The organism is Candidatus Frankia nodulisporulans (assembly GCF_902806475.1).
Lineage (GTDB): Bacteria > Actinomycetota > Actinomycetes > Frankiales > Frankiaceae > Frankia > Frankia umida.
The window spans coordinates 1-56789 of record NZ_CADCWS010000004.1 but is presented as its reverse complement, the minus strand read 5'-3'; the positions used below and the strand labels follow the sequence as shown (position 1 = coordinate 56789).

Sequence of the window (56789 nt, the reverse complement as noted above, 5' to 3'; positions counted from 1 at the left end):
GTTCGGCAAGCGTAGGGCCCGCCTACCTTGCTACGCCAGCACTGACCCACGCCCCTCGTCTGTTATCCGGACAAACCCACCACTCAGGTGGGAGAAACACGCCCCCAACCGGCCATCTCTTGTCCGGGTTACGTCGTAGACCCCGCAGAACACTCGTTTGCGTGACGCTCGCCTCTCCCGTGTACCCCCCCATTGGGCTACCTTGGTAGAGGTTCAGGCGCTTCCCGTGGCCGCCCTACGGCCGCTTCGTGGCCCGCCCCGGCCTCTTCCGGCCGTCCCACGAACAGGCGCGGCCCTTCTCCGGGCCCACAGCCCAGACTGGTCCCCGTCCGCCCGGGCCCTACCCCTCACGTCGGGTGATACGTCTCGCGCGCAACGTCAGAGCGCATGGGACGCCGTCACGCAGGGAACAAGACAGCTGCACCAGAACGGAAGACGCATCACCTCCGCCGGCCGGCGGCGGGGTTCCTGGCCTATGCGGCGACCCGCACCGGACGCGGATCGAGTGATGCGGCCACGCGCCACCGATTCCCTCGTCCCTACGGCGGCGATCCCGCCACCGCGACGGGATGAACGGGGTAAACGGGGTGAACGACGATGACATTGGGACTGTCGGTCTTCCTGGTCGCCGTGGGCGCCGCGCTGCGCTACGCCCTCACCTGGCGGCCAGGGGGAATTGATCTTCAGGTCCTCGGCCTCATTCTGATGGTCGCGGGCATCGCCACCGGCGTCATCTGCGTGTTGCGGGCCGTCCTTCGGACGCCGGCGGCACGTGAGAACGCGCCGCTTGTCCCGTTCCCCGATCGAGCGGCCCGAGCCCGCCCGGACGAGCTGACCAGCGACTTCCCCGGGACGGACGGGGATGCCTTCGGGCCGGTCCCGACGACCCCGCCGCCGTACCGCGACCTCGAACGCCACCTGTTCGCTTCGGTGTTCGACCACACCCCGGCACTCGACCACGCCCCGGCACTCGACCACATGTCGGCGCCCGGCCGGGTGGCGGATACCGCCAGCGCACCCCTGGCCCACGCCGCTTCGGTGGCGGCCGAGATCGACCCGACCGCGGAGTCACTCACCGACGACGAGCGCCCCACCCAGCCCGGCGCCATCGACCCCGGTTGGCAGGGCAGCCGTCAGTCCGGCTGACCCGTGGGCGACGGACCCCGCGGGCGGCCGGGCTGACCGTCAGCCGCCCGGCGGCCCGCGCCACCATCCGCTCCGAGCGGATGACTCCGAGTAGATGACTCAGAGCAGATGCAGCTCACGGGCACGATGGACGGCGTCTCGTCGGCGGGGGACGTCGAGCTTGCGGTAGATGCTCTTCAGATGTGTCTTCACCGTGTTGACCGAGACGTAGAGCTCGGCGGCGATCTCGGCGGTGGTGAGCATCGTCGGCAGGTAGCTGAGCACCGCGAGCTCGCGGTCGCTGAGCCGGTCGCCGGTCCGCGCTCCCAGCTTCCCGGCCCGGACGGCCGCCCGAGGCCGCCCGCACCACTCGGACTCGGGGCCTCGCCCACGCCCACCGGGCCGCCAGGTCGGATCGGTGCGCGCGGACCGGCCGGTGCGGGGACCCGGACAGTCCCCGCCTGCTGCGCGGCCCGCACGGACGACGGCCCAGGGCGGGGGCCTGGCGCCGGCATGCCGCCGGAGGGCGATCCGGCGGGCAGCGCCTCCCCCCGCACCGACGCCCCGATCGTCATCCTCTCGGTCACGGTCACGGGCCGCCCGGACGGCGCCCTCCCGGGTGTCGGGACCGTGGCGTTCTCCCGGGTCAGCATCCCGCGTAGTTCGGTGACGAACCTCGGATGCGCGCTCGACAGCCCGGGATGCGCGTCGAGCAGTGCCGTCACCTCGCTCCCGAGGTCGAGGAAGGGGCTGGCGAAGCCCTCGTCCTCGGCCAGGGCCAGCCCCCGGGCGAGCAGATCGGTCGCCCGGGCATGATCGTCGCGACGGGCCGCGATGACCGCGGCGAACACGCAGGCCGTCACCGTCGGCCCGCCTCCCCCGCCGGCCCGCAGCAGCGCCGACACCGCCTGATCGGCGGCCGTCAGATCCGCGCAGCCAAGTTCGACCCGGGCCCGGGCGAGCAGCCGGACATGGTCGGCCTGGCGCGACGGAGCGCCGCGTTCGAGCACCGCCCGGGCCGCCTGGGCGTTGCCGCTCGCCAGCAGCAGGTCGATCTCGGCGGCCTGCCACAGTGACACGCACAGCGGCGGACCGGTCGGTCGGCTCTGACCGCCGAGCAGCCGCCGGGCGGCCCGCAGATCGTCGGGATGGCCAAGCCGTTGCAGCAGCCTGGCCTGCCAGATCGTGATCAGGTCGAGCAGCCCCGGCGGATGACCACTGCCCTGGCAGGCCCGAGCGGCCCGCAGGTGCCGGGCGGCCAGTTCCCGGTCGACCCGGCCGAGGGCCACCACCACGAGGGCGAGATGGGCCTCGAGCACACCGGTCGGCGCGGCCGCACCCGGCCGGTCGAGCCCCTGGTCAGGTTCGGCGGGCCGCGCCGTCCCCCCGACGAGCGCCAGCACGTCGCACGCGTGGGACTCGGCCAGCCGCAGCCGACCACGCAGGGCGAGGGCGAGAGCGAGGGCACCGCCGGCGGACGTCGCGACCGCCCGTGAAGCCGCCGACCGCGCCGCGTCGAGCGCCGCCAGAAGATCGTCCGCCGCGGTGTCGGGCCGACCGAGCCACAGGTGCGCGCGCCCCCGGCCGCACCGGGCCAGCGCGTACACGATCTCGTCGACGTCCACCGGCAGCGCCGTCCTGGCCGCCGACGCCGCCAGCCCCACCGGTGCCACGGATCGCCCGGATGACACGGGCGGCTCGGATGCCGGCGCGTCCGTCGATGGCGTCACCGTTGCCGGAGCGGTCGGAGTTGTCGGTGCTGCCGGGGTTGTCGCCGGTGGACGCAGAAGCCGGCGGGCCAGGCTCTGCATCTGCTCGGGCGCGCCGGTCAGCTCGGCCAGGCTCAGGTCGATCAGATCCGCCTGCACGCCCAGCCAGCGCCGCCGCGACGCCGGGGCGACCGCGATCGCCTCCCGGGCGGTCCGCAGCGCCCCACCGGCCCGGTCCGGTTGGCCGGCCCGCAGCGCACGGACGGCGACGACCAGTGCCCATTCCGCGCAGTGCGCGGGGGCGGCCGGCAGCCCGGCCAGGGTCGAGTCCAGCACGTGGGTCGGGCCCAGCAACGCGCCGACCAGCCCGGCCTGCTCCGGTCGCCCGGACCCGTCGAGCAGCAGGCAGGCGGCGTACCACCAGTCGCCGGCCTGGACGGCGTGGCGGATGGCGTCCAGGGGCCGGCGGTGCGCGGTGAACCACAGCGCCGCCCGCAGGTTCAGCTCGTCCACGTCCTCACCGCGGTCGCGGGCGAGGTCGGCGCGCAGCATCGCCGCGAGCAGCCGGTGGTAGCGGTAGCCGCGGTCACCGGCGAGCTCCACCACGAAGCCGTCGTGCTCGGCGAGGTCGGCCAGTCGGCCCGCACCCGGCAACGTCGATCCGTCGGCGACCACGACCTCGGCGAGCGGCCCGGTGACCTCGTCCAGCAGGCTGGTGCGCAACAGGAAGCGCCGCGCCTCGGGGGAATGCCGATCGAGCACTTCCGCCCGCAGGAAGTCGGCGATGTCGGGTGCTCTGGCCAGGACGTCCTGCGCCCGACCGAGTACCGGTGCGGGCGCCGCCCCGGATGACACCCCGGCGGTGTCCCGGGGTTCGGGGGGACCGCCGGCGGCGAGGGCTAGGCGCAGACCGGTCGGCCAGCCCTCGGTCGCGCCCACCAGATCCGCGACGGTGTCGGGTGGGGCGGTCCACGGGTCCGGCTGGTGCAGCCGTAGCAGGTCGACGGCTTCGCGTTCGGAGAAGGCGAGGTCGCGCGGTCCGAACTCGGTGACCCGGCCGTCGGCACGTGGGCGGTGCAGGGCCATCGCCACCGAACGGCCGGCCACCACGAGGCGCACCCTGTCCCCCGCGTGTTCCAGCAGCAGATCGAGCCCGCCCAGATCGGCGGCGTGGCGCACCCGATGGACGTCGTCGAGCACGATGACGACCGGTTCCGTCCGGGTGGCGAGCAGGTTCGCCAGTGGCCGGTAGTCGGTCGCGGTCGCCGGGGCCGACTCGTCGCCGTCGCGTAGCGCGTCCGGCCCGATGATGCCCGCGAGCCGCAGCCCGTGACGCAGCTGCGGCCACAGGGCCAGGCCCGGTTCGCTTTCGGCGGCCGATCGGGTCGCCGGGTCGAGCCGAATCCACACCAGGGGCGGTCGGCCGGAACGTCCCACCGACCAGGAGGCCAGCAGCGTGGTCTTGCCCCAGCCGGCGGACGCGGACAGAACGGTGAGCGGCCGGGCCATCGCCGCGTCGAGATCGGCCCGCAGTCGGGGCCGGTCGACGAATCCGGCCGGCGCCGACGGAACGACGAAGTTGCCGTGCACCAGCGGCAGCCGCGCCAGGGCATGGCCTGACGGAACACCACCGGGCAGCACATCACCGGCTATCGGTGCCTGTTCGTCCCGCACTCCACACCACCCCCACGGCAATCTCGCCCTGGGTAGTGGTACAGCTACTTAGACGGAGGGGCAACCCGTGTCGGCCTCCGGACGCCAAGCACATCGGCCGGCGCCCGGAGCAGGCGGGACGGGATGGGACGAGTCACCTCGCCGCCAGGGCGGCGGCCGACTAGGCCGCGCAGTCCGAGCAGACCACCCGCCGAGGGTCGGCCAGCTGGCTGCGGTGCTGCACCAGGAAGCACCGGGTGCAGGTGAACTCGTCAGCCTGACGCGGCAGGACCCGCAGGGAGAGCTCCTCGTCGCGTACCTCCGCGTCCGGTAGGTCGAGTTCGGCCTCGAGAGCGTCCATGTCGTCGCCGAGATCCGCGGCCGCACCAGCCCGCTGCGCCTTCAGCGTCTCCAGGCTCTGCTCCTGAAGCTCGTCGTCCTCCACGTCCGCGCTTCGCCGAGCGTCGAAGTCACGCGCCATGCGTCCTGTTCCCTTCCCTTTCTCTACCGTCGCTCGCCCACTGGCCATGCCAAGGCCGATGACCACACCGATGGGACCGGGTCCACCGGACACACGAAACTCCACAACCCGGCACCCGAAGACATCGGACGGCTACCGTACGCAGCAAACCCGGGGACGCAGTGACTACCGGGCCCGTGTCCGCATTCCCGGTGCCTCACCACATCCAAGGGTCCCGGCCGGAACGCGGATCTCCAAAGCCGAGCGAAGGATACGGGTCACAACCGCGTCAGGCCAGACAGCGGACCAGCCGGCGCGGTGTCTGGCCCACCACATTCACGACCGGCCACCACGGCCCGGGCGGCGCACTCGTATGCCGACCGATGCGGCACCGTACACCATTGCGGCCCGGGTGTGACGACAGGCGGTCCCCGCACGGCTCCAACGACACCCGCGGCGGACCACCCGCGGCGCGGATCAGGCGAGGTTCGCGCCGCTCAGAGGTACAGGCCGGTCAGCCCGTCATCGACGCGCTGGGCGGCCACCGCGTGCACGTCCCGCTCCCGCAGCAGGATGTAGGTGGTCGAGTGGAGCTCGACCTCGGCCCGCTCCTCGGGGTCGTACAACACCCGGTCGCCGACCTGGATGGTGCGCACCGCGGTGCCCACGGCGACCACGTCCGCCCAGGCCAGCCGCTTGCCCATCTGCGCGGTCGCCGGGATCACGATGCCCGCCTTGGAGCGCCGGTCGGCGGCGTCCTCGCGCGGCTGCACCAGCACGCGGTCGTGCAGCAGCCGAATCGGCAGGCCGCCGGCCTGGGTGACACCTGCCGGGACGTCCATCCCCGTCATCGGGTCGACTCCGTTGACACCGCCGGACACAACAGTCACAGGTCGGGACACTACCCGTCCGCCACCGGGATGCCACAGGGATGTCACTCAAGTCCGATTCCACTGGCGACTTCTTACGGCGCAGAGAGTGCTGAACCATACCGGAGCGGGAATGCTCTCCCAACGGGGTATAAGCTGCCGCCCATCGCCGCCCGGGCTGGCGCTGACGGGCGACGTGCCGTGGCACCTCATCGCTTGTCTGTTGGCGCCTGCGAACCGTCGGCACGTCACGAACCTCAGGGATGGGGCACCACCATGGCATTGCGCATCAGTGTCGATCTCGATGGACTGCGCTGGGCCGATCTGTTCCGCTTCGTCGATCTCGCCCGTAACGGCGGGATCAGCGCGGAGGACCAGGTCGACGTCATCACCTACGGCAGCGATCCCATGTCGGTGAGCCTCTCCGCCCGCATCTACCCGGCGGCCGAGGGTTTCCTGTCCACCGAGCAGGCGGACCCGAACGGCGACGGCCGACACGGCGCCCCGCTGTCGATCGCCCCGGGTGCGGCCAACGCGAACGGCTCCGGCGGTTACGGCTACGACGGGGGCGCCGCCGAACGGGCGGCCGCGGCGAACGGCGCGCACTACCCGGCGTTCGACAACGCCCAGGATCGCCCCGCGGCGCCGGGCACCCCACCCATGCCGCCGTACGGGCCGAGCTACGACACCCCCGGCGACCGGGGAGCACAGCAGGCCGCCGGCCACTACCCGGCCTTCGACGGCCAGGCCGACCGGATGCCACTGGCGAACGGAGCCGGCCAGTTCGCCGGCTTCGAGTCCTTCGACCGCTCCGCACCGGGTGAGAAGCCCGGCGGCGCTCCCGGCCAGGTCGAAAGTCCCTACATCGAGGAGTTCGCCCGGCTGCAGGAAGGCCTGATGCGCCAGGTGCGTCGCACCGACGAGGTGCGGCCGGAACGCTCCTGATCAGCTGGGAGCCGAAACGTCGACGGACCAGAGCGCACGTGCGGCCGCAGCGGGCGGGGCGAGGCGGGGCCCCAGGGGCCCACCGCCGTTACGTCACGTAACGAAATTTGGACGCTCGGCGCCGCTTTGGGCCTGTTCACGGGCGCGGAAGGTAAGGCGTCCGTAACAACACCCTCTTTCGTTCTACACCGTTCGCGCCTTCTCGGCCGCTATGGTGCATGCTGCCTGTGATGGACGATCCGCGGCTTGCCGACGTCGAGCAGTATCACGGGCGACTACGCTCCGAGCTCGACGTCATCGCGCGTGGGCCGGTACTGGTCGGTCCAAAGATCATCGAACATATCAACTCCCTGATCACACTAATCGACCTGCACCAGCCGAACGAGTTCGAGCTCTGCCTCAGCTGTGACCGGCTCTGGCCCTGCGCCTCGATCGTGGCGATCACCGGCATCGCGCCCGACGATCCCAGCCAGGACGGCGACGCCGATCTCGCGCCGCTCGGCCTGCACGCCGGCGCGCCGGGCGATCACTCCGAGGAGCTGCCGGCGCCACGGCCACCGGTCGGCCGCATCCTGCCGCCCCCGCCGACCGCGCCTGTTCCCATCGCCCCGCCGCCGGCGTCCGCACCACCGCCGTCCACACCACCGCCGTCCGCACCCATGCCGTCCATACCGCCGCCGTCCGCACCTCCCCCGGCCGCGCCCATGCCGATGGCACCGGCCGCCCTCGCCGCGACCGCCGGTGCGCCGCCGGTCGGCATCGACCAGTCCGGCTACGGCGAGTTCGGCCAGCGGGATCGCGGTCGCGATCAGCATCAGCTCCCCGCGGCGCACTACCCGCCGGCCGACCGGTCCGAGCGCCCGTGGTCCCAGGATCCCCGCCGCGAGACGGACCGCCGTTATCCCACCGCCGCCCGCCCCGGCGACGACGCCAGATACAGCCAGTACGGGCAGGAAGCCCAGTACGGCAACGGTCGACCCGAGCCGGACGGCCAGTACGGCGAGGATGCCCGCCACCGCGAGGACGCCCGCCACCGCGACGAGGCTCGGCGCCGAGACGCGACCCGGTACGACACGCAACGCCGCCCTCGCGACGAGCAGCGCTACGGCGACGAACGCCGATACGCCGGCGATCCGCGCGGCGTCGAGCGTCGGCCCGTGAGCGAAGTCCCCTACGGCGCCGTCCCCTACGGCGAGGACGCCCCGTACACCGAGGGCACGCGGCGCGACAGCGAGCGCCACCCCGACGACGTCCGACGTCGGGGTGGCGCCAGACCCGGCGATCAGCCCGCCGGCCCGGCGGCCCCGCCAGTGCGCCAGCCCACCACGGCGCGCCGCTTCGACGATCCTGGCCGTGGCGCGCCGGCCGGCCCACGACCAGGCCCGGTGCCCTCCGGGTCCGGCGTTCCCTTCCCACCCGCGCCTGCTCGGCAGGCACCCGGTCAGCCTCGGCCCACCGGCGCGGTGCCCCGGTTGCCGGGTCTGGCCGCCCCCGAACCAGCACCCGCGCCCCCGCTGCCCGTGACACCGGCTCCCGCCGCCGCCCAGCTGGACGGCCGATACCACCCGGCACCCGGCGCCGCGTCACCGGCACGTCCGGCCGATCGCGCGGCAGTGCCCCACTACCCGGACGGCATCGCGGTACCCACCTCCCGTCCGGCGCCGCCGATCTCCGGACCGGTCGAGATCACCGGCCGCTCCGGGTTGGCCCCGGCCCGAACGGGCGACGGCGGCAACGGTGCGGCGGACCGTGACGCGCCCGTCACCGGCTTCGGGCCGGGCAATGGGTTCGGAGCGGGCAACGGGTTCGGGCCGGGCAACGGGTTCGGGCCGGGCAATGGGTTCGGGCCGGGCAATGGGTTCGGGCCGGGAGAATCCGGGCTGGCGGAACTCGGGCCGCAGGGACGCCCACCCGCCGCGATGCCCGTCGATCGGCTCGGCGTGCCCCGACGGACCCCGCCCGAGCCCACCCACGCCCCGCGAGGGGCGGGCGCCGGGGCCGCGGGGTCGAACGCGCGCCGGGCCGCCGAGCACCGGACGGTCCGCCCGGCTCAGCAGCCCGCTCAGCGGCACGCGTCCCCGGCACTGCCCGGACTGTCACCGCGGCCCCCGCAGCCCGTGACGGGCACCCACAGCGGCACGAACGGGCTCTCCCCGGCGGCCGCCCTCGTCGACCAGGCCCAGGTCGACGAGGTCACCAGGGCGTGGCTGGCGCGGCAGGAATCGGTCCTCGATGGCATCGACGTGATCTGAGTCGATCGGCCGCGGATCTCGCTGTCCACCGCGGCGCGTCGTCCCCTGCTGGGGGGGTCGCACGCGGTATCCAGGTGCGACCGGTGAAGGAGAGACGACCCGTGGCCACGATCGGCGCAGGTTTGAGGTGCCGGACAAGGAGGCAGGTACGCGTCGCCGGGCAGCGTGCCCGACGCGAGGACGACACCGCGTGCCGGAGCCGTTCCGCTCGATCCCACGGAAGGTGAGGCGTGGCCGGAGTACTGACCGCACGCTTCGACCTGCCCGCCGAACCCCGCGCCGCCGGGCGGGCCCGCCGGCTTGTCACCGAGCTGCTCGCCGCCTGGAACCGGGCTGAGGCGATCGAGGTCGCCCAGCTGCTCATCAGCGAGGTGGTGACGAACGCGGTCCGATTCGTCGGTGACCGCGGCGCACTACGGCTGACCGTCACCCTCAGCATCGACCGCATCCGCATCGCGGTCGATGACGGGAGCTCGTTGCATCCCACGTTGCGGCTGGCCGACGACGACGAGTCGGGGCGAGGTATGCGTCTGGTGGCGGCGCTGGCACTGCAGTGGGGGATCGTGGACCGCCCACGGGAGCAGGGACCCGGCAAACAGGTGTGGTTCGACCTACCGCGCCAGCCGGACCCCCCGCGACAGGAGGGCTCCATGGAGGTCACCTGCGGCACCTGAGCGCCCGGGCGTCGGAGCGGGAGCGCGGGCGCCGCACCCAGCTCGGGGCCGGCCTTTCACAGGTAGTCCAAAATATCCGCTTTTATTATTATGAAGTAATGCAATCCAGCTCGAACTGACCGGGCGGGAGGTCGCATGACGTGGCGCAGAGCGAGTGGCGCACCGCCGACAGCATCTGTCGGCGATAGTCGGGTCTGCGATACGTACGTTCTGGATGGGCAGCCGTCAGCACAACAGTGTGGGCACTTCAGTCCCTGTTCAGGCAACTCGCGTACGGTGATCACAGCTCGCCGCGCCACGATCGTGGCCACGGCACCAGCCCGACGGGGGTTGCCATCGAGATTCCGGTCGTTCTCGGCTCGCGTGTCGGCGAGATCGCCGCGGTCCCTGGTGACGCGGGCATGACAATCTCCTCCTCACCCGCCGCCTCCCCGGCCGCGCATCTCTGCGGCCCCGAGGATCCGTACCGTCATGTCTTCGCCGAACCGCTGGCGCTGGTGATGCCGGACGCGTCCACCGCTCGGGCGCGTTCACGTCGGCGCACCCTGGCGTGTCTGATAGCCACCGGCATCCTGCTGGTCGTCCTGGGCATTCAGTTCCGCGGGGATGCCGCGTCCCGGCTGTCCGGCGTGCCGGCTCCGCGCTGGCACTGGCTGGCCGCCTGCGCCGGCGCGACCGCCCTGTTCTACGTGGCCAACGGCGTCTCCCTGCGATCCGCCAGCGGCCTGCGCATGTCACTACGGATGGTGACCGCCGTGCAGCTCGCCGCCGCCGCGACGAACCGCATCGTCCCCGCAGGCCTCGGCGCGATCGCGGTCCACCTGCGGTTCCTGCAACGGCGTGGGATGACCCGGCCGGCCGCACTCGCCGCCGTCGCCTCGGTGAAGGGCGCGGGCGCGGTGACCCACCTGCTGGGTCTCGCGATCGTCGCGGGCACCCTCAGCGACTCCGGCATCGGCACGGCGGTGGTCAGCCCGGTCCGTACCACCGTCCACGATCTGGGTGCGGGGCCGACCACGATCGCCGTCGTGATCGTGATGGCGCTGGTCACCGGTACCGTCGCGCATCCACGGGTCCGGGTGGTCGTGCGCCCGGCCGCCCGGGTGTTCCGCAGCCACCTGTCGACCCTGGCGCACTCCCCCGGTCGGGCCGCGCTGCTGGTCGCCTCGCAGGCCGCTACCCGGCTGTTCCAGATCCTCGCGCTCGCCTGCACGGTGTGGGCGTTCGGTGCCAGCGTCACGCTGATGTCGGTCGCCACCGTCTACCTGGTCGGCTCGATAGTCGCCGGAGCGGCACCGACAGCCGGCGGGGTCGGCGCGCTGGAGCCGGCGCTGGCCTTCGGCCTGACCGCGGCCGGCGGCAGTGCGGCGACCATGCTCGCCGCCGTCCTAGTCTACCGCGTGATCAGCTTCTGGCTGCCGGTCGTCCCCGGCGCACTCGCCCTGGCCGGCCTGCGCCGCAGCGGCGACCTCTAGACGCACGCCGGCCGGACGGCCCGCTGACCTGCGCACCGCCGACCTGCGCACCGCCCGGCTCGTCCCGAGTGCGACAGCGCAAGGGTGCGGGAGGGGGGACTTGAACCCCCACGCCCAGTGGGCGGCAGGACCTAAACCTGCTGCGTCTGCCATTCCGCCACTCCCGCGTGCCACCAGGGTAGCGAGGCCGGGCAAGCGGTTTACCGACCGGTTCGGCGAAGCACCGGAGACCCGCCACGCTGCGCCGTCGCATCGGTCCGGATACGTCCCGATTCCGCGCGCGGGGTTTGTCGCGCCGGGGACGGGACACATAACCCCGCGTCGATGAGGTGACAGCTGTCGGCTGGCCGACCCGCACGGTGGGCCCCGCTACGGCACGCTGAGCCTGCTGCGGCCCGCCAGGCCCAGCCCCGGTAGCGCGCTGGACCCGCTCGCGAACCGGCAGGTGAGACCGGCACGCGAGAACGGGGAGACCGACCCATGACCGACCCGAACATCCCGGATTCCGCCGCGGCGGCCACCCCCGAGCCCCACTCGTCCACCCCGCCCGCGCCGCCCACGCCAGCCGAGCCCGCCGCGCAGGCGCTGACCGAACGCAACGAGGCCCTGCGGCTGATCGACAGCGGACGGGCGACCACCGCGACCGTCGACGCGCTGCGCGACACCGGCGCCCGGGTGAACGGCCGGCCCGTCGCCGAGGTCCACCTGCTGGTGGACCAGCCGGGCGGCCAGCCCTATCCGGTGGTGCGCGCCGCCGTCGCCCCGGGCACGGACGTCGACCTCGCCGCCCTCGCCGTCGCCTCGTCCGGGCGCCCACGGCGCATCCCGGTGCTCGTCGACCCCGGCCGGCCGGACAACGTGCTGCTGCGCTGGGACCTGCGCCCCGCCAGCTGAGCCGCGCTCAGTCGGCGGCGAGGCTCAGGTCGCGTAGCAGCTTGGCGACGTGACCGGTGGCGCGCACGTTGTACTGCGCGACCTCGATCGCGCCGTCCGCGCCGATGACGAAGGTCGAGCGGATCACCCCGACGGTCTTCTTCCCGTACATCGTCTTCTCCCCGAACGCGCCGTAGGCCGCCAGCACGGACCGGTCCGGGTCGGACAGCAGGGGGAAGGTCAGTGACTGGGCGTCGCGGAACTTCGCGAGTTTCGCCGGCTTGTCCGGCGAGATACCGAGCACGTCGATGCCGGCATCGCCCAGCAGGGCGAGGTTGTCCCGAAAGTCGCAGGCCTGCTTCGTGCAGCCCGGGGTGGAGGCGGCCGGGTAGAAGTAGACCACCACCCGGCGGCCTCGGTACGACTCGAGCGACACCTCGCGTTCCTCGGCGTCGGACAGGGTGAACAGCGGTGCGGGGTCGCCGGCGGACAGGCGGGCGGCGGTGGCGGTCTCGGTCATGGCCCGACAAGGTAGTCGGGGCCCGGGCAGATCGGCAAACCGACCGCCGACCGGGCGTGGTCTCCGCTTCGCCCCACTCCCGTTTCAGCCCGGCCCAGCCCGGCCCAGGCCGGGCTGGGCCGGGTCATCTGGTCGGCCGGCGACCCGCGGTGCTCAGGCCGCCGCGTTGACGGCGGCGGTGAAGCCGTCCGGCGTGAGCTCGGCGCTGGTGAGCCGCTTACCATTGATGATCACCGTCGGGGTGCCGGTGACATCGGCCTTGGACGCGTCCTGGTCGACCTTGTGGACGTAGCCGTCGTAGGTGCCGTTGTTCACCGCGTCCTTGTAGGCCTGCGAGGTCAGGCCGGCCTTGGCGCCGAGCTCGATGAGGGTGGCGTTGGTGAAACCACCGGTTTTCTCCTCGGGCTGGTTGGCGTAGAGGACCTCATGCAGTTCGCGGAACCGGCCCTCGTTCGCCGCCGCGGCCGCCGCGTTCGCCGCCCGGACCGACTCGGGGCCCAGGAACGACATCATGTGATAGTCAATCTTGATTTTGCCCTGGTCGAGCAGGGTGCCGATGGTCGGGCCGGTCTGGGTCTCCAGCGCCTCGCAGGCCGGGCACTGGAAGTCCTCGTACATGTCGACCGTGACGGGCGCGCTGGCCTTACCGACGATGATGCCGTGGTCGGTGCCGGTGGCCGGGGCCGGCAACACCACCGGCTTCGACTCCTCCCGCGAGTTCTGCACGAGGAAACCGAGCACGGCGATCAGCGCGAGCACGAGGACGACGGCCCCGCCGACGATCAGGTTGCGCCGCCGCCGCTCCGCCGCGGCCGCCGCGGCTCGGGCGGCGGCCGCCTTCGTCCGGCGATCCTCGGCGCTCGCCGTCTGCTTACTTTTTGAGACTTTCGAAGCCATCTACGTCACTCCTGCGGTGGTCGGCGGTCGACGTGGCGCCATCACCCGAGCCGGCTTCGTCCAGACTGGCGTCGCCCAGGCGGGGATCGCCCTGGCTGGGATCGTCCTGGCTGGGATCATCCAGAGCGGATTCGTCCTGGTTCGGGTCGTGCGAGGTGTCGAGGTCGACCGGTCTGTCAAGAAGACGGTCCACCGCGAGGTAGCCGGTGGGCCGCCACACGAGCACGAGCGCGACGAGCAGCAGCAGGCTGTCGCGGACGAGCTCGGAGGTGTAGTGGGTGGGCGCGTCGGCGCCCAGATCGCCGCCGGAGGAGAAGCAGCCGCAGTCGATCCGCAGGCCGCGGGCCGCCGCCGAGGCGATGGCCGCGATGTACGTCGCGAACATCAGCGCCGACACGACCGCGCTGACCCGCACGGCCAGGCCGAGCACCAACAGCACGCCGAGCGCGATCTCCAGGAACGGCACGCCGTAGGCGACCGGTTGGACCAGCGACTCCGGCAGGATCCGAAACGCCCGCACCGAGCGCAGCATCCCGTCGGGATCGTTGATCTTGAGCAGCCCGGCGGCCAGCCACACAGCACCGAGGACGAGCCGCAGCGCGGTGGAGACCACGCGGCTCGCCGGCTGCGACGGGGCGCGCAGGCGATGGGCGATCGTGAACATGTCCGTTCCGTTCCTGGTCGAACGTGCCGCGGACGCCCGGGACAGACCCGGGTCGAACTGCCTGTGCCAACGAGTGAGAAGCGGCCCGATATCCCGATCGGGGTCAGCCGTCGCGAACCCGGCCGTGGGTTGTCCCCCCATATCCGGTCTGACCTGGTCCGAGGCCGTCACACCCGGTCTCAAGCGTAGTCCGCGCCGCGTCATCCCCCAGGCGCCGGACGGCCCGCTCCCGACGGGCCGGCCGGCCCGTTCCGGCCCCGACCGGCGCCGCCGTGCACCCGCGGCGGCCAGCCGTGGCGACCGGGTCCGCCCTGCTCAGTGCCACCACCGGGCGGGCTGGGCGCCGGATGAGAGGTATGTCCTGGCACGCGCCGCGACGTTTTGCCTCGCCGGGGGGTGGCAGGTCTGGCACGATCGGAACAGGCCGGCCACACCCGACGCGGGACGTCGCGCCGCCACCCGCACCGGACGAGAGGGCAACATTCGTGCCGCAGGACCCGGCCGCCATCCAGCAGCAGATCGAGGAGACCCGCGCCGAGCTCGCCGAGACGATCGACGCCATCGCGGAGATCGTCAGCCCCCGTCGGGTGGCCGAGCGCGCCCAGGAGCAGCTGCGCGTGCGCACCACGGAGCTGCGCCAGCGCTACGGCCCCGTACTCGGCCTGGCTCCGGCGCCGAGCCCGGAGACGGCGTTCACCCCCGGGGTGCCCTCCGACGCGCCACCCGGTGTCGACACGGGCGAGCCGAGGGTCGTGCGGGCGGTCCGCTGGGATCGGGTGGTCCTGGCCACGAGCACGCTGGTGTTGTTCGTCGGCGGGGTGCGCCGACGCCGTCGGCGGCATGCCAGCCGATGAGCGGCGCCCCGGCACCGGGCCGGGTGGTGCTGCTGCGGCACGGCCAGACGGCTTGGAGCCGCGACGGTCGGCACACCGGCCGGACCGACGTCCCGCTGACCGAGGAGGGCGAGCGTCAGGCCGCCGCGCAGGCCGCCCATCTGGACGAGCTGACGTTCGTGCTCGCGGCGACGAGCCCCCGGCGCCGCGCCCGGCACACCGCGGATCTCGCGGGTCTGGTCTCCCCGCCGGTGCCCGAACGTCTCGTCTGGGAGGACCTCGCCGAGTGGGACTACGGCGACTACGAGGGCGTCACCACCGTGACGATCCGTCAGAGCGTCCCCGGGTGGACGGTGTGGGACGCGCCCGTACCGGGCGGTGAGACCCCCGAGCAGGTCGGTGCCCGCGCCGACGCGGTGCTCTCCCGGCTGCGCCCCTGGCTGGAGCGCGGCGACGTGGCCCTCGTCGGCCACGGGCACATGCTGCGCGTGCTCATCGCCCGGTGGCTGGGCCTGCCGCCGCGCGCCGGCGCACGGTTCGTGCTGGGCGCGGGCACCCTCTCGGTGCTCGGTCACGAGCACGAGTCCCCCGCGATCGAACTGCTCAACCTGCCCGGCTGAGCCCACCCGCCCGCGCGCCGACGGCCTTCGGCCGGATCGATCAGGCCAGGGGGCGGTTGAGGTGCAGCAGGAGGATGCGGCTGCGCACCCCGGAGTCCACGAGTCGACCGGCGGCGTCGAAGGTGCCGAGGCCGAAGTCGTTGTCGTTGGCCACCGCGATGCCGCGCGGCCCGAGCACGGCCACACCCTCGATCTTGTCGGGCATCCCGGGGACGGCCTCGAGGTCGACGGCCAGCGTCTTGCGCAGCGCGCGGACGTCGGCGCTCGACGGGTCGGCCAGCGACTCCAGCGACGGGCTGGTCGTCGCCGTGTCCCACTTCGTGCCGAGGATGTTCGTCGCCCCGCGCAGGTCGACGGTGTAGAGCCGGGCGACCGGATCGGTGCGCTCGTCGACGAGCAGCGTGTGGTCGTTCACCGCGGCCAGCGACGAGATCTTCAGTTCGGACGGGTCGCCCTCGGCGCTCGGGTCGAAGGTCGTCACATCCTCGAACCGGTAGACGTACTCGCCGGTGACCTTCGTGGCGGACGTGTCGAAGCGCAGGATGCGGGTGTTGCGGGAGGCGTCACCGGTGTCGGCGTCGGGCAGTTGCAGGGGGCTCTGCACGGCCAGGTAGAGGGTGCGGCCGTCGGGGGCGAGGGTGATGCCCTCGAAGCCACGGTTGATCTTGCGGCTGCCGAGGATGGCGGGCAGCGTGGCGATCACCGGGTAGTCCGCCCCGGTCAGTCTCACCCCGGCGGGGACGTAGCGGGCGAGCGCGCGACCGGTCGGACTGATCCGCAGCAGCGACGGGCTGTACTCGTCGACCACCCAGAACTCGCCGTTACGGGTGCGGACCAGGCCCTCGGTGTCCAGGCCGTTCGGGTCGAACGCGAGCTTGGTGGTGGCGTCCCAGGTGTACGGGGTCTCGTCGACGCCGTCGATGTTGGACAGGCCGGTGACGGGCTTGCCGTGCGTGGTGGTGATCGCCACGGCGGTGAGCACCCGGATCGTCGAACCCTCGACCCGCACCCGCAGGATGGCCGGGTCGAAGCCGGGCACCGGGAAGGTGCGGCGGTTCTTGCCGTCCACCTTGATCTGGATCTGGCCGTTCGGGCCGCGGTCGGTGATCGTCCAGAACTCGTTCGGCGCGCCGGCCGGGTAGAGGTCGCTGCCGATCCCACCGAGCTTGACCCCGTGGTCGTCGGGGACGGACCCGGGCAGCAGTGCGTTGGCGAAACTGGCCAGGCTGGTGTCGGGCAGGGTCCCCGTGCGCACCACCGTGGGAACGACCGAACCCGCGCCCGACGCCGGCGGACCAGCCAGGGCCACCCCCGGCCCGGTCAGCAGCCCCATGGGCAGCGCCAACGCCAACCCGGCGACCGCCACCATCCCCCGCCGTCGCGACACTCCGCGCCGTCCCGACGCCCGTCGCCGGGCACCCCCCGCTGCGCTCATCGACACTCCCCTGTCCCGTCCCCGCCGACCGACCGGTGATCCGGCCGAGATGGGACATTAGGAGTCGCTGGTGGACAGCGGATGAACCGGTGCTGACCAGCAGTACTACGCCAACCGCACGTGCGACATAAGACCTGGCCGAGGCGCAGCGGACGGGTGGAACCGGCGACCACCGGGGCGTGGCGGTGCCGGCACACCAGTTCCGGCTCCAGCTCGGCTCCGCACCTGCTTCACACATAACTACCGTGAGTTCATGGGGGTTCACCGACATCGCCATCGGTATCCCCACGTTCCCGGGTCGGGGCGAGACCATTCCCGCGAACCTGGTACCCCGAGTCGCCGCGGTCGTGGTCCACGGCAGTCCGCTGGCGCTGACGGGTGGGCACATTCCGACCTCGAGCCCGACCTGTAGAAGGAGATGTCCCCGCATGGACGCCGAGAACCTGCGCACCGACCACCCGGCCGCCGCGCAGGCGGGCCACCCGGGTACCGATCCGGCGCGCGCCGATCGGCGCCAGGTGCGCGGCACCGGTGAGCGGCCCTCGACCCTCACCTGCCTCGGCCCCTCCCCGGATCCGCCCTTCGAGCAGGTCACGAGCGCGTCCGTGGTGGCTGTGACCGACGACGGGCATCTGGTCGTCGCCGAGCTGGCCCGCGGGCTGGACATCCCCGGTGGGCATGTGCAGCGCGGCGAGTCGTCGCTGGAGCAGACCATCCGCCGGGAGGCATGGGAGGAGATCCGGGCCCGGCTCGGCCCGCTGCGTCCCGTCGAGGTCATCGAGTCGGACCACTTCGGCCCGGACGACCTCACGTACATGGTGATCCGCACCGCCCGGGTCCGTGACCTCGCTACCTGGGAGAGCACCCACGAGTCGGCGGGACGGCGGATCCTCGCGCCGGAGGACTTCCTCGCCCGTTACCGCGGCGACGACCCGGCGCTCATGCGCCACCTGGTGACGACCGCGCTGGCCGTCCTACGGGATGCCGCGCCGACGGCTTGACACTGGCTCGTCGCCCGGTGGAGCGTGGTCACATGCGGATCGGATTCATCGGCCTCGGCGGCATGGGTGGCGCGATGGCCCGTAACCTGCTCGAGGCCGGTCACACGGTGCTGGTCTGGAACCGCTCCCCCGAGCCGGTCGAGCGGCTCGGGGCGGCCGGCGCCACCGCGGCCACCATCGACGAGGCGTTCGCGACCGGTGTCGTGCTGAGCATCCTCGCCGACGACCGGGCGGTCACCGAACGCCTGCTGGACCCGGCCGTGCTGGACGCGGCCCCGCGCGGCGCGCTGCACGTCAACATGGCCACCGTCAGCACGGCGCTGGCCGACCGGGCGCTGCGCGCGCACACCGACCGGGGTCTGCGTTACGTCGCCGCCCCGGTGTTCGGGCGTACCGAGGCGGCCGCCGCGGGCAACCTCGTCGTCGTGGCCGCGGGTGCGGCCGCCGACATCGACAGTGTGCGTCCGCTGTTCGACGTGCTCGGCCGGCGCACCTGGATCGTCGGCGACCAGCCGTCCGCGGCGAACCTGACGAAGATCTTCGGGAACTATCTCATCGCCTGCTCGATCGAGGCGATGGCGGAGGCGACCACCGTCATCGAGGCCGGCGGCCTCGACCCGGTCCAGTTCCTCGAGCTGCTCACCGATGGCCTGTTCACCGGTCCGATCTTCGCCGGATACGGGGCGATGATCGGCAGCCGCAGCTACGAGCCGGTGAACTTCCGCCTGCCGCTGGGCTTCAAGGACGTCCAGCTGGCGCTGACCTCCGGGCTGGAGCACAACGTGCCGTTGCCGTTCGGCGGGGTTCTCCGGGACGTCTTCGTCGAGGCGCTCGCGCACGGCCAAGCCGAGCAGGACTGGGCCGCCGTCACCGAGACGGCGCGCCGCCGCGCGGGGCTGGCCTGATCTGCTCTCGTCGGGCCGGGTCCCGACCGGCCCGGCCCCGTCGGTCCGCGCCTGGCCTGGCCACGCTGGCGAGGCCGGCCAGATCCGTGCTGCCGGCGAGCCCCGCGGTGTCGATCAGGCCCGCGGCGCCGGCGGGCCCGGCGGCGACGGCCAGACCCCCGGCCAGACCCGCGGTATCCGCCGGACCCGTGGGGTCGGCGGTCATGCCGTCCGCGTCGACCAGACCGTCGGACTTCGCGTAGTCCCAGCTCCGGGACCACTCGTCCGCATGCGGTTCGACCGCGAGACACGGGCTTACGAGCCAGGCTGTGATGTCAACCCCCACGACGCTTGGACCCGATCAGGGTCGGTTCAGTGAGCCGGCCACCTGCCCCTTCCTACTCCCCGCCCGCACGGCCGCGGTATCGATCGACGCCAATCCGACAGGCTTGGACCGTCACCGACGAGCCCTGGATCGGCCGGCGCCGCCAGCCTGACCTGCGACGCTCTCGGCCTGACGGCGCCGGTCGGACCTCCCTGGGGATGCCCGACCGGCGCCGCCCGGACCGAGAAGCGACTGGGTATCGCGAGCCGGGGACGGATGGGAACGACCCGGACACCACAGCCGCGACCTCAACCTACCTGCTCGATAGCTTGTAGTCACTGATCGATCACAGACAGTTTCAGCGTACACCCTCTTTGCGATCCTTCAACCCGTATGCCAACACCGGCGGCCAGCCGGCGTCCCCGCCGTGCCTGTCCGCGTTTCCCGACAGATGTCGGACACGCGAATGTCGACCGAGCCACACATCGTCCGGACACCGCACGGACAGCGACGCCAGTGGGTAGCACCAGGAGATGACTGGAGCGCGCCGCACCGGACAGATCGCCACGATCCCTGACATCAGCGATGTGTCCGGCGTTCGACAAAGGTTTCGTGATGACAGCCACAGGGTGAGCACCGGGTTTCCGGCTTAGTCTGATCGCTCATGAGTGGCGCGCCGGTCGGAGTGTTCGACAGCGGGGTCGGCGGTCTCACCGTGGCCCGCGCGATTCTGGACCAGCTGCCGCACGAACCGCTGGTCTATCTGGGTGACACCGCACGGGCCCCGTATGGACCACGTCCGATCGCCGAGGTCCGTGGGTTCGCGCTGGAATGCCTCGACCGTCTCGTGGCCGAGGGGGTGAAGATGCTCGTGCTGGCCTGTAACACCGCCAGCGCCGCCTGCCTGCGCGACGCCCGCGAACGCTACGACATCCCGGTCATCGAAGTGATCATGCCGGCCACCCGGCGGGCGGTGGCGGCCACCCGCAGCGGTCGCGTCGGCGTCATCGGCACCGTCGCGACGATCACCAGCCGGGCCTATGACGACGCGTTCACCGCGGCCGCCGGCATCGAACTGACCAGCGCCGCCTGCCCCGCGTTCGTGGACTTCGTCGAGCGGGGCACCACCGCGGGACGCCAGCTGCTCGGCCTCGCCGAGGCGTACCTTTCGCCCCTGCAGGAAGCCGACGTTGACACCGTGATCCTGGGCTGTACCCATTATCCGCTGCTGACCGGTGTGATTGGCCTTGTGATGGGGGATGGCGTGACACTGGTAAGCAGCGCCGAGGAGACGGCGAAGGACACCTACCGCGTACTGGCCCGCGAGGGCCTGTTCCGCGACCCCGATCTGCCCCCGCCCACACACCGCTTCCTGACCACCGGTGATCCGACGTCCTTCACCCGGGTGGGCCGTCGCTTCCTCGGCCCGGAGCTGCTCGCCGTCCGCGGCGTGCCGCGGCCCGGCGAGCCGGGTACTCCCGGCCAGTCCGGCCATCTCGGCCCGAAAAACCTCGTCAGCCCGCAGAGTCATTCCAGCCCGCAGAGTCCGGTGGTGCCACGGTGAAACTGACCATTCTTGGATGTTCCGGCACGTACCCGGGCCCGGCCTCGGCCTGTTCGTCGTACCTGATCGAGGCGGACGGGTTCCGACTGGTCGTCGACGCGGGTAACGGTTCGATGGGCGAGCTGCAGCGGCACTGCGACCTGCGCGACATCGACGCCGTCCTGCTCAGCCACCTGCACGGTGACCACTGTCTGGACCTGGTCGCGAACTCCTACGCCCGGCGCTACCACCCGGAGGGCATGCCGCCGAAGCTGCCCGTCTACGGGCCGATCAACACCCAGGAACGACTGTGCGGCGCGTTCGAGAAGTGGCCCGAGGACAGTCTCGCCGACATCTACGACTTCCGGACCATCGGCGCCGGCTGCCTGCACATCGGGCCGTACCGCATCGATCTGACCCGGGTCGCCCATCCGATCGAGGCCTACGGCGTGCGTATCACCGACGGCGACAAGGTGCTCACCTACTCGGGTGACACCGGCGCGTGTGACCGGCTCGTGCGGCTGGCCCGCGACAGCGACCTGTTCCTGTGCGAGGCGTCCTTCCTGGACGACGAGGACAACCCGCCCGACCTGCATCTGACCGGCCGGGAGGCCGGCGAGCACGCCCAGCGCGCCGGCGTCGGGCATCTGGTGCTCACCCACCTGGTGCCCTGGGGAAACGCGGCCCGGTCGCAGCAGGAGGCGGCCGCGGCGTTCGACGGCCACCTCACCGTCGCCAGTTCCGGCGCCACCTTCGAGGTCTGATCGCCACCTTCGGCCTGGCCGGTAGGGTCACGACGTGACTCGAGTTGATGGCAGAAAGCTGGACGAGCTGCGTCCGGTGACCATTGCGCGCGGCTGGCAGGAGCACGCCGAGGGATCGGCGCTCATCACCGCGGGCCGTACCCGGGTGCTGTGCGCCGCGTCGGTGACCACCGGCGTCCCCCGCTGGCGCAAGGGCAGCGGGCTGGGCTGGGTCACCGCGGAGTACGCGATGCTCCCCCGCTCCACCAACACCCGTAACGACCGGGAGTCGGTGCGCGGGCGCGTCGGCGGGCGCACCCACGAGATCTCCCGTCTGATCGGCCGCAGCCTGCGGGCCTGCATCGACCTGTCGGCCCTCGGCGAGAACACCATCGCCATTGACTGTGACGTCCTGCTCGCCGACGGTGGTACCCGCACCGCCGCGATCACCGGTGCCTACGTCGCCCTCGTCGACGCGGCCCGCTGGCTGGGCCGGCCGCAGGCCATCACCACCAGTGTGGCGGCGGTCAGCGTCGGTGTGGTCGGCGGCGAGGCGATGCTCGACCTAGCCTACACCGAGGACTCCACCGCCGGCACCGACATGAACGTGGTGTGCACCGGCGCGGAGGGCTTCGTCGAGGTGCAGGGCACCGCGGAGGGCGCGCCGTTCGACCGGGCGATGCTCGACAGCCTGCTCGACCTCGCCGTGCGCGGCTGCGCGCAGCTGTCCGCTCTCCAGAGCGAGGCGCTGGCCGGTCCGGCCCCGGCCGGGCCGGCGCCCCTGGGCCGCGGCGGTGCCGGTTCGTCCGGTAACCGGGCCGCGGCGGGTGCGCGGTGAGCGGGCCGACCCGGCTGGTGCTCGCCAGTCGCAACGCGGCGAAGCTGGTGGAGCTGCGCCGCATCCTCGCCGCCAGCGGCCTGGACGTGGAGCTGGTGGGCCTGCCCGACGGCGAGGAGGTGGCCGAGACCGGCATCACCTTCGCCGAGAACGCGCTGATCAAGGCGCACGCGGCCGCGGAGCTGACCGGCCTGCCCGCGGTCGCCGACGACTCGGGCCTGACCGTCGACGAGCTCGGCGGCATGCCCGGGGTGCGCTCCGCGCGCTGGGCCGGGCTACGCGGCGGCACCCGTGAGCAACGGGACGAGGCGAACAACGCCCTGGTGCTGGCGCAGCTCGACGACGTGCCCGCGCCGCGCCGCGGGGCCGCGTTCGTCTGCGCCGCCGCGCTGGTCACGCCCGCCGGCGTCGAACTGGTCACCCACGGCGAGCTGCGCGGTGAGTTGCTCGCCGCGCCCCGGGGTGCGGCCGGTTTCGGCTACGACCCGCTGTTCCTCGCCGAGGGCCAGACCCGTACGAACGCCGAGCTGACCGCCCCGGAGAAGGACGCGATCAGCCATCGCGGCCGGGCCTTTCGCGAGCTGGCCCGCCAACTCGGCCCGATCCTGACAGCGGCCAGCTGACACCCGCTCTGGCGGCCCGCCCCCGGGGCGGGCCAGCCCGGGTTCGGCGCCGCCCCGCCGGGGCCAGCGGCCGAGCCCTGGGCCAGCGTGGCTGCCCCTAGGCCCAGAGCTGGCCTTCCAGGGCGGCCTCTGCCTCCTCGAGGGTGCCCGCGTAGGCACCGGTGGACAGGTACTTCCAGCCACCGTCACAGACGATGAGGGCGATCTCGGCGGACTGCCCGTCCCGGACGGCCCGGTCCGCCAGGGCCATCGCCGCATGCAGGATGGCACCGGTGGAGATGCCGGCGAAGATGCCCTCCTCCTGCACCAGCTCGCGGGTGCGGCGCAGGGCCTCCCGCGGGCCGACCGAGTACCGCGTGGTGAGCACCGACGGGTCGTACAGCTCGGGCACGAAGCCCTCGTCGATGTTGCGCAGGCCGTAGACGAGCTCACCGTAACGCGGCTCGGCGGCGACGATCGCGATGCCGGGCACGTGCTCCTTGAGGTACCGGCCGGTGCCCATCAGGGTGCCGGTGGTACCCAGGCCGGCGACGAAGTGGGTGATCTCCGGCAGATCCTCGAGGATCTCCGGCCCGGTCGTCTCGTAGTGGGCCTGGGCGTTGGCCGGGTTGCCGTACTGGTAAAGCATGACCCAGTCGGGGTTCTCCGCGGCCAGCCGCTTGGCGACGGCGACCGCCTCGTTGGAACCACCGGCCGCCGGTGAGTACCTGATCTCGGCGCCCCACATCGCCAGCAGCTGACGTCGCTCCACCGAGGTGTTCTCCGGCATCACGCAGATCAGCCGGTAGCCGCGCTGGCGACAGACCATCGCCAGCGAGATCCCGGTGTTCCCGGAGGTCGGCTCCAGCACGGTCGCGCCCGGGGAGAGCAGCCCACGCTTCTCCCCGTCCGCGATCATCCACAGCGCGGCTCGATCCTTGATCGAGCCGGTTGGGTTGTCCTGTTCCAGCTTCGCCCACAGCCGGACCTCCGGCGACGGCGACAGTCGCGGAAGCCCGACCAGCGGGGTCCGGCCGACCGAGTCGGCCAGGGAGTCGTATCGCATCAGTCGGACCTGCCGCTTCGATCTGGCCGGCTCAGCCGGCGGCGAGCGGACGCACGAACCCGCCCGCCCCGCCCGCGACCGCCGGCAGGATGGTCACCTCGTCGCCGTCCTTGAGCTTCGCGTCCAGCCCGCCGAGGAAACGCACGTCCTCGTCGTTGATGTAGATGTTGACGAACCGGTGCAGCTCGGCGCCGTCATCCCCGGTGACCAGCCGGCCACGCAGACCGTCGTGGCGGGTGTCGAGGTCACGGAAGAGATCGGCGACCGTGTCGCCCGCGCCCTCGACCAGCTTCGCACCTCCCGTGTAGGTACGCAGGATCGTCGGCACACGGACCTGGACTGCCATGATGTTCCCTTCGCGGCTGTGTCTGACTGCTCGAACTGTGCTGGCTGCTGGCTACTGACCGCTGGCTGCTCGGGCTCGCATCGCTGCTGGACGCCCGGGCGGCACCGCGGACCCGGCGCCTGGGCCCGCCGACGCCCCGTGACCCTGGACCCCGTGACCCTGGACCTCGTGGACCCCTGGACCCGGGCGGCGACAGCTGGGACGTGCGGGCTCCGGACGACGGTGTCCGGCGGGCGACGTCGGGAGGATAACGCCCGGACAGGTCAGACGATTTCCACCGGCTCCTCGGTGACCTGACCGTCGAGGATCCGGAACGAGCGGAACTCGATGCTGTCGGGCTCCCGGGTCGACGCCAGCACGTAGTGGGCACCGGGCTCGCCCGCCAGCGAGATGTCCGTCCGCGACGGGTAGGCCTCGGTCGCGGTGTGCGAGTGGTAGATCACGACAGGCTCCTCGTCGCGATCGTCCATCTCCCGCCAGACCCGCAGCTGCTCCATGGAGTCGAACGCGTAGAACGTCGGTGAGCGCTCGGCGTTCTCCATCGGGATGAACCGCTCCGGCCGGTCCGAGCCCGCGGGCCCGGCGACCACGCCACACGCCTCGTCCGGGTGGTCACGCCGGGCATGAGCGACAATCGCCTCATAACAGGCACGGTCGATTCGCAGCACTGGCCCACCGTACGACGCGGACGGGGCGATGGGCTCACGGCTGCGACGATTGACCCGGGTGATCGGACTCGGGTCGATCAGCCCAGCGCCCGGGTGAGGTCGTCGAGCAGTTCGGTGAGAAACCCGTACACGGCCGCCAGCGGCCGGCGCGGGTCGTCGGCGGCCAGGTGTTCGAGCTCGCCCGTCGAGTCGTCGTCGGTGAGACCCAGCCGGGTACCCAGCACCAGACGCAGGTCGTTGAGCGTGGTCAGCCAGTCCTGCGCCGCGATCTCGTCGAGCACCAGCACCCGGCCGGGAGCCGGCACCGCGGCCAGTACCCGGCGGGCCGCCTCACGCTTGCGGGCGAGCAGGTCGTCGGTACGACGGCGCCGGAAGTCCCCCGAGGCCATCGGGTCGTCCGGGTACGGGTCGGGCAGCAGGCGGGACAGCGCCGGGTCATCCGGTGGCGGTGGGGCGGTGTCGCGCAGCCCGACCAGTGCCTCCAACGGATCCTCCACCGGCGGTGGTTCGAGCATGCCGTCGATCTGACCGACGAGCTCGGTGAGCAGTGCCGCCTCCAACTCGGGCAGGCTCAGCTCGATGCCGGCCCTGGTGCGCCGGAAGCCATCTGCGGGCACGTCCTCACGTCCTGTTCGTCCAGCGCGCGTCCGACGCCAGCCTAGTCCAGCCGCCGCCGCGACCCGGCGGGCGACCCGTACGGCGGCCTGGCCGGATCGGGCCATCCGGCCAGCCCGTGCCAGGCACCTGTGGGGACCTGGGCGAGCGCCTGGGAACCCCGGAGGGGGTAGCCCGGAGGGGGTAGCCCGGAGGGGGTAGCCCGGAGGGGGTAGCCCGGACGATCCGGTCGCGCACACCCCGCTTGACCGAGGACGAGATCATCAGGACGGATGCTGAACGCCCACGCGGGGGCGAAAATCTGGCCACCCTGACAGGAATACAAGAAATCCGGCACGAAGCGGGTCGGATTCGCGAGGACCGGAGACATCGCTCCAGAACAAGGCCGTAGACGTATTACCTTCACGTCCGGCGATAGCGGCCGGCGCCGCCACCGGGGACTGCTTCCCCGGCGCCGGTTTCGGCGTGGCCGATCGAATGTGTGCGGAGGGGATCGGGATATCCCGGGCCCGGCGCGCGGACCCGGGATATCGGGCGGACGGCGCGGTCAGTCCTGCGCGATAGTTGCCCACAGCCCGTAGGCGTGCAGGCGTGCAGCGTCGGTTTCCATCTCCTCCCTGGTACCGGTGGCGACCGAGGCCCGGCCCTTGTGGTGGACATCGAGCATGAGCTCATGGGCCTTCGCCCGGCTGTAGCCGAACAGTTTCTGAAACACGTACGTCACGTACGACATCAGGTTGATCGGATCGTTCCAGACGATCGTGACCCACGGCCGATCTTCGTCGACGGACTCGTCGACCTCCTCGACGTCGAGGGGCGACACGGCGGTGACAGACACGAGGCCTATTGTGACGCCTTCGGCGCCCACGGACCGAGCGGCCAGTCAGACCGAGCGGCGCAGCAGCGGTGGATGCAGCGCGGTCGCCGGGCCCCGGCTGTAGAGCTCGGCCGGCCGGCCTCCCCCGGGCGGCGAGGTGCGTCGTCCCAGCGGCACGACGAAGCCGGGGGTGGACAGCACCTTGCGCCGGAAGTTCGGCGGGTCCAGGGCGACGCCCCAGGCCGCCTCGTAGACCCGACGCAGATCGGCGAGGGTGAACTCGTCCTCGCAGAAGGCCGCGGCCAGCGGGGTGTACTCCAGCTTCGCCCGGGCCCGCTCGACCCCGTCGGCCACGATCCGCAGATGGTCGGGCGCGAGCACCCGCTCCGGGGGGCTGGTCAGGGCGTCCACCGGGCACCAGCAGGCCCGGCCGGCCGGCTCGGGCTCGGTCGCGAGCAGGTCGGGCAGGTCGGGGAGCAGGGCGAGGTAGGCGACGCTGACACCGGAGATCCGCGGCCCGTGGTGCGGACCACCGTAGGTGCGCAGCTGTTCGAGATGACCGGTCGCGGCCACCCCGGCCCGGGCCGCCAGCTGCCGGGCGGCGGCGGTGTCGAGATCCTCGTCGCCGTCGACGAACCCGCCGGGCAGCGTCCAGACGTCGGTGCCCACCCGCCGGGTCAGCAGCACACACAGCTGACCCGAACGCAGGGTCAGCAGGACAAGGTCCACGCTGACGGCGACGGCGGGCGGTGACACACCTCCAGTGTGGCCGGTCCCCGCCGGTCAGGGCCCGGCGGTGTGGACGACGGGCAGGCAGGGTTGACCGAACCCGACGTCGCGGGCCCCTCGTGGCAGGGCGGCGAAGGCCTGGGCGTGGTGCGCGCGGGCTCGCGCGGTGCCGGCCGGCCCGACCAGCCCCTCCTCGGCGAGTTTGCCGCCCACCACGAGCTGGCGCAGCAGCTCCCGGTCGCGACTGTTCTCGGTCACCCCGGACGACCCGGCGGCGCCCGCCCAACGGGCCGAGAGGGCGGCGTCGGGCGAGATCGTGGGCTCGGGTCCGGGCGCGGCGGCGGTCAGCACGATGTCGGCCACCGCCCGACCGGCCGGATCGTGGCGGCGCAGGACCCGCTTGCGCCCGCCCCGGGTGCCCTTGCCCACCGAGCGTTTCGCCACGGGAGCGCCGTCCACCTCGACCAGTTTGTAGACGAAGCCCGCCGTGGGCGCGCCGGAGCCGGTGACCAGGCTCGTCCCGATCCCGTAGCCGTCGAGCGGACTCGAGGCGAGCCGGGCGAGGGCGTGTTCGTCGAGGTCACCGGTGGCGACGATGCGGGTGTTCGGGGCGCCGAGGCGATCGAGCTGGGCGCGGGTGGCGCGGGCGAGTGCGGCCAGGTCACCGCTGTCGATGCGCACCGCGCCCAGCCGTGGGCCGGCCGCCGCGACCGCCGCGGCCACTCCGTCGGCGACGTCGTAGGTGTCCACCAGCAGGGTCGTGTCGGCGCCCAGCACACGGACCTGGGCGGCGAACGCCTCGGCTTCGCTTGGATGCGCCAGGGTGAACGCGTGCGCGCTGGTGCCGACGCCGGGCACGCCGTAGGTGCGACCGGCCTCCAGGTTCGAGGTGGCGGTGAACCCGGCGACGTAGGCGGCTCGTGCGGCCGCGACGGCCGCCGCCTCGTGGGTGCGCCGCGAACCCATCTCCAGGCAGGGCCGCGCCGCCGCGGCCGCGACCATCCGGGCGGCCGCGGCGGCGATGGCGCTGTCGTGGTTGAGGATCGACAGCACCAGTGTCTCCAGCAGGACCGCCTCCCCGAAGGTGCCCTCGACGACGAGGACGGGGGTGCCGGCGAAGAACGGCTCGCCCTCGGCGAACGCGTGGATGTCGCCGTGGAAGCGGTAGTCGGCCAGCCACGCCGCCGTGGCCTCATCGACGACCCCGTCGGCCCGCAGGACGTCGAGTTCGGCCGGTCCGAAGTGGAAGTCGGCCAGGGCTTCGAGCAGCCGTCCGGTGCCGGCAAGCACGCCGAAGCGGCGGCCAGGCGGCAACGCGCGAGTGAAGACCTCGAAGACCACATGGCGGTGGGCCGCGCCGGACTGCAGAGCGGCCCGCAGCATGGTCAGCTCGTAGCGATCGGTCATAAGTGCCGTGGACACCCGAACAGGGTAGGGACGATGCCCGTCAGATGCGCGCCGGGCGGTCACCGCGCGGCGCGCGGCGGCGGCCGGGCGGGCCGCCGGGGTGGCCGTCGGCCGGTCGCCCACCAGGCAGCCGGCCCCGCGCCCACCGGGTCGGCACCACACGGCACACATCGCCCACATCGACAACCGAGCGCACGAGAAGAACGGAGGCGGCGGATGGATTACCGGGGACGGTAAGAGCGCGGCGGGGCACTATGCGATGGTCTTCACTGTGGACCACAGCAATGCGGGCATCTTCCTTGTCGTGGTCGGCGGCGCGCTCCTTGCGCTGCTGGTGTTCGGCGCGCGGGCGGGACGTGGGATTGCGGGTGACTTCTGGGGCCGGATCCGCTTCCTGCGCTGGATACTGGTGGCGATCGTTGTTGTGATCATCTGGGATCTTCACGACGGCCTGTCAAACGGATGAGACCCATCCAGCAGGGTCACGGCCCCGAAGGGGAGTGGTCGATTTATGTCACTGCGCTCGCAGATGCCCGACTCGTTATGCTCACTTCGCGTAACACGTTTGTCGGACGAGAGGACTGCAGGTGACTGGTCACACCTGGCTCTGGACTCCGCCGCGGGCCACTCCGGCCAGCGTCGGTGTCGGCCAGCTCCTGAGGGCCTATCGACAGGCCCACGGGCTGACCCAACAGCAGTTGGCCGATCGACTCGGTTTCGACCAGTCGTACGTCTCCAAGGTCGAGAGCGGTCGGCGGGCGATCCACGACATCTCGACTCTGCGTCACATCGCCCGGAACCTGTCACTGTCCCCCGAGGACGTGGGTCTGGCCCCCGGGGCGATGAACGACCGGCGCCGCGAGGCCGTCCCCCGCAGCGCCGCCGCCGAGCAGATCGCCGCGAGCCAGCGGGCCTGGCGGCTGACCCGTGACCACCTCAACCACCACCGGATCAGCCTGGCCCGCGCGGCCGTGCGGCTCTATCCGGAGACCGACCGGCTCGGCAGCGGGCTGCTGTCCCGGCCGGGCTGGGTGTGGGACCGGCCGGTCGACATCGACGACGTCCAGCTGCACTGGCGCGACGACGTCGAACCGCCACTGATCAAGGGCGACGAGCCGGAGACCGCCGGCAGCCGTCCGCTGCTCGGCGGTGCGAACGCGCAGACCCGCTACCAGCGCTACACCCGGGCGATGCGGGATCTGGACCGGCCGACCCTGTTCGAGAACCGGCTGAGCTTCCGGCTGGTCGACGTCAGCGGGGACGGCACCGCGCCGACGAGCGCGACCAACCGCCCCACCCTCGGTTTCGGCCACACCACCTACTTCGACGCGGTGGACGTGTGCGAGACGGTGGCCCACGAGGCGGCCGCGGCGATGGCGGGTTCCGGTCTGTCGTGGCCGGCGCTGCCGTTCCGGGCCCGGATCGGCAGCCCGTTCGACTTCGCCCGTCGGGTGGCGCTGCCGTCCATCAACACGCTGACGATCCGCCATGACCGGGGCGGGCAGGCCAGCTTCTTCCTGCATCGGCGCAGCGCCGGCTCGGTGGCCACCGCCGGTGGGGTCTATCACGTGATCCCCGCCGGGGTGTTCCAGCCGTCCGGGATCACCGCCGTGCACCATCAGGCCGACTTCGACCTGTGGCACAACATCATGCGCGAGCTCAGCGAGGAGCTGCTCGGCAACCCCGAGCACGACGGCAGCTCGTCCCGCCCGATCACCTACGAGACGGACGAACCGTTCCGCTCGTTCGAGCAGGCCCGGCGGGCCGGGACGATGCGCGTGTCGTACTTCGGCCTCGGCCTCGATGCGTTGACCTTGTTCGGCGAGATACTCACCGTCGTGGTCATCGACGCGGACGCCTTCGACAAGCTCTTCGGTGGAATGGTGCAGAGCAACACGGAGGGATCCGTCGTCACCGCGGGCCCCAACCGGGCGGTGACCGAGGGCATCCCGTTCACCCATGCGGCGCTGCGGCGCCTGGTCGACACCGAGCCGATCGCCCCGTCTGCGGCGGCCTGCCTCGAACTCGCCTGGCGCCACCGGGAGACCCTGCTGCCCGGCCTTCGGGTGCGGGCCGGCGCCTGAGCCGGGACGGGCTGATCCGCACCATGCGCGTACTCGTCACCGGCGCGTCCGGCTTCATCGGTGCGGTGGTCACGGACGCCCTGGCCGCCGCGGGCCACGCGGTGACGGCGATGGTCCGCGACCCGGCCGCGGCCCCCACGTTCGCACCGGGGGTCGAGGTCGTCGTCGCGGATCTGCTGCAGTCGCCGACCCTGGCCAAGGCCGGCGTCACCCGTGGCTTCGACGGGGTGTGCCATCTGGCCGCGCTGACCCGGGTCCGGGAGTCCCGCACCGCGCCCCTGCGGTACTTCCAGGCCAATCTCACCGGCACCGCCAACCTGCTCACGGCGCTGGAGGCCGGTACCGAGCGGACCGGGGTGGCACCCGCGTTCGTGTTCGGTTCCAGCTGTGCCGTCTACGGCGACATGGACCTCACCGGTGTGCCGGAAAGCCGCCGGCCCGACCCGTCCAACCCCTATGGGGCGTCCAAGCTCGCCGCCGAACGGCTGCTGGGTCACCGGGCCGGCACGGGGTTGCTGGGCGGGGTGATCCTGCGGTCGTTCAACGTGGCCGGGGCGGCACTGGGGCATTTCGACTCCGACGACAGCCGCATCATCCCCGCGGCGATCGCGGTCGCCAGCGGCCGGCGCGACGTCTTCCGGGTCAACGGGGACGGCCGGGCGCTACGTGAGTACGTGCACGTCGGGGACATGGCCGCCGCCTACCTCACCGCGCTCACGATGGCCGCGCCCGGACGCTGCGCGACCTACAACGTGGGCAGCGGGGTGGGGGTGAGCGTCATCGACGTGCTGGCCGCCGTCGGCCGGGCCAGTGGACGTCCGGTCCGCCGGGTGCACTGCCCACCGGTCGCCGAACCGCAGGCGCTCATCGGGGACAGCCGACGCATCCGCGCGGAGCTTGGTTGGAACTCACCGTGTTCCAGCATTGAACGGATCGTCGCCGACGCGTGGCACCACGGCCGGGCCGCCGGTAGCACCGGCGTGCCGCCTCGGCAGCGCAACGTGCCGATCATCACCTGATCAACCCACCCGCCCCACCCTATGATCATGAATGGCTTCCCCGACCCCGAAGGGCTGGCTGTGATGAGGGCGGACCTACCGGCAGGCCCACGGCCCTGCCATGTCTACGACTACGACGGCGAGCACCTCGGTTCCTTCACGAGCTGGTCGGCCGCGCACGAGTGGGCGCATCTGCAGGCGGCGATGGGCGGCGTCCTGGGACCCCTGGAGGTCGAGGACCGGCACGCCGGTGAACATCGTCAGGTCTGGGTGGACCGCTGCGCCGACGTCGGCCAGGCGGCGGCCGCGCAGCTGTGTGACGTTCTCGACGCCGCGACCCACATCCCCACCCAGACCCGCCGCCCCGGCTGACCGGGCCGGCACCCTCCGGCCTGACCCGACCACCCGACCAGGGCATCGGTGGCATCCCGGGTCGGCTGGGTCGACATCACGCCGGTTGCGCCGCAGACTGTCCGCGAGCGGACATAGCGTCCGGCTCGTCGCGACGGTTGACCTATCCTCTGAAACCGAACGCGACGAAGCTTCCCGTGCCACCGGAGCTCGACAGGTCCGGCCACGGGCCACCCGACGGCATGCCTGTGCAGCTGGGCGCACTAATCTGACGTCTGTCGAGACCCGGATCCTCAACCGGGACGGGCGCCAGCGGGGGACGTCCGCACGACCGACGACGAAACGCTCCTTGGGGGAGACGAAAGTGGACGAGCAGACCGCTGGGCCCGGCAAGGCGCGGCCTACCACCCGTCTGGTGGTTGATGTGGTCCGTGCGCTGCGGGGATGGGTGGTGGCAGCGGCCGGCGGTGTGCTTCTCCTGGGCTGCTACCTCGGCGTCTCCAAGCAGACGGATGTCTCCATGCAGCTGCCGTACGTGGTCTCGGGCGGCTTCGGCGGCCTGGCCCTGGTGCTCATCGGCAGTGCGCTGCTGGTCGCCGACCGGGTCGAGGCCACCCAGGCCGCGCAGGCTCGCGCCTCCGCCCAGGTGGACGACCTGCACTCGCTGATCATCGCCGCGGCCACCACCGGTCTCGAGGCCGAGGGCGCCACCGCCCAGCCCGGGGCGGAGGCCTACCCGCAGCAGAACGCCTACGCCAGCGCACCCGGCACCGCACCCGCCCGGCACGGCTAACCGGTGACCAGCATCGACCTGGGGCTCGCCGGCATCTCCCTGGGCGCGATCGCCGCGCTGTCCGGCATCGGCCTGCTGGTGACCTACCGCACGAACGGCGTTCTCAACCTCGCCCAGGGCGGGATCGCCACGCTGGTCGCCTATGTCTTCCGGGAGATGGTCGTCGAGTGGGGCCTGCCGATCTGGCTGGCCGCCGTCCTCGCCCTGGGGGTGCTGTCTCCGGGTATCGGCCTGCTACTGGAACGGCTGGTCTTTCGGCCGTTGGCTCGTCGGCGCGCCTCAGCCGCCGAATCGCTGGTCGCGAGCCTCGGTGTGCTGGTGCTGATCCTCGGCATCACCGCCGGACTGTGGGGGCTGGGTTCGCGAAGCGACGCGCCGAGCATCTTCCCGGCGGATTCGGTGCGGCTGTTCGGTCAGACCCGCATCGGCGTCGACGCCCTGGCCGAACTGGCCATGGTCGTGGTGTTCGCGATCGTGATCGGCCTGATCAGCGCGCGCACCTCGTTCGGCCGCCAGATCCGCGCCGTCGTCGACGACCGGCAGCTCGCCGAGCTCTCCGGCGTTCCCGCCGACCGGGTGGCCGCCGCGGGCTGGGCCGCCGGCACCACGCTCGCCGGCCTGACCGGTGTGCTGCTGGCACCCCGCTTCCAGCTCAACCCCTACGGCCTCACACTGCTGGTGCTGGAGACCTTCGCGGTCGTCGTCGCGGCCCGGCTCTCGAGCATGCCGGTCGCGGTGCTCACGGCGCTGGGCATCTCGATCCTGCAGAGCGAGCTGCGCCAGTTCACCCTGGACGGCGACGCCGGGCAGATCCTGACCGTCCTGCAGTCGAACCTGTTCATCGTCGCGCTGCTGATCCTGCTGCTGGCCGTGCCGAAACTGCGGGAGCTCGGTGGTGGTGACTCGGGGGCGACCTCGAGCTTCTCCAGCCGAGGCGCGCCGCCGTCCGGGCGGGTCGGTGAGGCGCGGTACCGCCGCGACTACCTCGGCAAGCTCGGTGGTTTCGCGCTGCTGCTCGCCCCCCTGACGTTCGCGCCTTCGGACCTGCGCTCGGCGTTCCAGGTGCCGGCCCTGGCGCTGATCTTCCTGTCGATGGTGATCGTCACCGGGTACAGCGGGCAGATCTCGCTCGGCGTCGCCGGTTTCGCCGGGCTGGGCGCGCTGCTGTCGCTCAAGCTCGCCAACGGCGAGCTGTTCGGCCTGCCGGCGTTGCCGGGTATCTGGGCGATGCTCGTCGGCGCGCTGCTGGTCGCCCCGGTCGGCCTGATCACCGGCTATCCGGCGATCCGCCGCCGCGGACTGACCCTCGCGCTGACCACGTTCGCGGTCGGCGCGGTGGTCAGCCGGTTCGTCTTCGAGCAGCCGACGTTCGCCAGCGGCCTGTACATCGACCCGCTGACCGTGTTCGGACACGCCCTGTCGGACAAGGCCTTCTACATCCTCGAGCTGCTGAGCCTCGGGCTTGGCCTGCTGGTGGTGCGCAACCTGCACCACGGCCGGCTCGGCCGGGCGCTGCTCGCGGTGCGTGACCACTCCAGCGGTGCGGCCGCGGTCGGCGTCGACGTCCGCAACCTCAAGCTGCTCGCGTTCACCGTCTCCTCGGTGGTCGCGGGGCTGGGCGGGGCACTGCTGGTGCACTCCAGCTACTCGTTCGCCGCCGACGACTTCGCGCCGCTGCAGAGCCTGCTGTGGTTCACCGCGGTGGTGGTGTTCGGCGCCGACAGCGCCATCGGCGCGATCGTCGCCGCCGCGTTCATCGTCACGATCGACGTGCTCGCCCCCGCCGGCACCTCGACGCTGGCCATCGGCATCCTGGCGCTGGCACTGGGCTGGATGCCGGGCGGTCTGGCCTCCGCGGTGCGCGGTGTGCTGCGGCTACTCGCCCAGTACCTCGCCGACAGCTTCGTCGACCCCAACCAGCGTGCCCCCCGGCCGGTGCCGGTGCGCATCTCGGCTGTGGGCCATCTACCGGCGACCGCCGGCATCGTGGGCAACACCGGGCTGCCCGGCATCGGGGCGACGCTCGGCGCGGCCCGATCGGGCCATGTCACGCGCTGGCCCCTGTCCGAAGGGGCCCTCGGGCCGCTCGCCGGCGCACCGGCGCCGACCCCGTTCGGCGCCGCCCTGGTGGCCGCCGTGGCGCGGTACGCCGCCGCCCAGGCCGACCAGGTCACCCGCGTCTCCGGGTCGACCAACGGATCGGGGTCGGACGGGGCACTCGTCGGCTCGGCCGCCGCCACGGGCTCCGCACCCGCCGCTGGCACGGCCGCGAGGCCGAGCACCGCGTCGGGTACAGGTATGGGTGCTGGTTCAGGTGCTGGGACGGGGGTTCGGCGATGAGCCGTGGTGTCCTGCAGGGTGTGGGCCTGGTTCGCCGCTACGGCGGCCTGACCGCGGTCGATCATGTCGATCTCGTCGCCCCACCCGGAATGATCACGGGCCTGATCGGTCCGAACGGCGCCGGCAAGTCGACCCTGTTCAGCCTGCTCACCGGCGTCGAACAGCCCGACGAGGGCCAGGTACTGCTGGGCACGACCGACATCTCCCGGATGCGCCCGGACATCCGTTCCCGGCGCGGTCTGGTACAGACCTTCCAGGTGCCGTCGCTGTTCCCCACCCTCACCGTGGCGGACAACCTGCTCGTCGGGGCCGAGAACCGTCGCCGCGACTACGCCGGTGGCCTGCTGGGCCTGTCCGCGCAGGGCCGCGGCCGGGTCAGCCGGACGCTGGGCGGCCTGCTCGAACGCACCGGCCTCGCCCCGAAGGGCCCGGTGGACCAGGTCGTCGAGGAGGTCCTCGCGTCGCTGGGTCTGTCCGACATCCGGGACACGGTCGCCGGCACACTGCCGACCGGCGCGTTGCGGCTGGTCGAGTTCGCCCGGGCCCTGTGCGCCCAGCCGGACGTCCTGCTGCTCGACGAGCCGGCCAGCGGCCTGGACAACGCCGAGACCGCGAAACTCGCCCAGCTGCTGCGCCAGACCGCCGCCCGCGGCGTCGGCATCCTCATCGTCGACCATGACGTCGACCTGGTCTTCTCGGTCGTCGACCAAGTGTACGCGATGGTCGGCGGCAAGGTCGTCGCCTCCGGGGACCCGCAGACCGTCCGCGACGACCCGACCGTGCGGTCGGTGTACCTCGCCCAGGCGCCGCTCGCCGCCGCCGGGCAGGCTCAGGAGAGATCATGACCTCGGTCACCGCGGAGCTCGAACTCTCCGGCGCCCGCGCCGGCTACGGCACCATCGAGGTGCTGCACGGCATCGATCTGGCCCTGCCCGCCGGCAAGGTGACGGCGCTGCTGGGCACCAACGGCGCCGGCAAGTCCACCACCCTGCGGGTGCTGGCCGGGCTGATCCCGCTGCGCTCGGGCGCCCTGACCTGGCGCGGTGAGGACATCACCCGGATGTCCACCGTCGACCGGGCACGGCGTGGGCTGATGCTGGTGCCGGACGAGCGGGCCGTGTTCGCCACCCTGTCCGTCCGCGACAACCTGCAGATCATCGCCGAGGCCAGCGGCCATCCGGACATCAGCCCCGCGTTGGAGTCGTTCCCCCGGTTGAAGGAGCGGCTCTCCCAGCGGGCCGGTTCGATGTCCGGTGGGGAACGCCGGATGCTGGCCCTCGCCCGGGCCCTGCTCGCCCGCCCGTCGGTGCTCATGGTGGACGAGCTCTCACTCGGCCTGTCCCCCAAGATCGCCGCCGACCTGTTCGGCTGGCTGGCCACCGTCGCCGCCTCCGGCACCACCGTGCTGCTCGCCGACCAGTACACCGAGCAGGCGCTGGCCATGGCCGACCTGGTCTACGTGCTGCACCGCGGCGAACGGTCCTTCCTCGGCGCTCCCGCGGAGTTCGCCACCTACACCGCCACGGCCACCACCGCCTCGGTCTGACCCCCGCACGGCTCACGGCCCGGCTCCCCCCACCGGCTCGCGACCCGACCCGCGGCTCGCGACCCGACCCGACCCGAGTCCGGCCCGGCCATGGACTCACGCTGCGGCCACGGCCGTTGGTGTCCTCGCCATGGCGTCCGTGCCATGGCGTCCGTCGCTCTCGGTCAGCTGAGGTCGACGTTCCATGGCTGGGCCAGGTACGCCACACACGACAGCGGGCCCCGACCGGTTGCCACCGCGCCGAGGCGCGGAGTCCGGTCGGGGCCCGGTGATCAGGCCCGGTGAAGACGAGGCCCGCTGAAGCTCGTGGTGCGGTGGTGCGGTGGAATCGGTCAGCCGGCGGAGTACGGCAGGTACGGGACGTCGAAGCAGTTGGTGTTCATGTCCTTGACCTGGCTGACCCAGCCACCCTTGCCGCCGTTCGCCGAGTCCTGCCAGCGGGTGACGTTCAGGCAGGCACGGGACTGCGTCGACGGCGTCGCGTCGTGCGTGAACGAGCGGTTGATCAGCAGCCCGTCACCGTTGTAGGCCTTGCCGCTGTTCATGAAGGCCTCGACGCACTTACGGGTCACATCCGCACCGCAGGAGCGGATGGCATCGGTCAGCCACTGGGCCGACGCGTAACCCTCCATCATCCACAGGTTCTCCTTGGCGACCCGGTCGGGTGCCGCGGCCTGAAGGTCCTTCTGGTACTGGGCGACCTGCGGAATGGAGGTGTCCGAGTAGTTCGCGGACTGGCTCGTCCCGTAGATGACGTTACGGCAGTTCGGCGACGCGTTGTAGATCTGACGGATGTTGTTCGCCATGCCCTGGGCCGTCGCGACCTTGGCCTGCAACGGCATCCGCTGGCTTTCGATCGAGTTGCACAGCTGGGCGTTGCCACCGTCGTCCATCGCGTCGAAGACCACCTGAACGCCGCGGCGCTTGAGGTCGAGCACCGCGGAGTCCCACGCCGGGGCGCCGAGGTTGATCTCCTCCTTGACGACCGTGTAGCCCTCCTTCTCCAGGCCGTTCACGATCGACGTGGCGTACCGCTGCGACTGGGCGACGTTGTAGTACACGACGCCGGCGACCTTCGCCTGCAGCTTCTCCTTGAACCAGCGGTAGATCTCGGTGCCCGCGTACAACGTGCCGTTGTAGCCGGGACGCTGACCGTCGCGCGGGTAGGAGCTGCCGTAGATCGAGTACAGGTGCGGGTACTGGTCGTAGGAGTTGTCGACGGGCTGGCCGCCGATGTCCGGGACGCCCTTGGAGTTGATGTACTGCGCGCCCCCGTAGCTGAAGGCGGTCACACCTGCCAGCGCGAAGACCTTGTCGTCGTCAACGAGCTTGTGGGCGCACTCGGCGTTCTTGTCGCCCGAGCCCTTGTCGTCGCATTCGATGAGGTTGATCTGGCGACCGTTGACCCCGCCTGCGGCGTTGAGCGCCTTGAAGTAGGCCCGCGCCCCGTACAGCGACGCCGAGAATGTGTCCGGGCCGAAACCGCTGCTCAGACCAGCAATCGACCCGACCTTTATCTCCGTGGGCGTCACTCCCACATCGGATGCGGTGTTGTTTGACGCACTCGTCGGTGCGTTGGAAGCCGTTGTACCGGAGCCGGAGCTGCCGGCCCGGCTGCCGCAGGCGACGAGCGCCAGCGACGACAGGGCAACGACGGCGACGAGCGACTTCGCTCGCATGGACATGATCTCCCCTGGTAGATCGGTGACGCGCGACCTGCACAACCGGGTCGACGTCCTCGACACGTCGTCCTGACGGCGGCGCCGATGCCACCGTAGACTACGCACAGTTACATCATCCTGTGTTGCGGACAAACATCCGGCGCCACCAGCTTCGACGCACCGGAGGAACGCTCCCGTTGTCCGCGGGGGCGCCGTGGCCGGACGGAGTGTCCGCGCCGGTGCCCACCGGTCCGTCGTCCAGAGCCCCGGGCTCCCCATACCCGGCGTCGCTGTTCACGGCGCGCTGGCTCCCGATGGCGCTGCTGCTGCGCTCGGCGTCCGACGGTGAGGCGCCGTTCACCCCGCCGCCGGTCGACCTGCTGGTGCTCGGCCCAGCGCTGCTCGACCCGGTGCCGATCGTGCCGACACCGTTCGATCCAACGTTCACCGGCCCGCCGTCCTCCGGTCCGACGTCACTGTCGGTGACCGGATTCGTGGGCGTGACCCTGGTCCGGTCGACGGGCTCGGACACCGTACCGCCGACCTCGGTCGTCCGTGCTGGCGCGGCACCCGACGGTGCCGAACCCGCGGCCGCCATCACGGAGGGTGCCGCCGACGGGGACGTCGTCGCTTCAGGCGACCCATCGGTGACCTTCGGCGCCCTCGGCCTGGAGGCCGGGACGCCGAGCTTCGCCATCGCCTCGTCGAGAGCTGCGAGCGCCTGCCCGATCGCGGCGACCGTGTCCTGTGAGGGGGCCGTCCCAGCGTCCTGGGCCGGCAACGCCACGACCTGCCCGGCCTTCGCCACAGCCGATTCGGCGGCGGGCGGCTCGGCCACGGACGGCTCGGCCACCCGAGGCTCGGCTGCGGACGGCTCGGCGACAGGCGCTACGGCTGCTTCCGGCGCGGCTACGACCGGCCTGGCCGCAGCGGCGGCGGCCAGCTCCGCCACGGCCGACTCGACCGCTTCCAGCTCGGCCACGACCGGCGCGGGAACCGCCACCTGGCCATCGACCTCGGTGGCGGCGTCAACGTCGGAGCCGGTGTCAACGTCGGTATCGGCATCGACGGTATCGAGCTCGGTGGTCTTCGGTCGCTCGGATGCGGCCGCGTCGGCGTCCAGTAGGTCGGACTCGAACGGCTGGGCTGGCTCGAACGTGGGTTCCGGCAGGTCGGCCTCGGACGGCTCGGACAGCTCGGACGGCTCGGACGCGGGTTCCGGCAGGTCGGGTGCGGCCACTTCGTTCATGGGTTCAACCGGCACGACCGGCTCAACCGGCAGGATCGGAGCTTGAGGTGCCGCTTCTTCCAGCGCCTCGGCCAGGGCCAGGGCCTCGGAGAGCTCGGGGGCGACGGGGGCGACGTCCAGGTCGGCGGAGGTGGGCGCCGCTAGTTCGGCGGATGTGGACGCCGCCGCCTGGGGGGCTGTCGGCCCGTCCGGACCAGTGAGCCCGTCCGGACCGACGGGGGCGGACGGGTCCGTCGTCGGGGCCGGGAGCACGGGGGTGGCCGCGGGGGTCACCGGGGCTACGACCAGTCGGTTCACGATCCGGCCGCCGTCGCCCAGGGTGCGGCTGAGCTGGCCGGACTGCACCAGTCGCCGGCAGACCTGGTTCACCGTGCCCCGGTTCGCCCCGATCGCGGCGGCCAGCCGGCCGTCGTCCATTCCCTCGGGGACCTGGGCAAGCTGGTCGAGGATCCGGTCAGCAACAGTAGCCACAAAGCGGACGCTATACGCCATCTGAGTATCGGCGGCAAGCGGGGTCTCCAGCGACGGCAGGGTGTCCGTCCCGGCGCGACGGGCGTCCGCGCGGCGGTCCGCGGGCCCACGCCATCGCCGTTCACCTTCAATGACTGGTAGACCACGGAGAGCTATATTTCGCCGGGAGGTGCCGCCTGCCGAATGCCGAGGGGATGCCTGCATGACCACCTGTGATCCGCGGCCCACGCTGGGATCGAGCTTCGACCCGCGACGCAACTCCTTCGGGTTCCTGCGGATCGTCCTCGCGCTGCTGGTCTTCTTTCAGCACGGGTTGATCGCGGGTGGGTTCGCACCGGCTCCGGGCGCGCACTCCCACACCGACCTGGCCGCGATCGCGGTCGACTGCTTCTTCGCGATCAGCGGTTTCCTCATCACCCGAAGCCGGCTGCGCATCAGGTCGTCCTGGCGCTTCCTGTGGCACCGTTTTCTGCGTATTCTTCCGGCATTCTGGGCCTGCCTTGTCTTCACGGCCCTGGTCATAGCTCCGCTGGGCTGGCTGTATACGCGTGGAACGCTGCACGGATATTTCACCGCCGACGTCCACGGGCCCTTCTCCTATCTTCGCGCCAACTGCCTGCTTCTGATGCACTTCTACGACATCGCCGGCACCCCCGACAACGTGCCGATCACGGCGCTGCCGAACGGTCCGGTGGCGTGGGACGGGTCGTTGTGGAGCCTTTTCTGGGAGGCGCTGTGCTATCTGGGCGTCGCCGTGCTCGGCGCGACCGGGCTGCTGCGTCGTCGGCCCTGGGTGCTGTGGGCGCTGGCCGGTTCGCTGTGGCTGCTGTGGGTGGTGCGCTGGCTCGATCCCGCGGTGCTGCCGACCGCGCTGAACAACGAGTTCGTGGCCGCGGCCGTCCGGCTCGGGTCGCTGTTTCTGGCGGGTGCGGCGCTGTGCGTGTACGCCGATCGCATCCCGGACCGGGCCTGGCTCGGCCCGCTGGCCGCCGCTCTGGCCATCGGCGCGCTCGCGCTCCCGGACGGGCATGCCGCGGCCAGCCTGCCGATGGCCTACGCCTGCGTCTGGGCGGCGCTGCGGGCGCCACTGGTGCCGCTGCCGGGGGGACGGACCCTCGCGCCGCACCGGGTCGGCGTCACCACCGATCTGTCCTACGGCGTCTACATCTACTCCGCGCCGGTGCAGCAGCTGCTGGCCGTCTACGGCCTGTACCGGCTGGGGGTCGCGGCATGGGTGCTCATCTCGCTCGCGGGCACGCTGCTGGTGGCGCTGGCCAGCTGGCGGTTCGTCGAGGCACCGGCGCTACGGCACAAGAACGACGTCCTTGCCGGACCGGTCGCCGTGCTGGCGGCGGTGCGGCGTGGACGCCCACTCCCGCTGTCCGGCCGGCGCACCGCCCGGGACACCACCGCGGTCATCCCCGTCCAACGCGACCCGACCCGGCGCGATCCCGCCGGCGGCGACACCGCCCAGAGCGGTGCCACCGCGAGCGATGCCGTCCGGGCCGACGGACAGAGCGCCGCGCTGCGACGCGACCGGGACGCAGGAGGTGGCGGGATCGTCGGCGAACAGCAGCAGGGCGAGCAGAACCCACAGGAAAAGGCCGACCCGGTTGGCGGTCATCATGGGTAGTCCGATCGTCCCGACGACGCTCAGCACGGTGACGGACGTGGCGAAGCGGCGCTGCGCGGGTGGGCGCGCCCGACGCACCCGCCGCCAGGACAGGACCACGACGACCAGCACCAGAGCCAGCAGGGCGACACCGACGAGCCCACCGACGACCACCGCCTCCGCCCAGGCGGAGTCATACGGCACGGCGAGGCCGCTGACGCCGTAACCAAGCCACGGTCGGCTGCCCAGGACGTATCCCCACGCCCGCGCCGACGCGCCCACCGAATGGAAACGATCGGCCGTGTACTGAGCGAAAAGTCCGTTGGAACCGGCGCCCGGAACCAGCATCCGCAGCATCCAGGAGCCGTTCCAGTGGGTCACCCCGGCCTGGGACGCCCCGAACGCCCCCACCATCAGCACACCGCCGAGGGCGAAGACCCGGCGAAGCGGCCGGCCCAGCCGGGCCGCCTGCCACACGGCGACCGGCACCCCGCACAACAGAAAGATCTTCGAGACGCTCAGCACGCCACCGATCAGGATGGGAACCGCCGCCAGCGCCAGCAGCATCGGACGGTCCGCCCGCCCGGGCCGGGCGAGGAGATAGACCACGGCGAACAGCGCCAGGGAGTAGGCGACTCCGGCCTCCACCGGCTGGTTGAAGATTCCGGAGAGCCGACCGTTGTTCAGGGCCAGCAACGCCACGCTCTGCCCGTCCAGCGCGACCCCGCCCCAGAAGGCGCTCAGTACCGGAGTCAGGTCGGTGACCAGACCGAGCATCGCCACACAGGCGTTGAGCACCATGAGTACGACGAACACCCGACAGAACCGGTCGAGTGCCTCCGTCCGGTCATAGCCGCAGCCCAGCCAGCGGCCGACCATGAGCAGCACGGCGACCGGATAGAGATAGTTGTCCATACCGGCCAGCAGCGAACCCGGTGCGAAGTCACCGAGAACCGTCACACCGATCGCGTCGAGGGTGACGAACGCGGCGAAGGACCCCCAGAGCACCACCATCATCAGGTGTCGCGAGGAGAGCCCCCGATACATTCCACCCGCCGGCAGGAAAAGGAGCATACCGCCGTAGACGACAACCTGCTCCGTACGTATTCCACCCGCCACATAGGGGCCGAAACAGGCCACCACAGCCAGATACATCCAGGCTTTCGCCGTGGCAGTGGAAGTTATGTTCATGGGCTGCGACACCGCCGCATCATGACACACGACAAGAGCGATTCCCCACGATTGGCGGCCGGCGACGACGCACCTCGGCGGTCCGTCCGGCCGGTGTTTTCGCCGGCCGGACGGACCGAGCCGGACGCCTCGTCCGCGGTGCGGTCAGCCCGTGGTTGACCGGGCTGACCACGGGAAGGTGGAGCAGCAGAGCGTGCCGGGAAAAGCCCGAACGCACCGACACCGACGCCGGGACCTCGTGCTGGGGTGGCCGGCCAGGGAGGCCGCCATGACACAGCCAGCCGCGCAGTCCGGAGAGTGGAGCGTCCAGGACGACCCGCTCGAGCCCGCGGAGATCCTGGACAGTGACGAACTCGGTTCGACCGAGGCCGGCCGGGACCCCCTCGACGACACCTGGGACGCACCTGACCGCCCCAGCGACAACCTGCGTTTCCCGGCCACCCCACGGGAGGAACGCCGCGGCGCGTCCCTCGACCGGCTGCTGTCCGCCGAGGTGCCCGACCCCGATCCCTACCTGGAGGCCGAGCGTCGCGACACCGGCAGGGAGGACGTCGGCGACGGCGAGGAGAACGGCTATTCCGGTGACCGGGACGGACGGGTCCGGCGCACCGGAACCGCCGAGGAGCGCGCGCTGCACCTCGAATGACCGCCACACCGGCGCCCCGCCACCCCGGTTACGCTCTCAGCTGTGGCCTCCACGATGGACGACCCGCAGCCACAACCGCCGGCCTGGGCGGGCCGCGCGCCTGACCCGGGGACGGCGCCGGGGGGCTGGGCGACACGGCCCCGGGTCTGGGCGCCACGGATCTGGGGGCCGCGGGCGCGACTGGCTGGTTTCGCGACACTCGGGGTGATCGCGGTCGCCGCCGCCGTGCGGGTGTACCTGGTGGATCCGGCTCATCCGGGGCACTATCCGGTCTGCCCGTTTCGCTGGGCGACATCGCTGGACTGCCCCGGATGCGGGTCGCTGCGCGCCGCACACCAGCTTCTCCACGGCCATCCCGGCGAGGCGGCGAACTTCAATCTCTTCTTCGTCGTGGTCGCGCCGGTTCTGGGCGCCGGCTGGCTCGTGGCGGTCGCCCGGGCCGCCGGCTGGCGACGCCCGCTGCCCCGCGTCCCGGCCCGCCTGCTGCCGGTGATCCCGGTGCTGGTGATCGCCTTCTGGGTGCTGCGTAACCTGCCGCTACCCGGCTGCACCTGGCTTGCGGCCTGACCCTCCGGCGCCACCTGACCGTCCAGGGCGGCCTGCACCCTGCGGAGCGGCCTGGCCGTCCGGGGCGCGCGGGTGGCTCAGCGTTGGCCGAGCAGGTAGCAGGCGATCGCGGCGGTCGCGGCGACGTTCAGGGAGTCCACACCGTGGGCCATCGGAATCCGCACCCGGGCGCTCGCCGCCGCCTGGGCCGGCGCGGACAGCCCCGGCCCCTCGGTGCCGAGCAGCAACGCCACCCGAGCCGGCAGGTCGGCCAGGCGCGCGGCGTAGGTGGCGAGGTCGTCGGCGTCCGCGGCGGGGGTGAGGGCAAGCAGGTCGAACCCGGCGGTGCGCAGATCGGCGAGGGCCGCGGGCCATGGGTCGAGCCGGGCGTACGGGACGGCGAACACCTCCCCCATCGACACGCGTACGGATCGTCGGTAGAGCGGGTCGGCGCAGCGCGGGCTGAGCAGCACCGAGTCCATCCCGAGACCGGCCGCGGACCGGAAGATCGCACCCAGGTTGGTGTGGCTGACGATGTCCTCGCAGACCAGCACGCGCCGGGCGGTGGCGAGCAGGTCGGCCGGTGAGCGCGGCGGACGTCGGCACATGGACGCGAGCGCCCCGCGGTGCACCTCGAACCCGGCGATGGCGGCGAGGACGTCCGGCCCGGCGACGTAGATCGGGACATCCGCGGGCAGGTCCGCCGGCACCGCGGCGAGCCGTGCCGGTGCCACCAGCACGGACCGCGGCCGGTAACCGGCCCGCAGGGCACGTCCGATCACCCGCTCACCTTCGGCGATGAACAGACCGTCAGCCGGCTCCCGCCGGCGACGCAGGGCCACGTCGGTGAGCGCGACGAAGTCGTCCACCCGCGGGTCGGCAGCATCGTCGATCACGAGGGGATCGGGCCGCGCCGGGACGGATCGCGTGCCGTCATCCGCGGTGGCCGGGTCGCGACACACACGCTCAAGTCTACCAGAACCCCGGCCGCACCTGTGCGCCAGCCCACGCGCCAGGATGCCGCGGCGTCCAACGCGCTCCCTCGCCGGGCGGCCAGCTCCTATCGTCTGGCGGTGACGCCCCCCGGCTCGGGCGGCGGGCCTGCCCACCTTCGTCCAGCCCGGAACGGAGCGCGTCCAGTCATGCGACAAGCACAGCCCCACGAGCGGCACGGCCTCATGAGCCCGTTCAGCACAGAGGGCTTCGTGTGGTCGCTGACCGAGACGGCCTCGACGATGTGCGCGGTCGACGGCGGGCCGCAGGACGTTTTTGCCAAGATCACATCACGCGGTGCAATCACCGATGGTCGCATCGACGCGCCTGGCATCCCTTGGATCGATCGAGATGCCGAGGTCAGCGTCCTGTGGGTACAATCGGGTGGTTTCTCGTTCACGGAAGGCGTTGACACGATCGGTCACTCTCGGCAATTGAGACCGATCAGGTGCGTCCGCAGGGAAATTTGGTACAAAGCAAGGGGGTGCCGCGCCGGAACGCCCGGAGCGCACTCCCGTGGGGCCTTGGACGGGCCCTCCCGAACCGCCGTCGTCGGCGCCGCGCATCGACCCCCCCGATCGGTGTGCACAGCGCCGGCGACGGCCTCGGCCCTCGCCACACCCCCTGACCATCCAGGCCACGCGGACCACCCAGGCCACGCGGGCCGAGCTGGCCACGCGGGCCGTCTGGTCGGCATCGCCGTACGGGACGCGGTCGGATGAGGCGCACGACGTTGCCGGCCGCGATGATCGCGCGGCTGAGCGCCGCTCTCGAACCGGTCGACGCGGCGCTGGCCGCGCGCCATCCCGGGGCGTCCGGCGGGGCCGGCCGGCAGCCGGTGCACACCTGCTACCTGCCAGCCGACCACATGCGGGCGGACATCATGGCGATCTGGGGCGCGCGGGCCCAGCGGCTGCTGGCGCGGCACGCGCCGGACCCGGCCACGCTCGCCGCCGCCACCGGTGGCGATCCGGCGGAGGCCATCGCCGCCGCGGTCCACGCCCAGGTGACGCGGGTGCTCGCCACCGAGCCGGTGCAGGACCTGCGGGTCGACCTCGAGGACGGCTACGGCCTGCGCGCCGACGACGCCGAGGACGCCGACGCGGTGCGGGCGGCCGAGGCGCTGCGGGCCGCGGCCGCCGCCGGCCTGCTACCGGCCCGTTACGGTCTGCGTCCGAAGTCGCTGGACCCCGCGGTGCGCTCACGGGGGCTGCGCAGCCTCGACCTGTTCCTGACCGCCCTGTGCGCGCACGACGGCCCACCGCCGGGCCTGGTGATCACCGTGCCGAAGGTGAGCGCGCCCGCGCAGCTACGGGTGTTCGCCGACGTGCTCGCCGCGCTGACCGACCAGCTCGGGTTGCCGGGGCCGGTCGACATCGAGATCCAGGTGGAGACCTCGGCCGCCGTCCTGGCCCTGCCCGAGCTCGTCCGGACCGGTCTGGCGCTGAGCGTGACGGGGCGGGCCAGCCGGCTCGTCGGCCTGCACGTCGGTACCTACGACTACTCCGCGGCGCTGGGAATCGGTGGTGCCGACCAGGCCAGCGATCATCCGGCGGTCGAGTACGCGACGACGATGATGCAGCTCGTGGCGGCAGGTACCGGTATCGACGTCGCCGATGGCTCGTCGAACCTGCTGCCCGTCGACCCCGACGTGCACCGGGCCTGGCGTCGGCACGCCGATCTGGTCCGCCGAGCCTGGCACCGCGGGCTCTACCAGGGCTGGGACCTGCATCCGGGGCAGCTGGTGAGCCGGCACGCCGCCGTCGCCGGCTGCCTGCTCAGCGGACTGGACGACACCCTGGCCCGACTCGGCGCGTACGTCGCCACCCAGCGCACCCACGCCGGGAACGAGAACGCCGCTGACGGTGGGGCCGGGGCTGACGGTGATGGCCGGGGGTGGGGCCGTCGCGGACGAGCCGGCGACCGGGCGGGCGCTCGCCGGACACGTCCTGCGGGCATTGGAAGCCGGCCTTGTCGACGACGCGACGCTCGGCTCCGCCGGGCTGCGCCGCGACCAGGTGCTCCGGCTGGTGGGTTAGCCGCGGCCGGTCGGGGTCAGCTGCCGAAGCCGTCGACGGTTCCGGTCAGTCCGGTCGGGGTGTGCGGACCGAGGTGGATCTGTTCGAGCACCCCGACGCCGGTGCGGTCGCCCATTTTCGCGATCACCAGATTCTGCAGGTGCAGTGAGGTCCGGGCGACGGGATCGAAATCGGCGAGGGCGATCGACTCCCGCCCGACCTCCAGTTCGCCGTGGTTGGCGCCATGGGTCCAGTAGCCCAGGCCACGCATCCGGAAGGTCAGGACCTTCTCCAGTTCGATGTGCACCTCACCCTCGGCCGGGTCGTCGAACCACAGGTCGGCCCGTGTGATCTCGCGGCGGCCCGGCTCGAACTCCAGCTGGTGGCGGATGTTGCGGCCCTCCCGGACCCCGCCGGCCGGCGTGCCCTGCCAGGGGGCCACGTTCCCGGGAACGGGGTCGAGCACGAGTGCCGTCTCCAGCCAGCGGGTGCCATCGGAGTACTCGTGCACGGCGAAATGCGTGAACCGGTCACCGAAGTGCAGCGGTGCCCACAACCAGAAGATCTGCAACTCCGGACGCGGGATGTTCATCGTCAGCTGCTGGCCGACCGGACGGGTTCCCCAGGAACGGTCGCGGGTGCCGGAGACGTCCGCCGCATCGATGCGCAACTGCTCGCCGTCGACGGTGACGGTGCCCTCCCAGGTGCCCCACTGGGTCAGCCGGGTGTGGTCGGAGGTGAGGATGCCGGCGGGCGAGATCCGCCGCTGGCGCGGTTCCTCCACGGCGACGGTGGTCGCGCGAAAAGTCAGGTCACAGGAGATGCCCTGTTCGTTCGGCGCTACGACGTAACGGATCGTCCGCATCGGTTCCACGACCTCGATCCGGATGGGACCGACCGTGGTGGAACGGTCGAGCGGCATCGTTCCGGACGCGAAGATGGAGTGCTCGACACCTCCCAGCACCACGCTGAACGCCGCGTCGATGACTCCCCGCACCGGGTAGTGCCCCATCGCGGCGCCGAAGTAGAAGTGGCCGTCCTTCTGATGGCCGTTGAACCAGTAGCGGTCGTAGTGGTTGGGGTCGCCGGTGGCCGGATGGGCGATCGGATCGGCCGACGAATGAATCGGGTAGTCGTCGAAAGGGGTGAGCATCGCCGATTCTCCTCGGGTCGTCTCGGCAGGGCCGGCCTGGGCCGGGCGGTACTGCGGTACTACAGCTTGGCCACCGCGCCACCGTCGACGTCGAGAACGGCGCCGGTGATGAAGGCGGCCTCGGCGGAGGCCAGGAAGGCGACGGCCGCGGCGACGTCCTCGGACCGGCCATGCCGCTTCAACAGCTGGATGTGCTGGTAGTGCGACCAGAAGACGCCCTCCTCGCCGAGCTGCGCCACATACCGGTCATGCATGATGCGGCCGGGGCGCACCGCGTTGACCCGCAGGCCGTGCTCGCCGCCGCGGCCGGCCAGGTGTTTCGTCAGCCCTTCGACGCCGGCTTTGGAAGCCTGGTAGGATGCGCCCGGCTGGATGCCGCCCATGCGGGTGAGTTCGTGTTCACCGACGCCCATGACCGCCGACAGCGAGGAAAGCATGACGATGGACCCCGCGGTGCGGATCAGATGTGGCCAGGCCGCCTGACAGGTCAGCATGGTGCCGGTCAGGTTCAGATCGATGATCGCCTGCCACTGGGCGACGGTCTCCTGCGGCCACTGCCCGACGTCGGCCGTTCCCGCGTTGGCCACGACCACGTCGAGCTGCCCGTGCCGGGCGATGGTCTCCTCGACCAGGTGGGTGACGTCCGCCGGGCGGGTGACATCGGCGCCGAGAAAGGCGACGCCCGCGGGGAGGGGATCCTTCGGTTCGTGCCGGGCGCAGGCGACCACCGCGGCGCCCTCCTCGGCGAGACGCCCCGCGACGGCGGCACCGATGCCCGTCGACGCTCCCGTGACAATGGCGACCCGACCGGCGAACCGTTGCGTCATCGACCAGCACTCCCTGTCCCACGTGATCGGCCCGTCCCACGTGATCGGCCCCACGCCGGGCTCAGCCCGCCAGCACGAAGGTGGCGAATCAACCGTCGCCGGACGCCGGACGGTGCCCGACCCCACCTGACCCAGGGCGCCCGCGGATGGTCACGGATGGTCGCGGTCGGCCACCGCCAGGCCGTTTCGGATTCCAAACCGAACGACTCCGGTGCAGAAAGTGAACGTCAGGTAAAGGATGCACGACAAAACCGTCGCCCGGAAAACACACAGCATCGGACGGGTCGACATCCGCCGGCCATGCCGTTACAACAGTCGATGTGAACGACGGCGTACTGGCCCTGGTGGTCGTGACCGCACTGGCATTCGACTTCACAAATGGCTTCCATGACACCGGCAACGCGATGGCAACATCGATCGCGACCGGAGCACTACCACCCAAGGTGGCCGTCGCCCTGTCCGGGGCGCTGAATCTCGTCGGCGCATTCCTGTCGCTGAGCGTGGCCGCCACGATCGCGAGTGGCCTGGTCAACACCGGCGACGTGACGCTCACCGTCGTCTTCGCCGGCCTGGTCGGCGGAATCACCTGGAATCTGCTCACCTGGTTCTTCGGAATTCCGTCCAGTTCCTCCCACGCGCTTATCGGTGGGGTGATCGGCTCGACCATCGCCGCCGCCGGCAGCGACGGCGTTAAATGGCACGGAGTTGTCTCGAAGGTCATTATTCCGGCCGGTCTGTCGCCCGTTATCGCCGCGCTCATCGCCACCGCCGGCACCTATCTGATCTACCGGCTGAGCCGCAGCGTCCCGGACGGTACCCGCAACCACGGCTTCCACATCGGGCAGATCGGCTCCGCCTCGCTGGTGTCCCTCGCCCACGGCACGAACGACGCGCAGAAGACCATGGGCGTCATCACCCTGGCACTCATCGCCAACGGCACCCTCAACTCCGGTGCGCAGGCTCCCACCTGGGTCATCGTCAGCTGTGCGATCGCCATCAGCGCCGGCACCTACCTGGGCGGTTGGCGGGTCATCCGGACCCTGGGCAAGGGCCTGGTCGAGATCGACTCGCCGCAGGGCATGGCGGCCGAGTCCTCCTCGGCCGCCACGATCCTGCTGTCCAGCCACTTCGGGTACTCGCTGTCGACCACGCACGTCGCCACCGGCTCGATCCTTGGCACCGGTCTCGGTCGGCGCGGCGCCGAGGTGCGCTGGAGCGTCGCCGGCCGGATGGCCACCGCCTGGCTGCTCACTCTGCCCTCCTCCGGGCTGGTCGGCGCCGCCTGCTACGGCATCGCCCAGGGCATCGGCGGGACGGCCGGAGTCATCGTCGTCTTCGCGGTGCTGGTGATCGCCTCCGGCGCCCTGTACTGGCATGCCCGCAAGACCCCGGTCAGCCACCACAACGTGAACGAGGAATGGGACGGCGCTCTGGTCCCGGCCGAGACCCACGAGCGCATCGCCGCCTGATGCCGCGCCATCACGAGAGGAGGGGCTGGCTGTGAACTCCTGGATCAACCTTGACGCCCTGTGGAAGATCGTCGTCCTCGGCCTGCTGGCCGGCGCCGGCCTGCCCGCGCTGTTCGCCGTCGGCCTGCGTGCCATCAGCCTCCCCGGCCGGGGCGGCGCCGCCACCACGAGCGGCGCCGACGACCGGATCCTCGGGTCGAATCCGGCGGGGATCGCCGCCGGGGCCCTGTGCTTCGCGATCGTGCTCGCCGGGATCGGCTGGGGCATCTACTCCGTCGTCGCCGGAACCTGAAGCCGCCGAAACCTCAGACAGGACCGTCATCACCATGAGCAGCAGGGCGCTACCCCCGTTCCTGGCCTCGATCGTCGGCTGGCTGCGCGCCGGCTATCCCGAGGGCGTTCCCGACCACGACTATCTGCCGCTGTTCGCGTTGCTGCGCCGCAGGCTCACCGCCGACGAGGTGGACGAGCTCGCCACGACCTTGGCCGAGGCGGACGACTCCGCCTCGGTGCACGCGGTCCGCACCGCGATCTCCGAACTCACCAACGGCGCCGCCCGCGACCAGGACATCGCCCGGGTCAGCGCCCGCCTGGCCGCCGGCGGTTGGCCGAACCACACCGGTGACCGAACCACACCGGTAGCCGAGCCACACCGGTGACGGGGTGGTCGCGCGCGACCGTCGTCGTATGATCACAGCCGTGTACGTGCCGCGCCCGTTCGAGCTGACCGAGTTCGACCAGGTCGCCGAGCTGGTCGAGCGGATCGGTGCCGTCGACCTGGTCACCTTCGACGGCACGGGTCTGGTCGCCACCCTCGTCCCCGTGATCTGGGACCGCGCCCCCGGCCAGACCGACCCCACGCTCACCCGCTCCGGCGACGCTGATCCAGCCGGTGGGGCGGCCGAGGGTCGCGGGGCGCCGCACGGGCGACTGCTCGGGCATATCGCGCGCGCCAACGGGCAGTGGCGCGGGAGCGAACCGGGTGTCGTGGCGCTCGCCATCCTGCGCGGGCCGCAGGCGTACGTCTCACCGTCCTGGTATGCCACCAAGGCCGAGCACGGCCGGGTCGTGCCGACCTGGAACCACCTGTCCGTCCACTTCACCGGCCCGGTCGTGTTCCACCACGAGCCCGCCTGGCTGCGTGACGTCGTCACCCGTCTCACCGACCAGCACGAGCGGCACTGCCCGCGGCCCTGGTCGGTGGACGACGCCCCCGCGGAGTTCGTCACCGGCCAGCTGCGGGCCATCGTCGGCGTCGAGATGGCCGTCCAGTCGATCGTCGCGCAGGCGAAACTCAGCCAGAACCGTTCCCCCGCCGACCGCGACGGTGTCCTCGCCGGCCTGCGGGACGAGGGCGAAGGCGAGGCCACCGCGCCGCCGGGCGAGGCCGTCGCCGACCTGATGACACGGTTCGGTTCGGGCCGCGTCCCCGACTGATCGGGCCAGCTCATCCGGCCGTCGAGCTGCCGGTGCGCCGCCCGGCCAGACCCGCCTGATCGTCCAGGGCGAAGGTGCGGCGGCAGTGACGCAGCAGGGCGTGCAGGGCGGGGCTGGGGGTGGCGGTCCAGGTGAGGGCGAGCAGCGCGCGGACCGGGGCGTCCTCGATGGGCAGGGCGCGCAGGCTGTCCGCGCGACCGTCGACCATGGACGTGGACAGGATCGCGACGCCGAGGCCGCGGGCGGCCAGATCCGCGACGGCCGCCGGCGCGGCCGCCTGCACGGCGAAACGCGGCCGGACGCCCGCCGCGGCACAGCAGCGTTCGAACACGGTGCGCACGCCGGTGCCGGGCGGCAAGCAGGCCAGCGGGTGGGCGGTGAGCTCGGCGAGGGTGACACTGGGCCACGCGGCCAGCGGATGGTCGGGGGCGACCGCCGCGACCAGCGGTTCGCTGAGCACGGGCAGCATCCGTGGGTCGCGGGCGGCGTCGTCCGCGGCGGTGCCGACCAGCGCCAGTTCGAGGGTGCCGGCGCGGACCTGTCCGATCAGCCGGTCGGAGGCGTCCTCGACGACGCTCAGCTCGATGCCGGGGTGGGCCTCGTGGAAGGCCGCGAGCGCCTCGAACCAGGGCTGGACCAGGCAGGACGCGACCATGCCGACGTTCAGGCGGCCCCGGACGAGCCCGCGCACCTCGTCCACGGCACCGCGCACCGCGGCGACGGCGGCCAGGGCCTGCCGGGCGTGCTCGAGGGCGGCCACGCCGGTGGTGGTGAGGGTGGCGGCGCGACCCGTGCGGTCGAGCAGGGCGGCGCCGAGCTCGTGCTCCAACGCGCGGATCTGCGCGCTGACCCCCGACTGGCTGATGTGCACCCGCTCGGCCGCCCGGGTGAAGTTCGCCTCCTCGGCGACCGCGACGAAGTACTCCAACTGGCGCAGCTCCATAAGCGCTGATTCTAGTTCTCATCAGATCAAGCTGTTGGACTTCTGATCCCGTCCGACGCAGTGTGGACGTGGAGCCGAGCGCAGCAGGAAGCCGGCGGGAAGCACCAAGCCAGCGGGAAGCACCAAGGAGGAATCCCTTGACGTCGCATCCGAACCTGTCGACCGCCCGGGAACGTGCCCGTGTGCCGGAGGATCTGACCAGGCTGTTCGTCGAACGGGCCAACGCCGGGGACGCCGCCGGCATCGCCGAGCTCTACGAGCCGGACGCGGTGATGGCCTACCCGCCGGGCGGGCGGACGGTGGGCCGCGACGCCATCCGTGCCCTGTGGGAGCGGGTGCTCACGCACGCACCCCGTTTCGAGCCGGAGGAGCCGCTGCCCACCCTGGTCAGCGGGGACATCGCGCTGACGTCCACCGCACCCCGCGACGGCGCCGGCGCCCGCGCGCAGGTCGTGCGCCGGCAGCCGGACGGCACCTGGCTACGCCTGCTCGACCAGCCCGAGTTCACCGCCACGGACTGAACCGCCACGGACTGAACCGCCAGAGACCGAACCGCCAGCGACGTGAACCGCCGGAGTGCGAACCGTCGCGGTCAGCTGCCCAGGTAGGTCGAGTAGCCGAAGGGGGCCAGCAGCAGCGGGACGTGGTGCGGGTCGGCGGGGTCGCTGACCTCGAAGGCGATCGTGACCTCGGGGAAGAACGCCGAACGGGCGCTGGTGTCGAACACCAGCCGAAAGCGTCCGGGTGCGGTCAGGGGCAGGCCGGTGATCCGGCTGTCGGGGTCGGTGACGGCCTCGGCGAGCAGGGTCCAGCCGGCGGTGGGTTCACCGCGTTCGAGCCGCACACGGACCTCGGCCGCGGGTTGACCGAGGGCCGTGTCCAGCACATGGGTGGACAGGCCCACGTCACGCCCCGGTGATCAGGTGGCGGATGCGCAGCGCGGTGATCTCCGCCTGCTGACCGGCGGCGACACGCAGCTCCTCGGCGGCGTCGTGGGTCATCCGCTGCTGGAGCAGGTCCAGCATCTCCGGCGCGGTGCGGCCGGCCGCACGGACCAGGAAGACATAGCCGAAACGCTCCTCGTAGGCGGCGTTGCCGGCGGCGAACGCGGCCTTGGTCTCCTCGGACGCCTCGTCCATCGCCGCCTGCTCCCGACGGGGGGCGTCGAGGGAGACGATGGAGGCCCGGGCGGTCGTCGGCGGCGCCGGGGTGCGGGCCGGGCGCTCCCCGATCCGGGGGTGCGCGGTGAACGCCTCGAACCAGGCCGATTCGGGCACCTGCCACCACTCCTGCTCGGCGGCGGGCAGCAGCGCCGCGAGCGTGCCGAACGGACGGCGGGCCACCACCGCCTCGGCCCAGTCCTCCGAACCGCAGCAGGCCAGCAGCTCCTCGCGCGCGGCGTCCGGGGACAGCGCGTCGAACCAGCGCATCGCCAGCGCCTCCCGGCCGACCAGGGTCGGGGCACCGGTCAGGCGCAGCCGGGCCAAGCCGCCGTCGGGGATGGCGTCCAGGCGCACATGGGTGGCCTGGACGGGCACCTCCAGGTGTTGGGCTGGACGCGGGTACGCGGCAGCAGGGGGAACCAGCCGGTGACGGCGTCGACGTCATCCGGGTCGATCAGGTCGGGGCAGTCGGCGGCCCACAGTTCGACGGCGCGGGGGGCGTTGCCGCGGAAGTGGCGGGTGTCGACCTCGGCCCGCACGATCTGGCCCTGGGTGGCCAGGCGAACCGTGGCCCAGTCGTGCCCCGTACCGCGGCGGCGGCGGGTCTCCCAGCCTTCGCCCATGGCGCGGGCGTCGCCGGAGGCGTTGAGGTTGTGCCGTCCGCCGTAGTGCATGTCGCTGGCGGCGACGACGACCCCGCCCAGATAGGCGGCGGCGAGGTCGGAGGTGACCCGGTCGAACAGGCGGGGATCCGGCACGACCGTGCCATGCACCCGCAGCCGGGCGACGCCGCCGTCGGGGTGGATCGTCAGGCGCAGATGGGTGATGCGGGTCTGGCCCGGCTCGGCCACGGGCAGCACGTTCACCGCGTCCGCGGCGATGGGGGTGTGACCCACCAGTTCGACCCACTCCACCGCGGGGTCGGCGGCCTCGGCGGCGGACGGGTAGCCGGCGAGCTTCGCCCCGTGGATCTCGACCGCCTCGGGGGCGTTGCCGGTGAAGTGGGTGGTGTCGACGGTGATCGCCCGGGCGATACCCGGGGCGCCGAGACGGACCACGGCCCAGTCGGCTCCGGGCAGGTCACGGCGACGGCGGGTCTCCCAGCCGTCGGCCCACTGACCGCGTTCGGTGAACACACCCGGACGCACGGTCGGTGGCTCGGACAGCAGCATCCGCTCGGCGAACGCGAAGAACTCGTCGTTGACGGCGACGACCGTACCGCCGAAACGGGACGCGGCCAGATCGATGAGGTTGGTCAGGTCGGGCTCGTCACTCATCAGATTCCCTCTTTCCGGGTCGACCGGGGCCGTCACCGTGCCAGCAGACGCCCCCGCGGCGGGCGATCGCCGTCGGCGCGCACCCCCCGCAGGTAGGTCGCCCGGACCAGTCCGTCCAGGCTACGACCAGCGTAGGGGGTCAGCGGGTGACGGTGACGCAGCATGCTGGGCTCCACCAGGTAGGACCCGTCCGGGTCGAGGACCACGAGGTCCGCGTCGGCACCCACCGTGAGGCGTCCCTTGGTCGGCAGACCGGCGAGATCGGCGGGTCCCGCGCACATCCAGGCGACCACATCGGCGAGGCTGTGCCCGCGGGTGCGCGCCTGCGTCCAGACCGCGGACAGCCCGAGCTGCACGGATGCGATGCCGCCCCAGGCGGCGGCGAAGTCGCCGGTGTCGATCCGCTTGACCTCCGGGGTCGACGGGGAATGATCGCTGACGACGCCGGCGAGCAGCCCCTCGGCCAACGCGTCCCACATCCGGTCCAGGTTCGCCCGCCCCCGAATGGGGGGTGCGCACTTGAAGACGGTGGCCCCGTCGGGGACCTCCTCGGCCGTGAAGGTCAGGTAGTGCGGGCAGGTCTCGGCGGTGAACGCCAACCCCTCCGCCCGGGCGGCGAGCAGGTCGTCCAGCGCGTCGGCGGCGGACAGGTGCAGCACGTGCAGTCGGGCGCCGGTCGCCGCGGACAGCGCGGCCAGACCCGCCACCGCCTGCTGCTCGGCGGCGGGGGGACGGGAGGCGAGCCAGCTCGCGAACGCCCGGCCCGCCACCGGCGGCGCCGCCTCGAGCACCGCCGGGGCCTCGGCGTGCACCACGGTGAGGGCGCCCATCCGGGCGGTGTGACGGGTGGCGGCCGCGAGCACGTCCATGGACACGTGCGGGAACTCCTCCACCCCCGAGGGGGCCAGGAACGCCTTGAAGCCGAACACGCCGGCGTCGTGCAGCGCGGCCAGGTCACGCAGGCTGCGGGTGTCGGCGCCGATGATGCCGCCCCAGAAGCCGACGTCCACCGCGATCTGGCCGGCCGCCACCGCCCGCTTGGTCTCGAGCGCCGCGAGCGAGGTCGTCGGCGGGATCGCGTTCAGCGGCATGTCGATGATCGTGGTGACCCCGCCGGCGGCCGCGGCCCGGGTCGCGGTGGCGAAGCCCTCCCATTCGGTCCGGCCGGGCTCGTTGACGTGCACATGGCTGTCGACCACGCCGGGCAGCAGCGCCCACGGGCCGAGGTCGGTGACCAGCACGTCCGCGGGTACCTCGTCGAACCCGGTGATCGCGGCGATCCGGCCGGCCACGACGTGCACCGCCGCGGGCCGTTCGCCGTCCGGCAGCACCACCCGGTGTGAGCGCAGCACCTGCGCCCGCTCGGGCAGGTCGACCGACGTGCCGGTGGGAGACGTGCTGGTGGGAGAGGTGGACCAGCCCATGGCAGCCGA

General features: G+C 72.2%; 54 protein-coding genes, 1 tRNA gene and 2 pseudogenes. 31 read left to right on the top strand and 26 right to left on the bottom strand.

What is annotated here, in order from left to right; translation table 11 throughout:
- The first annotated feature begins 597 nt into the window (after positions 1-597).
- Positions 598-1146: a hypothetical protein gene (locus G6R24_RS01255; RefSeq protein ID WP_163547268.1), complete on the top strand. Its 549-nt coding sequence runs from the start codon at positions 598-600 to the stop codon at positions 1144-1146.
- Positions 1147-1245: 99 nt separating this feature from the next.
- Here the strand turns inward: G6R24_RS01255 and G6R24_RS01250 are convergent, their stop codons facing one another.
- The 4 genes from G6R24_RS01250 to G6R24_RS01235 all read right to left on the bottom strand — a co-directional run bounded on the left by G6R24_RS01250 (position 1246) and on the right by G6R24_RS01235 (position 5837).
- Positions 1246-1389 (bottom strand): helix-turn-helix transcriptional regulator, encoded by a 144-nt coding sequence (locus tag G6R24_RS01250; RefSeq protein ID WP_083507109.1) that lies wholly within the window; start codon positions 1387-1389, stop codon positions 1246-1248.
- On the bottom strand, positions 1335-4508 hold the full coding sequence (locus G6R24_RS01245) for a winged helix-turn-helix domain-containing protein (RefSeq protein ID WP_163547311.1): 3174 nt from the start codon (positions 4506-4508) through the stop codon (positions 1335-1337). Before G6R24_RS01245 ends, G6R24_RS01250 begins: the two co-directional genes overlap by 55 nt.
- A 160-nt stretch (positions 4509-4668) precedes the next feature.
- Positions 4669-4968, bottom strand: a complete 300-nt coding sequence (locus G6R24_RS01240) for a DUF4193 family protein (RefSeq protein WP_163547310.1) — start codon at positions 4966-4968, stop codon at positions 4669-4671.
- Between the two features lie 476 nt (positions 4969-5444).
- Positions 5445-5837 (bottom strand): GroES family chaperonin, encoded by a 393-nt coding sequence (locus tag G6R24_RS01235; RefSeq protein WP_163547309.1) that lies wholly within the window; start codon positions 5835-5837, stop codon positions 5445-5447.
- Between the two features lie 255 nt (positions 5838-6092).
- Between G6R24_RS01235 and G6R24_RS01230 the strand changes: the two genes are divergently transcribed.
- The 4 genes from G6R24_RS01230 (at position 6093) to G6R24_RS01215 (ending at position 11162) form a co-directional block, all read left to right on the top strand.
- Positions 6093-6761 carry a hypothetical protein gene (locus tag G6R24_RS01230; protein ID WP_163547308.1) on the top strand — a complete coding sequence of 223 codons (669 nt, stop codon included), beginning with the start codon at positions 6093-6095 and terminating at the stop codon, positions 6759-6761.
- A 230-nt stretch (positions 6762-6991) separates the two neighbouring features.
- Complete coding sequence (locus G6R24_RS01225) at positions 6992-9013, top strand: hypothetical protein (protein WP_163547307.1); 2022 nt, start codon at positions 6992-6994, stop codon at positions 9011-9013.
- A gap of 230 nt (positions 9014-9243) precedes the next feature.
- Positions 9244-9687, top strand: coding sequence for an ATP-binding protein (locus tag G6R24_RS01220; RefSeq protein WP_163547306.1), 444 nt, complete (start codon positions 9244-9246; stop codon positions 9685-9687).
- 401 nt (positions 9688-10088) lie between these two features.
- Positions 10089-11162, top strand: a complete 1074-nt coding sequence (locus G6R24_RS01215; protein ID WP_163547305.1) for a lysylphosphatidylglycerol synthase domain-containing protein — start codon at positions 10089-10091, stop codon at positions 11160-11162.
- A gap of 85 nt (positions 11163-11247) precedes the next feature.
- On the opposite strand, the gene G6R24_RS01210 is transcribed toward G6R24_RS01215, so the two are convergent.
- Positions 11248-11329: transfer RNA gene (locus G6R24_RS01210), tRNA-Leu, on the bottom strand.
- 313 nt (positions 11330-11642) lie between these two features.
- Between G6R24_RS01210 and G6R24_RS01205 the strand changes: the two genes are divergently transcribed.
- Positions 11643-12056 (top strand): hypothetical protein, encoded by a 414-nt coding sequence (locus G6R24_RS01205; protein ID WP_163547304.1) that lies wholly within the window; start codon positions 11643-11645, stop codon positions 12054-12056.
- Positions 12057-12063: 7 nt separating this feature from the next.
- Here G6R24_RS01205 and bcp read toward each other — a convergent pair whose 3' ends face one another.
- From bcp to G6R24_RS01190, 3 genes are all read right to left on the bottom strand, one after another.
- Positions 12064-12555 (bottom strand): thioredoxin-dependent thiol peroxidase, encoded by a 492-nt coding sequence (gene bcp / locus G6R24_RS01200; protein ID WP_163547303.1) that lies wholly within the window; start codon positions 12553-12555, stop codon positions 12064-12066.
- A 153-nt stretch (positions 12556-12708) separates the two neighbouring features.
- Complete coding sequence (locus G6R24_RS01195) at positions 12709-13452, bottom strand: DsbA family protein (protein ID WP_163547302.1); 744 nt, start codon at positions 13450-13452, stop codon at positions 12709-12711.
- Positions 13427-14116, bottom strand: a complete 690-nt coding sequence (locus tag G6R24_RS01190; RefSeq protein ID WP_163547301.1) for a MauE/DoxX family redox-associated membrane protein — start codon at positions 14114-14116, stop codon at positions 13427-13429. The genes G6R24_RS01195 and G6R24_RS01190 overlap by 26 nt, the downstream gene beginning before the upstream one ends.
- Before the next feature lie 485 nt (positions 14117-14601).
- Here G6R24_RS01190 and G6R24_RS01185 point away from each other — a divergent pair, with 485 nt between their 5' ends.
- Together G6R24_RS01185 and G6R24_RS01180 are read left to right on the top strand one after the other, a co-directional pair.
- On the top strand, positions 14602-14970 hold the full coding sequence (locus G6R24_RS01185) for a DUF3618 domain-containing protein (RefSeq protein WP_163547300.1): 369 nt from the start codon (positions 14602-14604) through the stop codon (positions 14968-14970).
- Positions 14967-15569 (top strand): histidine phosphatase family protein, encoded by a 603-nt coding sequence (locus G6R24_RS01180; RefSeq protein WP_163547299.1) that lies wholly within the window; start codon positions 14967-14969, stop codon positions 15567-15569. Before G6R24_RS01185 ends, G6R24_RS01180 begins: the two co-directional genes overlap by 4 nt.
- Positions 15570-15609: 40 nt before the next feature.
- Here the strand turns inward: G6R24_RS01180 and G6R24_RS01175 are convergent, their stop codons facing one another.
- A complete protein-coding gene (locus G6R24_RS01175; protein ID WP_175084412.1) occupies positions 15610-17004 on the bottom strand; it encodes an esterase-like activity of phytase family protein in 1395 nt (464 codons plus the stop codon).
- A 245-nt stretch (positions 17005-17249) separates the two neighbouring features.
- Here G6R24_RS01175 and G6R24_RS01165 point away from each other — a divergent pair, with 245 nt between their 5' ends.
- Together G6R24_RS01165 and G6R24_RS01160 are read left to right on the top strand one after the other, a co-directional pair.
- The gene (locus G6R24_RS01165; protein ID WP_225437968.1) at positions 17250-18005 is read left to right on the top strand and encodes an NUDIX hydrolase; all 756 of its coding nucleotides are present in this window, start codon (positions 17250-17252) and stop codon (positions 18003-18005) included.
- 32 nt (positions 18006-18037) lie between these two features.
- The gene (locus G6R24_RS01160; RefSeq protein ID WP_163547298.1) at positions 18038-18910 is read left to right on the top strand and encodes an NAD(P)-dependent oxidoreductase; all 873 of its coding nucleotides are present in this window, start codon (positions 18038-18040) and stop codon (positions 18908-18910) included.
- Here the strand turns inward: G6R24_RS01160 and G6R24_RS01155 are convergent.
- Positions 18873-19235: a hypothetical protein gene (locus tag G6R24_RS01155; protein WP_163547297.1), complete on the bottom strand. Its 363-nt coding sequence runs from the start codon at positions 19233-19235 to the stop codon at positions 18873-18875. The genes G6R24_RS01160 and G6R24_RS01155 overlap by 38 nt on opposite strands.
- A 643-nt stretch (positions 19236-19878) precedes the next feature.
- Between G6R24_RS01155 and murI the strand changes: the two genes are divergently transcribed.
- The 4 genes from murI to rdgB are packed head-to-tail and all read left to right on the top strand — an operon-like array spanning position 19879 to position 22961.
- Entirely contained in the window at positions 19879-20778 is a 900-nt protein-coding gene (murI, locus tag G6R24_RS01150; RefSeq protein ID WP_225437966.1) for a glutamate racemase, read from the top strand.
- Complete coding sequence (locus G6R24_RS01145; protein ID WP_163547296.1) at positions 20775-21521, top strand: MBL fold metallo-hydrolase; 747 nt, start codon at positions 20775-20777, stop codon at positions 21519-21521. Before murI ends, G6R24_RS01145 begins: the two co-directional genes overlap by 4 nt.
- A gap of 34 nt (positions 21522-21555) precedes the next feature.
- Positions 21556-22338 carry a ribonuclease PH gene (gene rph, locus G6R24_RS01140; RefSeq protein WP_163547295.1) on the top strand — a complete coding sequence of 261 codons (783 nt, stop codon included), beginning with the start codon at positions 21556-21558 and terminating at the stop codon, positions 22336-22338.
- Positions 22335-22961 (top strand): RdgB/HAM1 family non-canonical purine NTP pyrophosphatase, encoded by a 627-nt coding sequence (rdgB, locus tag G6R24_RS01135; protein WP_163547294.1) that lies wholly within the window; start codon positions 22335-22337, stop codon positions 22959-22961. The genes rph and rdgB overlap by 4 nt, the downstream gene beginning before the upstream one ends.
- Before the next feature lie 97 nt (positions 22962-23058).
- On the opposite strand, the gene G6R24_RS01130 is transcribed toward rdgB, so the two are convergent.
- The 7 genes from G6R24_RS01130 to G6R24_RS01100 all read right to left on the bottom strand — a co-directional run bounded on the left by G6R24_RS01130 (position 23059) and on the right by G6R24_RS01100 (position 28588).
- The gene (locus G6R24_RS01130; protein ID WP_163547293.1) at positions 23059-24006 is read right to left on the bottom strand and encodes a PLP-dependent cysteine synthase family protein; all 948 of its coding nucleotides are present in this window, start codon (positions 24004-24006) and stop codon (positions 23059-23061) included.
- A gap of 31 nt (positions 24007-24037) precedes the next feature.
- Entirely contained in the window at positions 24038-24352 is a 315-nt protein-coding gene (locus G6R24_RS01125; protein ID WP_163547292.1) for a MoaD family protein, read from the bottom strand.
- A 263-nt stretch (positions 24353-24615) separates the two neighbouring features.
- A complete protein-coding gene (locus G6R24_RS01120) occupies positions 24616-25020 on the bottom strand; it encodes a M67 family metallopeptidase (RefSeq protein ID WP_163547291.1) in 405 nt (134 codons plus the stop codon).
- 77 nt (positions 25021-25097) lie between these two features.
- Positions 25098-25637 (bottom strand): DUF2017 domain-containing protein, encoded by a 540-nt coding sequence (locus G6R24_RS01115; RefSeq protein WP_225437964.1) that lies wholly within the window; start codon positions 25635-25637, stop codon positions 25098-25100.
- A gap of 545 nt (positions 25638-26182) precedes the next feature.
- On the bottom strand, positions 26183-26473 hold the full coding sequence (gene clpS, locus G6R24_RS01110) for an ATP-dependent Clp protease adapter ClpS (protein ID WP_163547318.1): 291 nt from the start codon (positions 26471-26473) through the stop codon (positions 26183-26185).
- Positions 26474-26518: 45 nt separating this feature from the next.
- The gene (locus G6R24_RS01105) at positions 26519-27208 is read right to left on the bottom strand and encodes an NUDIX hydrolase (RefSeq protein WP_163547289.1); all 690 of its coding nucleotides are present in this window, start codon (positions 27206-27208) and stop codon (positions 26519-26521) included.
- Positions 27209-27235: 27 nt separating this feature from the next.
- On the bottom strand, positions 27236-28588 hold the full coding sequence (locus G6R24_RS01100) for a nicotinate phosphoribosyltransferase (RefSeq protein WP_244957163.1): 1353 nt from the start codon (positions 28586-28588) through the stop codon (positions 27236-27238).
- Between the two features lie 259 nt (positions 28589-28847).
- On the opposite strand from G6R24_RS01100, the gene G6R24_RS01095 reads away from it, so the two are divergent.
- The 8 genes from G6R24_RS01095 (at position 28848) to G6R24_RS01060 (ending at position 36700) form a co-directional block, all read left to right on the top strand.
- The gene (locus G6R24_RS01095) at positions 28848-29054 is read left to right on the top strand and encodes a hypothetical protein (protein ID WP_175084411.1); all 207 of its coding nucleotides are present in this window, start codon (positions 28848-28850) and stop codon (positions 29052-29054) included.
- A gap of 121 nt (positions 29055-29175) precedes the next feature.
- On the top strand, positions 29176-30672 hold the full coding sequence (locus tag G6R24_RS01090) for a helix-turn-helix domain-containing protein (protein ID WP_163547287.1): 1497 nt from the start codon (positions 29176-29178) through the stop codon (positions 30670-30672).
- Positions 30673-30695: 23 nt separating this feature from the next.
- The gene (locus tag G6R24_RS01085; RefSeq protein WP_163547286.1) at positions 30696-31691 is read left to right on the top strand and encodes an NAD-dependent epimerase/dehydratase family protein; all 996 of its coding nucleotides are present in this window, start codon (positions 30696-30698) and stop codon (positions 31689-31691) included.
- Positions 31692-31754: 63 nt separating this feature from the next.
- Positions 31755-32042, top strand: coding sequence for a hypothetical protein (locus G6R24_RS01080; protein WP_225437958.1), 288 nt, complete (start codon positions 31755-31757; stop codon positions 32040-32042).
- Between the two features lie 343 nt (positions 32043-32385).
- Positions 32386-32814 carry a transporter gene (locus G6R24_RS01075; protein ID WP_163547284.1) on the top strand — a complete coding sequence of 143 codons (429 nt, stop codon included), beginning with the start codon at positions 32386-32388 and terminating at the stop codon, positions 32812-32814.
- A gap of 3 nt (positions 32815-32817) precedes the next feature.
- Positions 32818-35154, top strand: a complete 2337-nt coding sequence (locus G6R24_RS01070; RefSeq protein ID WP_163547283.1) for an ABC transporter permease — start codon at positions 32818-32820, stop codon at positions 35152-35154.
- Positions 35151-35999, top strand: coding sequence for an ABC transporter ATP-binding protein (locus G6R24_RS01065; RefSeq protein ID WP_163547282.1), 849 nt, complete (start codon positions 35151-35153; stop codon positions 35997-35999). The genes G6R24_RS01070 and G6R24_RS01065 overlap by 4 nt, the downstream gene beginning before the upstream one ends.
- Complete coding sequence (locus G6R24_RS01060) at positions 35996-36700, top strand: ABC transporter ATP-binding protein (RefSeq protein ID WP_163547281.1); 705 nt, start codon at positions 35996-35998, stop codon at positions 36698-36700. Before G6R24_RS01065 ends, G6R24_RS01060 begins: the two co-directional genes overlap by 4 nt.
- Positions 36701-37032: 332 nt before the next feature.
- Here G6R24_RS01060 and G6R24_RS01055 read toward each other — a convergent pair whose 3' ends face one another.
- Positions 37033-38379, bottom strand: a complete 1347-nt coding sequence (locus G6R24_RS01055) for an ABC transporter substrate-binding protein (RefSeq protein WP_163547316.1) — start codon at positions 38377-38379, stop codon at positions 37033-37035.
- A 115-nt stretch (positions 38380-38494) separates the two neighbouring features.
- A complete protein-coding gene (locus tag G6R24_RS01050) occupies positions 38495-40102 on the bottom strand; it encodes a hypothetical protein (RefSeq protein ID WP_163547280.1) in 1608 nt (535 codons plus the stop codon).
- A 181-nt stretch (positions 40103-40283) separates the two neighbouring features.
- On the opposite strand from G6R24_RS01050, the gene G6R24_RS01045 reads away from it, so the two are divergent.
- The 3 genes from G6R24_RS01045 (at position 40284) to G6R24_RS01035 (ending at position 44097) form a co-directional block, all read left to right on the top strand.
- Positions 40284-41714: an acyltransferase family protein gene (locus G6R24_RS01045; RefSeq protein ID WP_163547279.1), complete on the top strand. Its 1431-nt coding sequence runs from the start codon at positions 40284-40286 to the stop codon at positions 41712-41714.
- A gap of 1438 nt (positions 41715-43152) precedes the next feature.
- Positions 43153-43530: a hypothetical protein gene (locus G6R24_RS01040; protein ID WP_163547278.1), complete on the top strand. Its 378-nt coding sequence runs from the start codon at positions 43153-43155 to the stop codon at positions 43528-43530.
- Between the two features lie 204 nt (positions 43531-43734).
- The gene (locus G6R24_RS01035) at positions 43735-44097 is read left to right on the top strand and encodes a DUF2752 domain-containing protein (RefSeq protein WP_225437956.1); all 363 of its coding nucleotides are present in this window, start codon (positions 43735-43737) and stop codon (positions 44095-44097) included.
- Positions 44098-44174: 77 nt separating this feature from the next.
- On the opposite strand, the gene G6R24_RS01030 is transcribed toward G6R24_RS01035, so the two are convergent.
- Positions 44175-44972 (bottom strand): TrmH family RNA methyltransferase, encoded by a 798-nt coding sequence (locus G6R24_RS01030; protein ID WP_225437955.1) that lies wholly within the window; start codon positions 44970-44972, stop codon positions 44175-44177.
- An 815-nt stretch (positions 44973-45787) separates the two neighbouring features.
- Between G6R24_RS01030 and G6R24_RS01025 the strand changes: the two are divergent.
- Positions 45788-47108, top strand: a pseudogene (locus G6R24_RS01025) (DUF6986 family protein).
- Positions 47109-47124: 16 nt separating this feature from the next.
- On the opposite strand, the gene G6R24_RS01020 reads toward G6R24_RS01025, so the two are convergent.
- Positions 47125-48240 (bottom strand): Rv3169 family protein, encoded by a 1116-nt coding sequence (locus G6R24_RS01020; protein ID WP_163547275.1) that lies wholly within the window; start codon positions 48238-48240, stop codon positions 47125-47127.
- Between the two features lie 59 nt (positions 48241-48299).
- A complete protein-coding gene (locus G6R24_RS01015; RefSeq protein WP_163547274.1) occupies positions 48300-49067 on the bottom strand; it encodes an SDR family NAD(P)-dependent oxidoreductase in 768 nt (255 codons plus the stop codon).
- A gap of 320 nt (positions 49068-49387) precedes the next feature.
- Between G6R24_RS01015 and G6R24_RS01010 the strand changes: the two genes are divergently transcribed.
- From G6R24_RS01010 to G6R24_RS00995, 4 genes are read left to right on the top strand one after another with little or no spacing between them, the layout of a single operon-like run.
- Positions 49388-50536: an inorganic phosphate transporter gene (locus G6R24_RS01010; protein WP_163547273.1), complete on the top strand. Its 1149-nt coding sequence runs from the start codon at positions 49388-49390 to the stop codon at positions 50534-50536.
- A gap of 31 nt (positions 50537-50567) precedes the next feature.
- Positions 50568-50828: a hypothetical protein gene (locus G6R24_RS01005; protein ID WP_163547272.1), complete on the top strand. Its 261-nt coding sequence runs from the start codon at positions 50568-50570 to the stop codon at positions 50826-50828.
- Between the two features lie 34 nt (positions 50829-50862).
- Positions 50863-51195 carry a DUF3349 domain-containing protein gene (locus G6R24_RS01000; protein ID WP_163547271.1) on the top strand — a complete coding sequence of 111 codons (333 nt, stop codon included), beginning with the start codon at positions 50863-50865 and terminating at the stop codon, positions 51193-51195.
- Between the two features lie 28 nt (positions 51196-51223).
- Positions 51224-51973 (top strand): FMN-binding negative transcriptional regulator, encoded by a 750-nt coding sequence (locus tag G6R24_RS00995; RefSeq protein WP_225437953.1) that lies wholly within the window; start codon positions 51224-51226, stop codon positions 51971-51973.
- A gap of 10 nt (positions 51974-51983) precedes the next feature.
- Here G6R24_RS00995 and G6R24_RS00990 read toward each other — a convergent pair whose 3' ends face one another.
- Positions 51984-52916, bottom strand: coding sequence for a LysR family transcriptional regulator (locus G6R24_RS00990; protein WP_163547270.1), 933 nt, complete (start codon positions 52914-52916; stop codon positions 51984-51986).
- Between the two features lie 137 nt (positions 52917-53053).
- Here G6R24_RS00990 and G6R24_RS00985 point away from each other — a divergent pair, with 137 nt between their 5' ends.
- A complete protein-coding gene (locus G6R24_RS00985; protein WP_225437951.1) occupies positions 53054-53437 on the top strand; it encodes a YybH family protein in 384 nt (127 codons plus the stop codon).
- A 71-nt stretch (positions 53438-53508) separates the two neighbouring features.
- On the opposite strand, the gene uraH is transcribed toward G6R24_RS00985, so the two are convergent.
- From uraH to allB, 3 genes and pseudogenes are all read right to left on the bottom strand, one after another.
- On the bottom strand, positions 53509-53820 hold the full coding sequence (uraH, locus tag G6R24_RS00980; protein WP_163547269.1) for a hydroxyisourate hydrolase: 312 nt from the start codon (positions 53818-53820) through the stop codon (positions 53509-53511).
- A 1-nt stretch (position 53821) separates the two neighbouring features.
- Positions 53822-55356 (bottom strand): annotated as a pseudogene (locus G6R24_RS00975) (allantoicase).
- Between the two features lie 32 nt (positions 55357-55388).
- Positions 55389-56780 (bottom strand): allantoinase AllB, encoded by a 1392-nt coding sequence (gene allB / locus G6R24_RS00970; protein WP_163547313.1) that lies wholly within the window; start codon positions 56778-56780, stop codon positions 55389-55391.
- Positions 56781-56789: the final 9 nt, after the last annotated feature.

Excerpts from the sequence above, each read along its gene's own strand:
- G6R24_RS01255 (WP_163547268.1), top strand. The coding sequence starts at position 598 with ATGACATTGGGACTGTCGGTCTTCCTGGTCGCCGTGGGCGCCGCGCTG.
- G6R24_RS01250 (WP_083507109.1), bottom strand. The coding sequence starts at position 1,389 with ATGCTCACCACCGCCGAGATCGCCGCCGAGCTCTACGTCTCGGTCAAC.
- G6R24_RS01240 (WP_163547310.1), bottom strand. The coding sequence starts at position 4,968 with ATGGCGCGTGACTTCGACGCTCGGCGAAGCGCGGACGTGGAGGACGAC.
- G6R24_RS01230 (WP_163547308.1), top strand. The coding sequence starts at position 6,093 with ATGGCATTGCGCATCAGTGTCGATCTCGATGGACTGCGCTGGGCCGAT.
- G6R24_RS01225 (WP_163547307.1), top strand. The coding sequence starts at position 6,992 with ATGGACGATCCGCGGCTTGCCGACGTCGAGCAGTATCACGGGCGACTA.
- G6R24_RS01215 (WP_163547305.1), top strand. The coding sequence starts at position 10,089 with ATGACAATCTCCTCCTCACCCGCCGCCTCCCCGGCCGCGCATCTCTGC.
- G6R24_RS01205 (WP_163547304.1), top strand. The coding sequence starts at position 11,643 with ATGACCGACCCGAACATCCCGGATTCCGCCGCGGCGGCCACCCCCGAG.
- bcp (WP_163547303.1), bottom strand. The coding sequence starts at position 12,555 with ATGACCGAGACCGCCACCGCCGCCCGCCTGTCCGCCGGCGACCCCGCA.
- G6R24_RS01195 (WP_163547302.1), bottom strand. The coding sequence starts at position 13,452 with ATGGCTTCGAAAGTCTCAAAAAGTAAGCAGACGGCGAGCGCCGAGGAT.
- G6R24_RS01190 (WP_163547301.1), bottom strand. The coding sequence starts at position 14,116 with ATGTTCACGATCGCCCATCGCCTGCGCGCCCCGTCGCAGCCGGCGAGC.
- G6R24_RS01180 (WP_163547299.1), top strand. The coding sequence starts at position 14,967 with ATGAGCGGCGCCCCGGCACCGGGCCGGGTGGTGCTGCTGCGGCACGGC.
- G6R24_RS01175 (WP_175084412.1), bottom strand. The coding sequence starts at position 17,004 with ATGAGCGCAGCGGGGGGTGCCCGGCGACGGGCGTCGGGACGGCGCGGA.
- G6R24_RS01160 (WP_163547298.1), top strand. The coding sequence starts at position 18,038 with ATGCGGATCGGATTCATCGGCCTCGGCGGCATGGGTGGCGCGATGGCC.
- murI (WP_225437966.1), top strand. The coding sequence starts at position 19,879 with ATGAGTGGCGCGCCGGTCGGAGTGTTCGACAGCGGGGTCGGCGGTCTC.
- G6R24_RS01130 (WP_163547293.1), bottom strand. The coding sequence starts at position 24,006 with ATGCGATACGACTCCCTGGCCGACTCGGTCGGCCGGACCCCGCTGGTC.
- G6R24_RS01125 (WP_163547292.1), bottom strand. The coding sequence starts at position 24,352 with ATGGCAGTCCAGGTCCGTGTGCCGACGATCCTGCGTACCTACACGGGA.
- G6R24_RS01100 (WP_244957163.1), bottom strand. The coding sequence starts at position 28,588 with ATGACCGATCGCTACGAGCTGACCATGCTGCGGGCCGCTCTGCAGTCC.
- G6R24_RS01095 (WP_175084411.1), top strand. The coding sequence starts at position 28,848 with ATGGTCTTCACTGTGGACCACAGCAATGCGGGCATCTTCCTTGTCGTG.
- G6R24_RS01085 (WP_163547286.1), top strand. The coding sequence starts at position 30,696 with ATGCGCGTACTCGTCACCGGCGCGTCCGGCTTCATCGGTGCGGTGGTC.
- G6R24_RS01080 (WP_225437958.1), top strand. The coding sequence starts at position 31,755 with ATGAGGGCGGACCTACCGGCAGGCCCACGGCCCTGCCATGTCTACGAC.
- G6R24_RS01065 (WP_163547282.1), top strand. The coding sequence starts at position 35,151 with ATGAGCCGTGGTGTCCTGCAGGGTGTGGGCCTGGTTCGCCGCTACGGC.
- G6R24_RS01060 (WP_163547281.1), top strand. The coding sequence starts at position 35,996 with ATGACCTCGGTCACCGCGGAGCTCGAACTCTCCGGCGCCCGCGCCGGC.
- G6R24_RS01055 (WP_163547316.1), bottom strand. The coding sequence starts at position 38,379 with ATGCGAGCGAAGTCGCTCGTCGCCGTCGTTGCCCTGTCGTCGCTGGCG.
- G6R24_RS01050 (WP_163547280.1), bottom strand. The coding sequence starts at position 40,102 with ATGGCGTATAGCGTCCGCTTTGTGGCTACTGTTGCTGACCGGATCCTC.
- G6R24_RS01045 (WP_163547279.1), top strand. The coding sequence starts at position 40,284 with ATGACCACCTGTGATCCGCGGCCCACGCTGGGATCGAGCTTCGACCCG.
- G6R24_RS01040 (WP_163547278.1), top strand. The coding sequence starts at position 43,153 with ATGACACAGCCAGCCGCGCAGTCCGGAGAGTGGAGCGTCCAGGACGAC.
- G6R24_RS01020 (WP_163547275.1), bottom strand. The coding sequence starts at position 48,240 with ATGCTCACCCCTTTCGACGACTACCCGATTCATTCGTCGGCCGATCCG.
- G6R24_RS01015 (WP_163547274.1), bottom strand. The coding sequence starts at position 49,067 with ATGACGCAACGGTTCGCCGGTCGGGTCGCCATTGTCACGGGAGCGTCG.
- G6R24_RS01000 (WP_163547271.1), top strand. The coding sequence starts at position 50,863 with ATGAGCAGCAGGGCGCTACCCCCGTTCCTGGCCTCGATCGTCGGCTGG.
- G6R24_RS00995 (WP_225437953.1), top strand. The coding sequence starts at position 51,224 with ATGATCACAGCCGTGTACGTGCCGCGCCCGTTCGAGCTGACCGAGTTC.
- G6R24_RS00990 (WP_163547270.1), bottom strand. The coding sequence starts at position 52,916 with ATGGAGCTGCGCCAGTTGGAGTACTTCGTCGCGGTCGCCGAGGAGGCG.
- allB (WP_163547313.1), bottom strand. The coding sequence starts at position 56,780 with ATGGGCTGGTCCACCTCTCCCACCAGCACGTCTCCCACCGGCACGTCG.